Source organism: Streptomyces mutabilis, from assembly GCF_014649815.1.
In the GTDB taxonomy this organism is placed as follows: Bacteria; Actinomycetota; Actinomycetes; order Streptomycetales; family Streptomycetaceae; genus Streptomyces; species Streptomyces mutabilis.
The window spans coordinates 1-53,828 of record NZ_BMTT01000030.1 but is presented as its reverse complement, the minus strand read 5'-3'; the positions used below and the strand labels follow the sequence as shown (position 1 = coordinate 53,828).

The 53,828-nt window shown below is 71.9% G+C and carries 46 protein-coding genes and 6 pseudogenes; 17 read left to right on the top strand and 35 right to left on the bottom strand.

Going from position 1 to position 53,828, the window contains the following annotated elements; all coding sequences use genetic code 11:
- The 16 genes from IE142_RS32625 to IE142_RS32555 all read right to left on the bottom strand — a co-directional run.
- The coding region (locus IE142_RS32625) for a flavodoxin-dependent (E)-4-hydroxy-3-methylbut-2-enyl-diphosphate synthase (protein WP_191889075.1) at positions 1-180 on the bottom strand (180 nt) is incomplete at its 3' end.
- Positions 181-184: 4 nt separating this feature from the next.
- Positions 185-1,207 carry an adenosyl-hopene transferase HpnH gene (gene hpnH / locus IE142_RS32620; RefSeq protein ID WP_100048392.1) on the bottom strand — a complete coding sequence of 341 codons (1,023 nt, stop codon included), beginning with the start codon at positions 1,205-1,207 and terminating at the stop codon, positions 185-187.
- A 6-nt stretch (positions 1,208-1,213) separates the two neighbouring features.
- A complete protein-coding gene (locus IE142_RS32615; RefSeq protein ID WP_191889074.1) occupies positions 1,214-1,855 on the bottom strand; it encodes a phosphorylase family protein in 642 nt (213 codons plus the stop codon).
- Positions 1,855-3,948, bottom strand: coding sequence for a squalene--hopene cyclase (gene shc, locus IE142_RS32610; protein ID WP_191889073.1), 2,094 nt, complete (start codon positions 3,946-3,948; stop codon positions 1,855-1,857). The genes IE142_RS32615 and shc overlap by 1 nt, the downstream gene beginning before the upstream one ends.
- Positions 3,949-4,066: 118 nt before the next feature.
- The gene (locus IE142_RS32605; protein ID WP_043377569.1) at positions 4,067-5,131 is read right to left on the bottom strand and encodes a polyprenyl synthetase family protein; all 1,065 of its coding nucleotides are present in this window, start codon (positions 5,129-5,131) and stop codon (positions 4,067-4,069) included.
- 68 nt (positions 5,132-5,199) lie between these two features.
- Positions 5,200-6,636 (bottom strand): hydroxysqualene dehydroxylase HpnE, encoded by a 1,437-nt coding sequence (hpnE, locus tag IE142_RS32600; RefSeq protein ID WP_191889072.1) that lies wholly within the window; start codon positions 6,634-6,636, stop codon positions 5,200-5,202.
- Positions 6,633-6,791, bottom strand: coding sequence for a DUF6380 family protein (locus IE142_RS37140; RefSeq protein WP_078949197.1), 159 nt, complete (start codon positions 6,789-6,791; stop codon positions 6,633-6,635). Before IE142_RS37140 ends, hpnE begins: the two co-directional genes overlap by 4 nt.
- On the bottom strand, positions 6,791-7,741 hold the full coding sequence (gene hpnD / locus IE142_RS32595) for a presqualene diphosphate synthase HpnD (RefSeq protein WP_191889071.1): 951 nt from the start codon (positions 7,739-7,741) through the stop codon (positions 6,791-6,793). Before hpnD ends, IE142_RS37140 begins: the two co-directional genes overlap by 1 nt.
- Positions 7,738-8,634, bottom strand: a complete 897-nt coding sequence (gene hpnC, locus IE142_RS32590; RefSeq protein ID WP_191889070.1) for a squalene synthase HpnC — start codon at positions 8,632-8,634, stop codon at positions 7,738-7,740. The genes hpnD and hpnC overlap by 4 nt, the downstream gene beginning before the upstream one ends.
- Before the next feature lie 358 nt (positions 8,635-8,992).
- Positions 8,993-9,772: an ABC transporter ATP-binding protein gene (locus tag IE142_RS32585; protein WP_191889069.1), complete on the bottom strand. Its 780-nt coding sequence runs from the start codon at positions 9,770-9,772 to the stop codon at positions 8,993-8,995.
- Positions 9,765-10,694 (bottom strand): ABC transporter permease, encoded by a 930-nt coding sequence (locus IE142_RS32580; protein ID WP_191889068.1) that lies wholly within the window; start codon positions 10,692-10,694, stop codon positions 9,765-9,767. Before IE142_RS32580 ends, IE142_RS32585 begins: the two co-directional genes overlap by 8 nt.
- Before the next feature lie 117 nt (positions 10,695-10,811).
- On the bottom strand, positions 10,812-11,684 hold the full coding sequence (locus IE142_RS32575; RefSeq protein ID WP_191889077.1) for a glycosyltransferase family 2 protein: 873 nt from the start codon (positions 11,682-11,684) through the stop codon (positions 10,812-10,814).
- 8 nt (positions 11,685-11,692) lie between these two features.
- A complete protein-coding gene (locus tag IE142_RS32570) occupies positions 11,693-12,472 on the bottom strand; it encodes a CDP-alcohol phosphatidyltransferase family protein (protein ID WP_191889067.1) in 780 nt (259 codons plus the stop codon).
- The gene (locus IE142_RS32565; protein WP_191889066.1) at positions 12,450-13,511 is read right to left on the bottom strand and encodes an iron-containing alcohol dehydrogenase family protein; all 1,062 of its coding nucleotides are present in this window, start codon (positions 13,509-13,511) and stop codon (positions 12,450-12,452) included. Before IE142_RS32565 ends, IE142_RS32570 begins: the two co-directional genes overlap by 23 nt.
- The gene (locus IE142_RS32560; RefSeq protein ID WP_191889065.1) at positions 13,499-14,251 is read right to left on the bottom strand and encodes a phosphocholine cytidylyltransferase family protein; all 753 of its coding nucleotides are present in this window, start codon (positions 14,249-14,251) and stop codon (positions 13,499-13,501) included. The genes IE142_RS32565 and IE142_RS32560 overlap by 13 nt, the downstream gene beginning before the upstream one ends.
- A complete protein-coding gene (locus tag IE142_RS32555) occupies positions 14,248-16,101 on the bottom strand; it encodes a DUF5941 domain-containing protein (protein ID WP_191889064.1) in 1,854 nt (617 codons plus the stop codon). The genes IE142_RS32560 and IE142_RS32555 overlap by 4 nt, the downstream gene beginning before the upstream one ends.
- 461 nt (positions 16,102-16,562) lie before the next feature.
- Between IE142_RS32555 and IE142_RS32550 the strand changes: the two genes are divergently transcribed.
- Together IE142_RS32550 and idi are read left to right on the top strand one after the other, a co-directional pair.
- Entirely contained in the window at positions 16,563-17,501 is a 939-nt protein-coding gene (locus IE142_RS32550; protein ID WP_191889063.1) for a cation diffusion facilitator family transporter, read from the top strand.
- A gap of 299 nt (positions 17,502-17,800) precedes the next feature.
- Entirely contained in the window at positions 17,801-18,394 is a 594-nt protein-coding gene (gene idi / locus IE142_RS32545) for an isopentenyl-diphosphate Delta-isomerase (protein ID WP_191889062.1), read from the top strand.
- Between the two features lie 6 nt (positions 18,395-18,400).
- On the opposite strand, the gene IE142_RS32540 is transcribed toward idi, so the two are convergent.
- On the bottom strand, positions 18,401-18,853 hold the full coding sequence (locus tag IE142_RS32540; RefSeq protein WP_191889076.1) for an ATP-binding protein: 453 nt from the start codon (positions 18,851-18,853) through the stop codon (positions 18,401-18,403).
- Positions 18,854-19,058: 205 nt separating this feature from the next.
- Between IE142_RS32540 and IE142_RS32535 the strand changes: the two genes are divergently transcribed.
- The gene (locus tag IE142_RS32535; RefSeq protein WP_191889061.1) at positions 19,059-19,826 is read left to right on the top strand and encodes an enoyl-CoA hydratase/isomerase family protein; all 768 of its coding nucleotides are present in this window, start codon (positions 19,059-19,061) and stop codon (positions 19,824-19,826) included.
- Here the strand turns inward: IE142_RS32535 and IE142_RS32530 are convergent.
- Positions 19,813-20,448: a DJ-1/PfpI family protein gene (locus IE142_RS32530; protein ID WP_191889060.1), complete on the bottom strand. Its 636-nt coding sequence runs from the start codon at positions 20,446-20,448 to the stop codon at positions 19,813-19,815. The genes IE142_RS32535 and IE142_RS32530 overlap by 14 nt on opposite strands.
- 38 nt (positions 20,449-20,486) lie before the next feature.
- Positions 20,487-21,446: a GlxA family transcriptional regulator gene (locus IE142_RS32525; protein ID WP_191889059.1), complete on the bottom strand. Its 960-nt coding sequence runs from the start codon at positions 21,444-21,446 to the stop codon at positions 20,487-20,489.
- Between the two features lie 91 nt (positions 21,447-21,537).
- Between IE142_RS32525 and IE142_RS37135 the strand changes: the two are divergent.
- From IE142_RS37135 to IE142_RS32520, 3 genes and pseudogenes are all read left to right on the top strand, one after another.
- Positions 21,538-21,840, top strand: a pseudogene (locus IE142_RS37135) (helix-turn-helix domain-containing protein); the annotation flags it as partial.
- Between the two features lie 126 nt (positions 21,841-21,966).
- A complete protein-coding gene (locus IE142_RS37455) occupies positions 21,967-22,098 on the top strand; it encodes an LPFR motif small protein (protein WP_257003040.1) in 132 nt (43 codons plus the stop codon).
- A gap of 116 nt (positions 22,099-22,214) precedes the next feature.
- On the top strand, positions 22,215-24,575 hold the full coding sequence (locus tag IE142_RS32520) for a Tex family protein (RefSeq protein ID WP_191889058.1): 2,361 nt from the start codon (positions 22,215-22,217) through the stop codon (positions 24,573-24,575).
- Positions 24,576-24,767: 192 nt separating this feature from the next.
- On the opposite strand, the gene IE142_RS32515 is transcribed toward IE142_RS32520, so the two are convergent.
- Both IE142_RS32515 and IE142_RS32510 read right to left on the bottom strand, forming a co-directional pair.
- A complete protein-coding gene (locus IE142_RS32515; RefSeq protein ID WP_191889057.1) occupies positions 24,768-26,411 on the bottom strand; it encodes an ABC-F family ATP-binding cassette domain-containing protein in 1,644 nt (547 codons plus the stop codon).
- Between the two features lie 35 nt (positions 26,412-26,446).
- Positions 26,447-27,484 (bottom strand): oxidoreductase, encoded by a 1,038-nt coding sequence (locus IE142_RS32510; protein ID WP_191889055.1) that lies wholly within the window; start codon positions 27,482-27,484, stop codon positions 26,447-26,449.
- A gap of 66 nt (positions 27,485-27,550) precedes the next feature.
- Here IE142_RS32510 and IE142_RS32505 point away from each other — a divergent pair, with 66 nt between their 5' ends.
- Positions 27,551-28,504: an FAD-dependent oxidoreductase gene (locus IE142_RS32505; RefSeq protein WP_191889054.1), complete on the top strand. Its 954-nt coding sequence runs from the start codon at positions 27,551-27,553 to the stop codon at positions 28,502-28,504.
- Positions 28,505-28,619: 115 nt separating this feature from the next.
- On the opposite strand, the gene IE142_RS32500 is transcribed toward IE142_RS32505, so the two are convergent.
- From IE142_RS32500 to IE142_RS32490, 3 genes are all read right to left on the bottom strand, one after another.
- Positions 28,620-30,350, bottom strand: coding sequence for a BCCT family transporter (locus IE142_RS32500; RefSeq protein WP_191889053.1), 1,731 nt, complete (start codon positions 30,348-30,350; stop codon positions 28,620-28,622).
- An 80-nt stretch (positions 30,351-30,430) separates the two neighbouring features.
- A complete protein-coding gene (locus tag IE142_RS32495; protein ID WP_191889052.1) occupies positions 30,431-31,723 on the bottom strand; it encodes a M14 family metallopeptidase in 1,293 nt (430 codons plus the stop codon).
- Positions 31,720-33,681: a Xaa-Pro dipeptidyl-peptidase gene (locus IE142_RS32490; RefSeq protein ID WP_191889050.1), complete on the bottom strand. Its 1,962-nt coding sequence runs from the start codon at positions 33,679-33,681 to the stop codon at positions 31,720-31,722. The genes IE142_RS32495 and IE142_RS32490 overlap by 4 nt, the downstream gene beginning before the upstream one ends.
- Positions 33,682-33,950: 269 nt before the next feature.
- Here IE142_RS32490 and IE142_RS32485 point away from each other — a divergent pair.
- Positions 33,951-34,110: pseudogene (locus tag IE142_RS32485) on the top strand (M1 family peptidase); the annotation flags it as partial.
- Positions 34,111-34,126: 16 nt separating this feature from the next.
- Here the strand turns inward: IE142_RS32485 and IE142_RS32480 are convergent.
- Positions 34,127-34,612: a macro domain-containing protein gene (locus IE142_RS32480; RefSeq protein WP_191889049.1), complete on the bottom strand. Its 486-nt coding sequence runs from the start codon at positions 34,610-34,612 to the stop codon at positions 34,127-34,129.
- A 72-nt stretch (positions 34,613-34,684) separates the two neighbouring features.
- Positions 34,685-36,148, bottom strand: coding sequence for an amino acid permease (locus IE142_RS32475; RefSeq protein ID WP_191889047.1), 1,464 nt, complete (start codon positions 36,146-36,148; stop codon positions 34,685-34,687).
- Between the two features lie 230 nt (positions 36,149-36,378).
- On the opposite strand from IE142_RS32475, the gene IE142_RS32470 reads away from it, so the two are divergent.
- Positions 36,379-37,170, top strand: a complete 792-nt coding sequence (locus IE142_RS32470) for a MerR family transcriptional regulator (protein ID WP_229831100.1) — start codon at positions 36,379-36,381, stop codon at positions 37,168-37,170.
- Positions 37,171-37,179: 9 nt separating this feature from the next.
- Here IE142_RS32470 and IE142_RS32465 read toward each other — a convergent pair whose 3' ends face one another.
- From IE142_RS32465 to IE142_RS32455, 3 genes are read right to left on the bottom strand one after another with little or no spacing between them, the layout of a single operon-like run.
- Positions 37,180-39,357 (bottom strand): 3-hydroxyacyl-CoA dehydrogenase NAD-binding domain-containing protein, encoded by a 2,178-nt coding sequence (locus IE142_RS32465; RefSeq protein ID WP_191889046.1) that lies wholly within the window; start codon positions 39,355-39,357, stop codon positions 37,180-37,182.
- A gap of 53 nt (positions 39,358-39,410) precedes the next feature.
- A complete protein-coding gene (locus tag IE142_RS32460; RefSeq protein WP_191889045.1) occupies positions 39,411-40,625 on the bottom strand; it encodes an acetyl-CoA C-acetyltransferase in 1,215 nt (404 codons plus the stop codon).
- 11 nt (positions 40,626-40,636) lie between these two features.
- A complete protein-coding gene (locus IE142_RS32455) occupies positions 40,637-41,794 on the bottom strand; it encodes a CaiB/BaiF CoA transferase family protein (protein ID WP_191889044.1) in 1,158 nt (385 codons plus the stop codon).
- A 239-nt stretch (positions 41,795-42,033) separates the two neighbouring features.
- Here IE142_RS32455 and IE142_RS32450 point away from each other — a divergent pair, with 239 nt between their 5' ends.
- A complete protein-coding gene (locus IE142_RS32450) occupies positions 42,034-43,212 on the top strand; it encodes a saccharopine dehydrogenase family protein (RefSeq protein ID WP_191889043.1) in 1,179 nt (392 codons plus the stop codon).
- A 98-nt stretch (positions 43,213-43,310) separates the two neighbouring features.
- Here IE142_RS32450 and mmpA read toward each other — a convergent pair whose 3' ends face one another.
- Complete coding sequence (mmpA, locus tag IE142_RS32445) at positions 43,311-43,460, bottom strand: morphogenic membrane protein MmpA (protein ID WP_191889042.1); 150 nt, start codon at positions 43,458-43,460, stop codon at positions 43,311-43,313.
- 181 nt (positions 43,461-43,641) lie between these two features.
- On the opposite strand from mmpA, the gene IE142_RS32440 reads away from it, so the two are divergent.
- A complete protein-coding gene (locus tag IE142_RS32440; RefSeq protein WP_100045571.1) occupies positions 43,642-43,836 on the top strand; it encodes a hypothetical protein in 195 nt (64 codons plus the stop codon).
- On the opposite strand, the gene IE142_RS32435 is transcribed toward IE142_RS32440, so the two are convergent.
- Complete coding sequence (locus IE142_RS32435; protein WP_191889041.1) at positions 43,824-44,525, bottom strand: endonuclease V; 702 nt, start codon at positions 44,523-44,525, stop codon at positions 43,824-43,826. The two genes, IE142_RS32440 and IE142_RS32435, sit on opposite strands and share 13 nt — an antisense overlap.
- 39 nt (positions 44,526-44,564) lie before the next feature.
- On the opposite strand from IE142_RS32435, the pseudogene IE142_RS32430 reads away from it, so the two are divergent.
- Positions 44,565-44,863: pseudogene (locus IE142_RS32430) on the top strand (YciI family protein).
- Between the two features lie 12 nt (positions 44,864-44,875).
- Here the strand turns inward: IE142_RS32430 and IE142_RS32425 are convergent.
- Positions 44,876-45,205, bottom strand: coding sequence for a plasmid stabilization protein (locus tag IE142_RS32425; protein WP_191889040.1), 330 nt, complete (start codon positions 45,203-45,205; stop codon positions 44,876-44,878).
- Between the two features lie 71 nt (positions 45,206-45,276).
- Positions 45,277-45,853, bottom strand: a pseudogene (locus tag IE142_RS32420) (WD40/YVTN/BNR-like repeat-containing protein); the annotation flags it as partial.
- A gap of 265 nt (positions 45,854-46,118) precedes the next feature.
- Between IE142_RS32420 and ssgD the strand changes: the two are divergent.
- Positions 46,119-46,535: a spore wall synthesis regulator SsgD gene (ssgD, locus tag IE142_RS32415; protein WP_191889039.1), complete on the top strand. Its 417-nt coding sequence runs from the start codon at positions 46,119-46,121 to the stop codon at positions 46,533-46,535.
- A 46-nt stretch (positions 46,536-46,581) separates the two neighbouring features.
- Here the strand turns inward: ssgD and IE142_RS32410 are convergent, their stop codons facing one another.
- Positions 46,582-47,256 carry a GOLPH3/VPS74 family protein gene (locus IE142_RS32410; RefSeq protein ID WP_191889038.1) on the bottom strand — a complete coding sequence of 225 codons (675 nt, stop codon included), beginning with the start codon at positions 47,254-47,256 and terminating at the stop codon, positions 46,582-46,584.
- 337 nt (positions 47,257-47,593) lie between these two features.
- Between IE142_RS32410 and IE142_RS32405 the strand changes: the two genes are divergently transcribed.
- The 4 genes and pseudogenes from IE142_RS32405 to IE142_RS32390 all read left to right on the top strand — a co-directional run bounded on the left by IE142_RS32405 (position 47,594) and on the right by IE142_RS32390 (position 52,821).
- The gene (locus IE142_RS32405) at positions 47,594-49,216 is read left to right on the top strand and encodes an ABC-F family ATP-binding cassette domain-containing protein (RefSeq protein WP_191889037.1); all 1,623 of its coding nucleotides are present in this window, start codon (positions 47,594-47,596) and stop codon (positions 49,214-49,216) included.
- 10 nt (positions 49,217-49,226) lie between these two features.
- Positions 49,227-51,650 (top strand): ATP-binding cassette domain-containing protein, encoded by a 2,424-nt coding sequence (locus IE142_RS32400; RefSeq protein WP_229831098.1) that lies wholly within the window; start codon positions 49,227-49,229, stop codon positions 51,648-51,650.
- Positions 51,590-51,733 (top strand): annotated as a pseudogene (locus IE142_RS32395) (N(G),N(G)-dimethylarginine dimethylaminohydrolase); the annotation flags it as partial. The gene IE142_RS32400 and the pseudogene IE142_RS32395, both read left to right, overlap by 61 nt.
- Positions 51,734-51,846: 113 nt before the next feature.
- Positions 51,847-52,821, top strand: coding sequence for an acyl-ACP desaturase (locus tag IE142_RS32390; RefSeq protein ID WP_191889036.1), 975 nt, complete (start codon positions 51,847-51,849; stop codon positions 52,819-52,821).
- A 329-nt stretch (positions 52,822-53,150) separates the two neighbouring features.
- Here the strand turns inward: IE142_RS32390 and IE142_RS32385 are convergent.
- Positions 53,151-53,828: pseudogene (locus tag IE142_RS32385) on the bottom strand (hypothetical protein); the annotation flags it as partial.

Genomic DNA, 53,828 nt, shown 5'->3' with positions numbered 1-53,828 from the left:
CTCGGCGATCTGCTGGAGCGTCGCCCCGATGTCGGACGTACGGGTCGTGGTCATGGACTGCACCGACACCGGGGCCCCGCCCCCGACGGCCACCGGCCCGACCTGGATGCGCCGCGACTCGCGTCGCTCGGCGATCGGCCGGACCGGTACCTCGGGGACGCCCAGGGAGATGGCGGTCACCGCGTCACTCCCGGTTCGACGAGACGGTCTCGCGCATGGCGCGCAGGGACTCCTTGAGCGAGCCCATGGTGGCCAGGACGGCGGTGGGCTCGTAGCCGCAGTGCGCCATGCAGTTGGCGCAGCGCGGGTCCTTGCCGCGGCCGTATTTGTCCCAGTCGGTCTCCTCGATCAGCTCCCGGTACGTGGGGACGTAGCCGTCGCTCATCAGGTAACAGGGGCGCTGCCAGCCGAAGAGGGAGTAGTTCGGGATCGCCCACGCCGTGCAGGGGAAGTCGACCTTGCCCTCGAGGAAGTCGAGGAACAGCGGGGAGTGGTTGAGCCGCCAGCGGGCCCGGTTGCCGCCCGCGAAGGCCTTCTTGAACAGCTCGCGGGTCTGCTCCACGCCCAGGAAGTGCTCCTGGTCGGGCGCCTTCTCGTAGGCGTAGGCCGGCGAGATCATCATCTCGTCGACCTTCAGGTCGTCGTTGAGGAAGTTGAGGACCTCGACGATGGTCTGCGGGGTGTCGGTGTTGAAGAAGGTCGAGTTGGTGGTCACCCGGAAGCCGCGCCGCTTGGCCTCCTTGATGGCTTCCACGGCCTCGTCGAACACGCCCTCCTTGGCCACGGACTCGTCGTGCCGCTCACGCAGCCCGTCGATGTGCACCGCGAAGGCGAAGTAGGGCGAGGGCTTGAACTTGTCCATCTTCTTGCGCATGAGCAGGGCGTTGGTGCACAGGAAGACGTACTTTCTCTTCGCCACCAACTGCCGCACGATCTCGTCGATCTGTGGGTGCATCAGCGGCTCGCCGCCGGCGATGGAGACCATCGGCGCCCCCGATTCGAGCACCGCCCCCACGGCCTGCGCGACCGGCATGCGCTGCTTGAGCACCCCGGCGGGGTGCTGGATCTTGCCGCACCCCTCGCACTTCAGGTTGCAGGCGAAGAGCGGCTCCAACTCCACGATGAGCGGAAACTTGTCCCGTCGGCGGATCTTCTGTTCGGCCAGGTATGTAGCGACCTTGATGGACTGACGCAGCGGCATGGCCATCTGGGCTCACCTCCGGGGGAGCGGCAAAGATCGGTGCCATTCGAAGAATGCGGGAAGAACGGATCGAAGAACGCGGAAAGCCGATATTCCACCGCGCACCGTGCCGATCCGGACGAGTTCGTGTTCTGGAGCGTCCACTACCACCCGGACGGCCGCAACGGGGCGCGCGGCCGTCCGGACGGCGCTCAGGAGCGTCGCCGCGGACTCCATGTCGACGGCGATCGCGCCGGTCGCGAGCAGGTCGGCGCGTTCGGGTTCGCGGACGACGTGGTCGGATCCGGTCAGCGGCCCGGTGTGCACGGTGCGCCGGGGCAGGGCTCGTGCGAGTTCCTTCACGAGCCGGTCGGTGCCGACGCACGCGACGGTCCCGCGCGGGTCCCGGGTCTCCTCGGCGACGACCAGGTCGCCGGGGTGCATGCCGGGCGCGAGTCCCGCGCAGAAGCCGGTGGCCAGCACGGCGGCACCGTCCAGAGCCGGGTCGGCGAGGACCCGGTCCACCGAGCGCTCGGCCGCCCTGGGGCCCATGCCCGTGCGCAGGACGGTGACCGGTCCGCCGACGCCACCGCGGTCGCCGGTGCGCAGGGCGAGGTGTTCGATGCCGAGCGCACAGGCGATCAGCAGCGGGGACGGGCCGGTCTGCGGGGTCATCAGCTGCCCTTCACCTCGGCGGCGGACGTCTCGATGGAGGGCTGCGCGGCGAGGACGGCGGCCTGCCCGATGTCGGTCCGCTCCGCGCCGGACTTCTTGGCAGCCGCCTTCTTGGCGAAGGGCTCTCCGTGCACGTACCGGCCGAGCGCGGTGAGCGGGAAGACCTGCCGGTAGAGGTGGTAGTTGATGGAGAAGTCCCAGGGGAAGCCGGTGCCGGTGAAGTAGGGCTCGTCCCAGGAGCCGTCCTCCCGCTGGGTGGCGGCGAGCCACGCGATGCCGCGTTCGACGGCCTTGGACTCGCGCTCCTCTGCCGCCAGCAGGGCCATCAGCGCCCAGGCGGTCTGCGAGGCGGTCGAGGCACCCCGGCCGCTCCATTCCCTCACGTACCGGTAGGAACGCAGGTCCTCGCCCCAGCCGCCGTCGTCGTTCTGCACGGACTCCAGCCACGACACCGCGCGGCGGATCGCCGGGTGCGAGGCGGGGATTCCGGCGGCGGTCAGGGCGGGCACGACGGAGCCGGTGCCGTAGACGTAGTTGACGCCCCACCGGCCGAACCACGAGCCGTCCGCCTCCTGCTCGGCCAGCAGCCACTGGATCCCGCGCCGGGTGCGCGGATCGTGGGTGAGGCCCTCCACGGCGAGCATCTCGACGACGTGCGCGGTGACGTCGGCGGACGGCGGGTCGATGACCTCACCGAAGTCGCAGAAAGGCAGCCGGTTCGGGAAGGGGCTGGTGTTGTCGGCGTCGAAGGCGCCCCAGGCACCGTTCTTCGACTGCATGCCGAGGTTCCAGCGCACCCCGCGGCCGATGGCCTTCTCCACCCGCTCCGGGTCGTGGTGCCGGACCCGGCGCAGGGCGAGGACGACCTCGGCGGTGTCGTCGATGTCGGGGTAGTTGTCGTTGTGGAACTCGAACGCCCAGCCGCCGGGCGGGAGTCCGGGCCGCTTCACCGACCAGTCGCCGGGGCGGACGATCTGCTCGCCGAGCATCCAGTCGGCGGCCTTCACCAGCTGCGGGTGGTCGGCGGGCACGCCCGCGTCGGCCAGCGCGATGGTGGCCAGGCAGGTGTCCCACACCGGGGACTGGCAGGCTTCGATCATCCGGGCGCCGTCCTCGCGCCACACGGCGAACCGGTCCAGCGACTCCAGGCCGGCCCGCATAACGGGGTGCTCGAGGTCGTAGCCGAGCAGGTAGAGCGCGATGACCGAGTACACGGCCGGCGGCTGGATGCCGCCCCAGCAGCCGTCGTTCTCCTGGCGCTCGATGATCCAGCGGGCGGCGGTGTTCATCGCGGCCCGGCGCAACCGGCGCGGGGCGACCCTGCGGTAGGCGTGCAGGGCCTTGTCGATGCGCTGGAAGGCGCCGTCCCAGCTCGCCGCCGGCGCCAGGGGCTTCGGCGGGTTGGGGAAGGCCGGATCGGTGTGCAGCTCGTCCAGTGGGAAGGGCGCGGGGCGCACCGGGCGCTTCGCCGAGACGATGGTGAGCGGCACGATGGTCTGCCGGGCCCAGCAACCGAAGTCGTAGACGTTGAGCGGCACCCACGTGGGGAAGTAGATCAGCTCGGGCGGGAGTTCGGGCAGGTCGTCCCACTTCCACCAGCCGAACAGGGCGAGCCAGATCCGGGTGAAGACCCGGGAGGCGGCGATGCCGCCGCGGGCCCGGATCCACTCGGAGGCCCGTGCCATGTGCGGCGCGTCGGGTGCGTCGCCGGCCAGGCGGAGGGCGACGTAGGCCTCGATGGTGGTGGAGAGTTCGCCGGGGCCGCCGTAGAAGGTGGCCCAGGTGCCGTCCTCGCGCTGCTCGCCGCGGATGAAGAGCGCGGCGGCCCGCGTGGTGTCCTCGTCGAGGATGCCCAGGAACTGGCGCAGGAGCAGGTCCTCGGCGTCCATCGTGACGTTCGTCTCGAGGTCGCCCTTCCACCAGCCTTGGGCGTCCTGCCGGGAAAGCAGGTAGTCCGTGGCGCGCCGGGTGGCGCGGGCGGCGGCTACTGGTACCCCGGCCGCCGTGTCGGGGATGGTGATGTCGTCTTCGCTGGCCGCGGCTGCCAGGGGCTTGAGGGTCGCCCCGGTGCTTCCGTCGGTCGTCGCTGTCATGGCTTCCCCTTCGTGCAGTGTGCATACGGTGCGTCTGCTGTGGGTCCGCCGTCGGCCGGTGCTCGTGTACCTGCGGCACCGGCCGGCGACTACGCGAGGGCTATTCGACCGATAGTGATCATCTCTTTCGTACGACGACGAAGTCCGCGAGCGCGGTGAACATGGCCCGCACCCGGTCGGGCATGTCGACGGCGTCGAGGGCTTCGATGGCGATGGTGTGCTGGCGACTCGCCTCGTCGGCGGTCCACTCCCGCCCGCCCGCTTCCTCGATGAGGGCGGCGCGGGCCGCGAACTCCTCCTCGGAGAAGTTCGCGAAGTCACTGGTCTTGGCGTCGGCGGCGAGGATCTCGCCGAGCCGTTCGGATGCGGGGCCGCCCGCCGCGAGGGCTGCCACCACCGGGAGGGACTTCTTGCGCTGGCGCAGGTCGCTCCAGGTCTGCTTGCCGGTGGCATCCGGGTCGCCCCAGATGCCGAGGAGGTCGTCGACTGCTTGGAAGGCGAGGCCCAGGTGGTAGCCGTACTTCTCCAGGGTGTCGGCGGTGCGCTCGTCGGCGCCGCCGAGGACCGCGCCGATGGAGCTGGCGGAGGCGAGCAGGGCGCCGGTCTTGTTGCCCTCCATCTCCAGGCACTCCTCGACGCTGACGCGGTCGCGGTGTTCGTAGGAGATGTCCTGGGCCTGACCGTCGATCAGGGACCGGGACGCCTTGGTCAGTCGGCGGGTGGCTCGGCCCGCCTCGACGGTCCCGAGCTCCAGCAGCACCTCGTTGGCGAGGGCGAACAGGGCGTCGCCGACCAGAATGGCTTGGGCGGGGCCGTGCACCTTCCAGACCGTGTCGCGGTGGCGGCGCTGCTCGTCACCGTCCATCAGGTCGTCGTGCAGGAGGGAGAAGTTGTGCACCAGCTCCACGGCCACCGCGCCGGGGACGCCGATCTCGGGCGCCGCGCCGGTGACCTCGGCGGAGAGCACCGCGAGGGCGGGGCGCACGGCCTTGCCGCCGTCGCCGTCCGCGGGCTTGCCCTGGGCATCGATCCAGCCGAAGTGGTAGGCGGCGACGGTGTCCATGGGAGGCGCCAGACGGTCTACGGCCGCCCGCAGCACCGGCGTGGCCAGGGTCCGGCCGCGCTCCAAAAGCGCGGTCACGTCCACCGTGGTCCGTCGGTCGGCCTTCGGGGCCGGGGGCACAGTGGGCACAGTCTTTCCTCCATTTGCGGTGCCGGGAGCGCGGGAGCCGGTGACTCGCGGATCGGTTTTCATGCCGCCTCCTCGAAGAAGTCGGGGAGGAGGCCGCGGGACCGGCCCAGGGCGCCGAGAGCGGCGCCCGCCGCTCCGACACCGCTGCGAACCGCGCTCTCCATGGTCGCGGGCCACCCGGTGGCGGTCCACGCTCCGGCCAGGTAGAGGCCGGGTGCCTTGGTCCGGGCGCCGGGCCTGAGGCGGCCGACGCCGGGGGCGGGAGCGAACGTCGCGGTGCGCTCCCTGGTCACGAAGAAGTCCCTCACCTCGGCGCCCCGGGCGCGGGGCAGCAGTCGCTCCAGCTCGGGCAGGTACCGCTCGCGCAACGCGGCCACGGGCTCGTCGATCTCGTTCTGCGCGGTCGACTGCGACAGCGCCAGGTACTGGCCCTCCCTCAGCCCGGAGGCGTCGGTGCGGTCGAAGACCCACTGCACCGGGGTGCCGAGCGCCGTGAGGAACGGCGTGGCGAGCACCTTCCGGTCGTAGATCACGTGGATGTTGAGGATCGGCGCGGTGCCGAACTCCAGCAGGTTCTCCGGGGCGTCGAGCGCGCCTTCGGGCAGCAGGCCGTGCGCCTCGCGCTGCGGTACGGCGAGGACGACCGCGTCCGCCTCCAGCGTCTCGCCGGGAACCTGAACGCCCCAGCCGCCGTTCTCGTTCATACGGATGGAGGTGACGCGTGTACGGACCTCGGTACGGACGCCCGCGGAGTCGAGCTCCTTGCGGGCCAGCCGGTCGTGCAGTTCGCCCAGCGGGACGCGGGCCCAGCCGATGTCGGCCGCACCCGGGTCGGACAGCAGACCGGTCTTGAACACCATCGCGGCGAGCCCGAGGGAGGCGTCGCCCGCGACCGCGTTGAGGGTGGCGACCCCGACAAGGTCCCACAGGGCCTCGACGGCGCGCGCGGACTGACCGTGCGCGGCCAGCCAGCTGCCGAAGTCCTGCGTGTCCAAGGCCGGATCGGCGAGGTCGAGCCCCTTCAGCGCGAGCGCGGCCCGTCCGACACTCGCGCGCTCGGCGAGCGAGAGGTGCGGGTACGTGGCGAGGCTGCGCCCCAGGTGGAGGGGGACGGGCAGCGCGTCGCGCCGCAGCCTGCCGAGCCGACGGCCCTCGGGCCGGGCGAGGTCGACGACGGGCACGTCGAGACGTTCCTGCACGGGAGCCAGTGCCGCCCCGCCGATGCGGTCGAGGAACCAGCGGTAGGCGGTGCAGCAGCGCAGGTAGACGTGCTGGCCGTTGTCGACGGTGAGACCGCCGCGTCGGAAGGAGAAGGCGAGCCCGCCCAGGCGCGGTCGTCCTTCGAGCAGGGTGACGCGCACCTTGGCGTCGGCGAGCGCGAGCGCGGCGGTCACACCGGCGAGGCCGCCGCCGACCACGACGGCGTGTCCGCCGGGGCGGAGGGCGGAGACGTCCGCGAGCTGCCCGCCGTCGCGCGTGCCGTTGCCGTGCGTCATCGTGCGCCCTTCCCTGTCCGGTCGCCGTGGTGCATGAACGGCGTACGGCAGACCGTCTCAGTCAGGGACGCCGCCCGCCACCGGAGGGTTGCCCGCCGTTCTCCGCCGGCCGCGTCGCCCTCGTCCGGCGTGTCGAGTGTGCCGGGTGTGCCCATCAGGCGCGCCTCCTGACGGCCCGCCGGGTGACGTGCCGGGTGTCGAGCCCGGACAGGCCGCGTACCGCAACGTACGCCTTCTCGCGTCCGGGAAGCGAGACCCGGCCGCGCAGCACCGCCTCGGGGTCGCGCTCGATGCGGTCCAGGAGGCGGCGGTAGATGCCGGCCATGGCGGCCACGCAGGCGCCGCTGCGCCGGTCGAGCATGGGCAGCAGCCGGTAGCCCTCGGCGAAAAGGGCGCGGGCCCGACGGACTTCGAAGTGCACGAGGCCCGCGAAGTCGGAGCCCTCGGGTGGGGTCGGTCCGCTGAACCCGGCCGAGCAACCGAACTTGGCGAGGTCGTCGGCGGGCAGGTAGGTGCGCCCGTCCTCGGCGTCCTCGCGGACGTCCCGCAGGATGTTGGTGAGCTGGAGCGCCAGCCCGAGCGTGTCGGCGTACTCGGGCGCGCGCTCGGCGCCGCGCGCCCCCGGTTCGGTGCCGAACACACCGAGCGAGAGGCGGCCGATGGCGCCGGCCACGCAGCGGCAGTAGACCTTCAGGTCGTCCCAGCTCTCGTAGGTCTCGCCGCGCAGGTCCATCTGGACGCCGTCGATCAGTTCGTCGAGGCCGCCGAGGGGGATCGGGAACCGCCGGGCGGCGTGCGCGAGGGCGACGGCGACGGGGTCGGTGTGGTCCTCCTCGACCGCGCCCTCGTGGATCCGGGCGAGCGTCGCGCGGGCCTCCTCCAGCCGGGCGACCTTGACGTCGGCGGCCAGCTCTCCGTCGCCGATGTCGTCGACCCGGCGCGAGAACGCGTACAGCGCCGACATCGCGCGGCGTTTGGGCGCCGGCAGCAGCCGGATGCCGTAGGCGAAGTTGCGGGCCTGCTGTCCGGTGACGGTCTCGCAGTAGCTGTAGGCGGCGAGCACCGGTGCCGACGCGTGCGCTGACGACTCCACGGCCTGGATCACCCCTCTCCTCGCAGGGTCAGGCCCACCTCGCGCAGCAAGTGGGCCTTGCCGGGCTTGGGCGGGCCGGGAAGTACGTCGTGATCGGCGGCGGCGATCGCCCCCAGGGCCGCCCTGCCACCCGCCACGAACCCCGCGAGCAGCAGGCGCAGCCTGCCGCGGACGCTGCCCAGGAGCGGGGCGCCCTCGCTCAGCAGGTCGCGGGCGCGCTGGGCCTCGAAGGCGACCAGGGCGCGCACCGAGGCGTTCGCGGTGGGCGCGGCCAGGTCGGCCTCCTGGACGTGGAAGCGCTTCATGTCCTCGGCGGGCAGGTAGATCCGGTCCCGGTCCAGGTCCTCGGCCAGGTCCTGGAGGTGCTCGACGATCTGCAGGGCGGTGCAGATCGCGTCGGAGCGGCGGATCCGTTCGGGCGTCGAGGTGCCGGTGACGGCGAGGACGAGCCGGCCCACGGGGTTGGCGGACAGCTCGCAGTAGGCGAGGAGGTCGTCGTAGGTCTCGTACCGGCCGACCAGCTGGTCCTGGCGGTTGGCGGCGATCAGGCCGAGGAAGGGATCGGGGGTGAGCGAACGGCGGCGCACGGTCGGCCGCAGGCGGAGCAGCAGCGGGTGGCGGGGGGTGCCGTCGAAGACCCGGCGCAGGTCTTCCTCGAAGGCGTCCAGCATCGCCAGCCGGTCGTCGGCGCGCTCCTCGGGGACGCCGAGGAGGCCCGCGTCGGCGCCGCCGGGGGCCAGGTCACCGTCGCCGATGTCGTCGACGAGGCGGGCGAAGCCGTATACGGCCATGAGGTCGGTGCGCCAGTCGCGGGGCAGGAAGAAGGGGGCGACGGGGAAGTTCTCGTCCGCGGCCTTGGCGAGGGTGCCGCGCTCCACGGCCCGTGCCGTGTCGGTGACCGTCATCGCGGGCTGCCCTGGGGGGAGACGGCGCACGCTTCGCGGAGGTGGGGAGTTTCCGTAGCCATTGCCGTCACATCTCCCGTTCTACACTGCCGACCCAATTCACACTATTTCGGACACGCCGCCCGGCCGCCCGTGCGGCGGGCCCGCTCGTGGGTGTCGGGCATTATCGCCCCATGTGCCGCGTTTCGGGACCGGTCCAGCTTACGTTGTACAACGCGCGAGGGTCCGCCGGGGTCCTCCGTGCGTCACAACAACACACCGATTGACTTCAAGATTCCTGAGAACGCCAGGAGTTGACGTTCCCTTTGCGGACGCGAGCCCCGCCGGATCAGTTCCGGCGGGACTCCGGCGTGTCGGGCTACTTGCCCGTGAACTTCTCGTACTCCTTGAGCACCTCGTCGGTCGGGCCGTCCATGCGCAGCTCGCCGCGCTCCAGCCACAGCACGCGGTTGCAGGTGTCCCGGATGGACTTGTTGTTGTGGCTGACCAGGAAGACGGTGCCCGCCTCCTTGCGCAGCTCCCGGATGCGCTGCTCGGAACGCGTCTGGAACTTGCGGTCACCGGTGGCCAGCGCCTCGTCGATCATCAAGACGTCGTGGTCCTTGGCGGCGGCGATGGAGAAGCGCAGGCGGGCGGCCATGCCGGAGGAGTAGGTGCGCATCGGCAGGGTGATGAAGTCGCCCTTCTCGTTGATGCCTGAGAAGTCGACGATGTCCTGGTAGCGCTCCTTGATCTGCTCGCGGGACATGCCCATGGCCAGACCGCCGAGGATGACGTTGCGCTCGCCGGTCAGGTCGTTCATCAGAGCCGCGTTCACCCCGAGCAGGGAGGGCTGGCCGTCGGTATAGACCTTGCCCCGCTCTGCGGGCAGCAGGCCGGCGATGGCCCGCAGCAGGGTCGACTTGCCGGACCCGTTGGAGCCGATGAGGCCGATGGCCTCGCCCCGGTAGGCGGTGAAGGAGACACCGCGCACGGCGTGCACCTTGCGCACGCCCCGTTCCTCGCCGCGCTTCAGCATCCTGCTGAGCGCGGCGGTCGCGCTGCCCTTGCCGGTCTTGGCGCCGTTGACGCGGTAGACGATGTGCAGGTCGTCCGCGATGACCGTCGGGACCCGCGCATCCTGTTGCTGCTCAGCCACGGCCGTACCTCTCCTCCGCCTTCCAGAAGTACACGAAACCGCCCACGGCTAGGACGACGGCCCAGCCGAGCGCCACCGCCCACACGTGCGGCGGCAGGTTCTCGGAGCCGTACCCGTCGATCAGCGCGAAGCGGATCAGGTCCATGTAGACGGCGGCCGGGTTCCACTGGAGCACGTCGGCCAGCCAGGCCGGCTTGTCCTCCAGCATGATCGGGATGGAGAACATCACGCCGGACCCGTACATCCAGGTGCGCATGATGAACGGCATCAGCTGCGCCAGGTCCGGCGTCTTGGCCCCCATCCGGGCCACGATCAGCGCCAGCCCCATGTTGAAGAGGAACTGCAGGACCAGCGCCGGGACGACCAGCAGCCAGGACAGCGAGGGATAGCTGCCGAAGCCGATCACCACCGCGAACATCACGATCATCGACGCCAGCAGCTGCTGGAGCTGCTGGAACGCGAACGAGATGGGCAGCGAGGCGCGGGGGAAGTGCAGCGCCCGCACCAGGCCGAGGTTGCCGGAGATCGCGCGGACACCCGCCATCGCGGAGGATTGGGTGAAGGTGAAGACGAACACACCCGTCACCAGGAACGGGATGTACACGTCCTTGTCCATGCCGCGGCCCGCGTTCAGGATCAGGCCGAAGATCAGGAAATAGACGAGCGCGTTCAGCAGCGGCGTGGCCACCTGCCACAGCTGGCCGAGCTTGGCCTGGCTGTACTGGGCGGTCAGCTTCGCCTGGGAGAAGGCGAGGATGAAGTGGCGCCGCCCCCAGAGCTGACGGACGTACTCCGCGAGGGACGGTCGGGCACCGCTCACGGTCAGCCCGTGCTTGGCGGCGAGCTGGGCCGCCGTGAGGCCCTCGTCAGGCGACACGGGCTTGGTCGTGGCGACCGTGCCTTCGTGCGTTGTCTCACTCACTAGTGGATACTTTCGTCTTCGTCCGTGCGTCCCCGGTACGGGCTCGGCACGGTCCTGTCGGCCTCGGAGGGGTCCGGTCGGACCCGGTGGGGCCGGAAGCCCTCGGGTACGAGCTTGTCAGATCACGGGAGGCCGGCCCAGCCGGGTCAGCCGCCACACCGTACGCCACCTCATGGGGCGGCGAGGACCGCAGGGGGTGGCCCAGCCCTCGCGGAAGCCGCCGAACCAGGCCTTCAGGGCCGGGCGCGAGGGGCGGCGCAGCAGCGTGAGCAGCATCCACACCCCGAGGTAGACCGGGACGAGCAGCGCGGGGAGGTTGCGGCGGGCGAGCCAGACGCGGTTGCGGGCGACCATGCGGTGGTAGACCGCGTGCCGGGAGGGCGCGGTCGTGGGGTGGTTCAGCACCATGTCGGCGCGGTAGTCGATCATCCAGCCGGCGTCGAGGGCCCGCCAGGCCAGGTCGGTCTCCTCGTGGGCGTAGAAGAACGCGTCGGGCAGGCCGCCGACCTGGGCGAGGACGCGGGTGCGGACGGCGTTGGCGCCGCCGAGGAAGGTGGTGACGCGGGAGGAGCGCTTCGGGTCGGAGGCGCGCAGCCTCGGCACGTGCCGTCGCTGGGTCTCGCCGGTGTCCGGGTCGGCGATACGGAAGCTGATGATCCCCAGGTCCTCGTCGGCCGCGAAGGCCCGTCGGCACAGCTCGGCGGTGTCGGTGCGGGCGAGCAGGCCGTCGTCGTCGAGGAAGAGCAGGATGTCGACGTCCTGGCCGCCCGGGCCGAAGGCCTCGATGCCGACGTTGCGGCCGCCGGGGATGCCCAGGTTCTCGGGCAGCTCGACGGTGCGCACGTCGGCCGGTACCTCCGGCACGGGCGAGCCGTTGCCGACCACGACCACCTCGACCGGGTCGCCGTCCTGCTTGGCGACCGAGTCGAGCAGGGCCCGCAGCTCGTCGGGGCGGTTGCCCATCGTGATGACGACGGCGCCGACCTTCATGGCTCCGCTCACTTCAACCTGCTGGAGGCGAGGACGGACACCAGGTGCAGCAGGGTCTGCAGCAGCGCGATGCCGGCGAGGACGGCGGTGCCGAGGCGGGTGAAGAACAGGTCACCGCGGCTCGCGTCGACTAGGGCGAGGACGAGGATGAGCAGCGACGCCTCGATGCCGAGGATCAGCCGGTGGAACCTGATCGCTCCGGCGGCCCGGCGGGCCAGCGCCATGCCGGAGGAGCGGATCTCGGAGGCGGACTCCTTGACCGGGGCCATCCCGGCCTGGTGTCGGGCGACGCCGACCAGGTCGGTCTCGGCCTTGATCAGGATGGCACCGAGGGCGGCCAGGGTGCCGAGGAAGGCCCACAGCCAGTCGATCCGGCCGGTGCCCCAGATGTCGGCGGCGCGCAGGCCGAGACCGACCAGGACCGCGGCGTCGGTCAGGTAGGCGCCGACGCGGTCGAGGTAGACGCCGCCGAGGGAGTACTGCTTCTTCCAGCGCGCGACCTCGCCGTCGACGCAGTCCAGCAGCAGGTAGAGCTGGACCGCCACGACGCCGAGCACGGCGCCCGTGATGCCCGGCACCAGCAGGGCCGGGGCCGCGAGCACGCCGCAGACGGTCATCAGGTACGTGAGCTGGTTGGGCGTGATCCTGGTGTTCACCAGGTAGCGGTCGATCCGCAGCGAGACCTCGCGCATGTAGAGGCGTCCCGCCCAGTGCTCACCGCTGCGCCGGTCCTTGACCCCGGCGGGGTGGACGACCGGACGGAGTTCAGCTACCGATGGCCTTGACATAGTCGGCGTACAGGTCCTTGATCTGGTCGGTTTTCAGGTCGAGGTGCTCGAGGATCGTGTAGCGGCCGGGCCGTGTCTGCGGGGCGAACTCCACGGCCCGGACGAACTCGTCCGGCGTGAACCCGATCTCCCCGGGCAGCACCGGCAGCCCGTGCCGGCGCAGTGCCTCGGCCATGCGGGCGGACTCCTCGTGGGCCCCGCGCAGGTACATCGCGAAGGCCGCGCCCAGGCCGCACTGCTCGCCGTGGGCGGCGGCGCGCTGGGGGTAGAGCAGGTCGAAGGCGTGATTGATCTCGTGGCAGGCGCCGGAGGCGGGCCGCGAGTCACCGGAGACCGACATGGCGATGCCGGTCAGCACCAGGCCCTCGGCGAGCACCTGGAGGAAGTCGTTGTCGCCGACGCCGCCCGGGTGCCGGAGCACGGCCTCGCCCGCCTGGCGGGCCATCGCCGCGGCCAGGCCGTCGATGCGCTCGCCCTTGACCCGGTTGGCCAGCTCCCAGTCCGCGATCGCGGAGATGTTGGAGACGGCGTCGCCGATGCCGGCGCGCACGAACCGCGCCGGGGCCTCGCGGATGACGTCCAGGTCGATGACGACCGCGATGGGGTTCGGCACGCCGTAGGAGCCGCGGCCGGCGTCGTTGTCGAGGGTGGCGACCGGCGAGCACAGACCGTCGTGCGCGAGGTTCGTGGGCACGGCGACCAGCGGCAGGCCGACGCGCGCCGCGGCGAACTTGGCGCAGTCGATGATCTTGCCGCCGCCGAGGCCGACGACCGCGTCGTAGTGGCCGCCCTTCATGGCACCGGCCAGCTTGATCGCGTCGTCCAGGGTGCCGCCGCCGACCTCGTACCAGTCGGCGCCGGGCAGCGACGGGGCGACGCGCTCGCGCAGCCGGGCGCCGGAGCCGCCGCTGACGGCGACGGCGAGCTTGCCCGAGTGGGAGATGCGCTCGTCGGCGAGCACACATCCCAGGTCGTCGAGCGCACCCGCGCGGATGTCCACGACGACCGGCGACGGGATGAGCCTCGTCAGTACTGGCACGCGATCTCCCTGCCCTTGGCGAGGTCGTCGTGGTTGTCGATCTCGACCCACTTGACCTCGCCGATCGGCGCCACGTCGACCTGGAAGCCGCGGTCGACCAGCTCCTGGTAGCCGTCCTCGTAGTAGAGCTGCGGGTCGCGCTCGAAGGTGGTCTTCAGGGCGTCGGCCAGGTCGGCGGCGGCCTCGCCCTCGATGAGCGTGACGCCGATGTACTCGCCGGTCGCCTCGGCGGGGTCCATGAGCTTGGTGATGCGCCGGACGCCCTTGTCGGGGTCGACGACGACCTTCATCTCCTCATCCGCGAGGTTCTTCACCGTGTCGAGGGCGAGGATGATCTTCTTGCCGTCGCCTCGGGCGGCGAGCAGGGTCTTCTCGACGGAGACCGGGTGGACGGTGTCGCCGTTGGCGAGGATCACGCCGTCCTTGAGAGCGTCACGGCCGCACCACAGGGAGTAGGCGTTGTTCCACTCCTCGGCCTTGTCGTTGTCGATGAGGGTGAGCTTGACGCCGTACTTCCGCTCCAGCGCTTCCTTGCGGTCGTACACGGCTTCCTTGCGGTAGCCGACGATGATCCCGACCTCGGTGAGGCCGACCTCGGCGAAGTTCGCCAGGGTCAGGTCCAGCACCGTGATGCTGTCCTCCGCCCCTTCGGGGCCGACCGGCACCAGTGCCTTGGGCAGGGTGTCGGTGTAGGGGCGCAGACGCCGGCCGGCGCCGGCCGCCAGCACGAGGCCGATCATGCGGGTTCTCCTTCGTCGTGTACGGCGGGTGCGCCGCCCTTGTGGGCCGCGACCCAGAAGCGGATGCTCTCGGCGAGCACCACGAGTGCCACGGCCACGGCGAGGACCGTGAGCGCAAGCTTGAACTGTGTGGCGGTGAGCAGCACGACCAGCACAGTGACGAGCAGCGTGCGGCCCTCGTGCCCCCCGATCGTCCGCACCAGCCACGCCGGCGGCGCGCCCGCGCCGCCACGGATGCGGTAGACCGTGTCGTAGTGATGGTAGGCGACCGCGGCCACCAGCCCGAAAGCCGCCGGAAGGGCGCCGTTCACGTCCGCTTTCGCCGCCAGTGCCAGGACGGTGCCGTACTCGGCGGCGCGGAAGAAGGGCGGGACCAGCCAGTCGAGGGCGCCCTTGAGGGGGCACGCGACGGCGAGGGTGGAGGTCAGGACGTAGGCGACCGCGGCGACCAGCGGCCAAGGGCCCCCGAAGTCGGTGAGCGCGGCCGTGGCGACGACGGCGAGGCCGCCGAGCAGGGCGACCGCCGGGGCGGTGAAGCCGGGCAGGCGGCGGGCCGGCTTCCCGAAGCCGTTGGCGGCGGCCTCGGCGAGCGGTCCCGAGTCCGCAAGGTCGGCCAGCGCCTTCGCCGCCCGGTCCGTCCTCGTCGCCTTCCGGGTCAGCGAGCGCAGCACCCGGCCGGCCGTGGTGTACGTCGCGGCGAAGGCGCAGCCGATCAGCAGCGCGTAGAAGGTGATCCGCGGGGTGGCGACGGCGGTGAGGACGGCGATCATGGCCCAGCGTTCGCCGATGGGCAGGACGATCATGCGGCGCACCCAGACCGTCCAGCCGACGCTGTCGAGCCGGTCGGAGAGGGCGGCGGTGGGGCTGGTGTTGGCGGCGGCGTCGTGGTTGGCCTCGTTGAAGGAGAAGTCGACGACGTGCCGGCAGGTCTGGAGGACCATCGCGCCGAGGGCGAGGGCCCACACGTCGTCGCCGCCGCGGGCGGCGCCGAGGGCGAGGCCCGCGTAGTAGGCGTACTCCTTGGCGCGGTCGAAGGTGGCGTCCAGCCAGGCGCCGAGCGTGGAGTACTGCAGGGAGTAGCGGGCGAGCTGCCCGTCGGTGCAGTCGAGGACGAAGGAGGCGATGAGCAGGACGCCGGCGGCGACGAAGCCGCCGCGGGTGCCGGTGGCCGCGCAGCCCGCCGCTATGAGCGCGGTGATCAGCGAGGCGGTGGTGACCTGGTTGGGGGTCAGTCCGCGGCGCGCGCACCAGCGGGCGATGTAGCGGGAGTAGGGGCTGATGAGGAAGGTGGTGACGAAGCCGTCGCGGGCCTTGACGGCCGACTTCAGGCGTACGGCCTCGTCGTCGACGCCGGCGACGGCCTGCCGGGCCTCGTTGCGGGCCTGCGGATCGGCGGGGACGGTGGCGACGAGGCTGCCCAGCTCGGGCCGGTACACGTCGGCGCCGTCGGCGTCGAGGGCGGCGGTGATCCGGTCGGTGAGGCTGTCGGTGTCCCCCGCGTATCGCTCGGGCCGCGCGAGGGCGCTCCCGTGTGCCGTGCCGCCGGCCGCGGAATGCTCCCGGGCCATGGCGCGGGCCAGGGCCTGGCGGGCCTCCGGCTGGGCGGTCACGGCGCCCGGGATCGCCGCGAGCGGGAAGCGCGGGTCGGTGAGACCGAGGCGCAGGGCGTGTACGTGGCCGACGAAGCGGGCGTCGACCACCGCGACCCGCTCCCCGGCCGGCACCCGGGCCAGTGCCGCCTCGGTGTCGGCGGAGTCCCGGACGAGCTCCACGTCGAAGCCCAGGGACCGCAGCTCGCTCTCGATCGACGAACCGGGGACCAGCTGACCGGTGAGGATGGCGGTCGACAACCGAACTCACTCCCTGGGTGCCGACACCTGGGCGTCGGTCCTGTACATGGTGGGGCGCCCGCGCCTGCGGCACCCGGGCGGCATGTCGGCCGAGGTTATCGGATGCCGGGAACGCCGTGTTCACCGCCTGTTTCACGGACGGTCGACGTCACTTGCACCCACCTTGGCCGCGATCATCATCGTGGATGCGGGGCCCGCCCCACAAACTGCGCCCCCAGAGCGGACATCACGGACATCGCACAGGGTCTACAGGCGTGCGCCCTGCGTCAGGGCCACCCTCCCGCCGCCGCCCGCCGACCCCTCGGGGCGGACCCCGCACGTCACTTCGAACGCCCTGACCTGCACCCTGTTTCCGCAGGTCAGGGCACATGACAACGGTGTTCAGTGCCGCGTTGCCCGATACCCCCTACCCGTAGTTCACTGTGGTCCGGACGCCGGACGACCGACAGGAGAGGCTTCTCATGGGGGCTGGGCACGATCACGGGCATGCGCACGGAGTGCGCGGCGGCGGGACGGCGAGCGCCGCGTACCGGGGCAGGCTCCGGGTGGCGCTGGCGATCACCGTCTTCGTCACGGTCGTCCAGATCGTCGGCGGCGTGCTCGCCGACTCGCTCGCCCTGGTCGCCGACGCGGCGCACATGGCCACGGACGCGCTGGGCCTCGGCATGGCGCTGCTGGCCATCCACTTCGCCAACCGGCCTCCGAGCGACCGGCGGACCTTCGGGTACGCCCGCGCGGAGATCCTGGCCGCCCTGGCCAACTGTCTGCTGCTGCTCGGGGTCGGGGGCTACATCCTGTTCGAGGCCATCGAGCGGTTCGTCACGCCCGCCGGTACCGACGGCGGGCTGGCCGTCCTCTTCGGCGTGATCGGCCTGGTCGCCAACATGGTGTCGCTCACCCTGTTGATGCGGGGGCAGAAGGAGAGCCTCAACGTGCGCGGCGCCTTCCTGGAGGTGGCGGCTGACGCGCTGGGCTCACTGACCGTGATCGTCTCCGCGCTGGTGATCCTGGCCACCGGCTGGCAGGCGGCCGACCCGATCGCGTCGCTGGTCATCGGCCTGATGATCGTGCCGCGCACGGTACGGCTGCTGCGCGAGACGCTGGACGTGCTGCTGGAGGCCGCGCCCAAGGACGTCGACATCGCCGAGGTGCGCGCCCACATACTGGCGCTGGACGGCGTCGAGGACGTGCACGACCTGCACGCCTGGACGATCACCTCGGGCATGCCGGTGCTGTCGGCGCACGTGGTGGTCAGCGGCGAGGTGCTGAGCGCGATCGGCCACGAGAAGATGCTGCACGAGTTGCAGGGCTGCCTGGGCGACCACTTCGACGTGGAGCACTGCACCTTCCAGCTGGAGCCCGGCGGGCACGCGGAGCACGAGGCCAGGTTGTGCCACTGAACCCTCTCGGCCCCGGTGAGCGGGACCAGGGGGCGCCCGCACAGGGGGTGCGCGCCGTGGGGTGCGGCCGTTCGCCGCCCGAGCACGTCCCGTTCCCCGCCCCACCCTTCGCGGTCACGTTCCCGACGGTTCCCGGACCGCGCCGCCGGGGATGATCAACCCTCGGGCCCCTCCTCGGCGTCCGACCGGTCAGACCGCCACCCGCCCGCCGCGCGGGACATGCGGAGTGCCGGGAAGTGCCGAGAGTGCCGGATTCGTACGGCACACTTGGGGCGCGAGGACCGAGTTGAAGGATGGGTATGCCGATCACTCCTGCCACCGAGACGCACAGTTCGTCGAACGGCACCGCAGATGCGATCTTGCTGGAACTGGTCGACGAGCACGGTGTGACGATCGGCACCGCGGAGAAGCTCTCCGCGCACCAGCCGCCGGGGCGGCTGCACCGCGCCTTCTCCGTGTTCCTCTTCGACGAGCGGGGCCGGCTGCTGCTCCAGCAGCGGGCGCTGGGCAAGTACCACTCCCCCGGTGTGTGGTCCAACACCTGCTGCGGTCACCCCTACCCCGGCGAGGCCCCCTTCGCGGCCGCGGCCCGGCGGACGTACGAGGAGCTCGGCGTCTCCCCCTCGCTGCTCGCCGAGGCGGGCACGGTGCGCTACAACCACCCCGACCCGGCCTCCGGGCTGGTGGAGCAGGAGTACAACCACCTGTTCGTCGGCCTGGTGCAGGCCGGGCCGCGGCCCGACCCGGAGGAGGTGGCCGAGACGGCCTTCGTGGACCCGGCCGAGCTGGCCGAGCGGCACGCGCAGGACACCTTCTCGGCGTGGTTCATGACGGTGCTGGACGCGGCCCGGCCCGCCGTCCGGGAGCTGACGGGTCCGTCGGCCGGGTGGTGAGCGGCCCTACCGCAGGGCGTGCTTGAGCGGCAGGGCCACCCAGATCACCTTGCCACCGCTCGGCGTGTGGGCCACGTCGCACGCTCCACCCGCCTCCCGGGTGATCTCCCGGACCAGCAGGAGCCCGCGCCCGCCCGTCTGCCCGTGGTCGGCCTCCAGTGCGGTCGGGCGGTAGGGGTGGCTGTCCTCCACGGACACCCGCACCCACTCGGGCCCGACGGCGACCTCCACGGCGAGCACCGGCGACAGCACCGCCGCGTGCCGGACGGCGTTCGTGACCAGCTCCGAGACGATCAGCAGCAGTCCCTGCGCCACGTCGTCGGAGACCGGCACGCCCTGGCGCACCAGCAGGTCCCGCACGGCGTGCCGCGCCTGCGGGACCGACACCTCCACGGCGGGGGCGGTGAACCGCCAGACGCCTTCGTACGGCAGCGGCCCGGCGGGCCCGGTCTCGTCCATCGTCCGGTCGCCACCCCTGGGCTCGATTGTGACCACACCCCTGAGTGTTGGTAACGCGTCGCCCCGTTCCGGATGTCTGAACACAAGTCAGCGGGTATCGAACGGTTCTGACCGTTGGCGTATGACGCAGTCAGTTGTGGGACCGTTCCTGTCCCGCTCGTACCGTCCGTACGGACCCAACGGGTCGGCGGATAGCATCCGGCCCATGGAGCCCCAGCTGCTGCACCGGGTCGCCGACTCGGTCGCGACCGTCGTCGTCCACCACCCGGCCAAGCGCAACGCCATGACGGCGGCGATGTGGCGGGCGTTGCCGCCGCTGCTCGACGCCCTGGCCGGCGACCCGGCGGTGCGGGCGCTGGTGCTCACCGGTGAGGGCGGCACGTTCTGCGCGGGAGCCGACATCTCGACCCTGCGGGCGTCCGCGGAGGAGGCGCAGGGGCTCGCGGTACGCGCCGAGGAGGCCCTGGCGGCCTTCCCCAAGCCGACGCTGGCGGCGGTCCGCGGTCACTGCGTGGGCGGCGGGGCACAGTTGGCGGTGGCCTGCGACCTGCGTTTCGCCGAGGAGTCGGCGCTGTTCGGGGTGACTCCGGCCAAGCTCGGCGTCGTCTATCCGGCGCCCTCGACCCGGCGGTTGGTCGGCCTGACCGGACCGTCCGCCGCCAAGTACCTACTGTTTTCCGCAGAGTTGATCGACGCCCGACGTGCCCTGCGCACCGGCCTGGTCGACGAGGTGCTGCCGGAGGGGGAACTCGGCGAGCGGGTGGCGGAGTTCACCCGCGTTCTCACGTCCCGGTCGCGGCTGACCCAGGCCGCGGCGAAGGAGTTCGCGGGCGGGCGCACCGACCGGGACGCGTACTGGACCGCGCAGGCACGCGGCAGCGGCGACCTCGCGGAGGGGGTCGCCGCCTTCCTGGAGCGCAGGCAGCCGAGCTTCGGCTGGAACGTGCCGGGGAACGCGCCTACGTCAGGATGAACCGGCTCCCGCTCCGGAACTCCTCGACGAGGTGCGCGGGAGCCTTGTCGGGCGACCCCGCGTCGTAGGGCGGCTGCGGATCGTACTCGGTCAGCAGCTGGACCGCCCGCGCGTGGTCGTCGCCGGCGATCCGGCCGAGCAGGGTCAGGCCCATGTCGATGCCGGAGGAGACGCCGGCCGCAGTGACGTACTTGCCGTCAATGACCACCCGTTCCCCGGTCGCTTCGGCGCCGAACCGCGCGAGGAAGTCCAGGGCCAGCCAGTGCGAGGTGGCACGGCGGCCCTCCAGGAGTCCCGCGGCGGCGAGCAGCAGGGAGCCGGTGCACACCGAGGTCGTCCACGTGCTGGTGCCGTCGGCGGTGCGCAGCCAGTCCAGCAGGGTCTCGTTCTCCATCTGCGAGCTCTGGCCGGGACCGCCGGGAACGACGACGATGTCCGGGGCCGGTACGTCGGCCAGGGTCCGGTCGGCGGTGAGCGCGAGGTTGCCGGTGTCGGTGCGCACCGGGCCAGCCCGCTCGGCGACGAAGACGGTCTCCGCGTCCGGGAGCCTGCCGAGGGTCTCGTACGGGCCCACGGCGTCCAGCGCGGTGAAGCGGTCGAAGAGGACGACGGCGATCTGCACGGGTTTCCTTCCGGGTCGGTGTCGTGGTGGTAGGGGACTCACTGGACGGGCGCCGGACGGAAGCGGCGGCGGTACTCGGCCGGTGAGGTTCCGAGGGTCCTGACGAAGGCGCGCCGCATGGCCTCCGGCGTGCCGTAACCGCTGACGCGGGAGATCTCCTCGATGCCGTCCCCGGTGTCCTCCAGCAGCCGGCGGGCGTGTTCCAGCCGGACCCGGTCGACGTAGCGGCCCGGTGTCGTGCCGGTCTCCGCCTGGAAGGACCGGGCGAAGTGGCGGGGCGAGAAGCCGGCCCGGGCGGCGAGCGACTCGACGCTCAGGTCGGCCCCGGGATGCTCGGTGATCCACTGCTGGACCTCGCGCAGGGGTTCGCGCCGTGCGGTCTGTGCGGCCAGCTGTGCGCTGAACTGGGCCTGGTTGCCGGGCCGGCGCAGGAACACCACGAGGTGGCGGGCGACGGTCAGGGCCGCGTCCCGGCCCAGGTCCTCCTCGATCAGGGCGAGGGCCAGGTCGATGCCGGAAGTGACACCGGCGGACGTGGCGACGTGGCCGTCCCGGATGAAGATCGGGTCGGGATCGACGTCGATCGCGGGGTGATCGCGGGCGAGCCGGCCGGAGTACGCCCAGTGGGTGGTGGCGCGACGGCCGTCCAGCAGGCCCGCCGCGGCGAGCAGGATCGCCCCGGTGCACACGGAGACCAGGCGCCGGGCGCGGGAGCCGTGCCCGCGCAGCCATTCGACCAGGCGCGGATCGGGGTGCCTGGTGCCCTGGCCCCCCGGGACGATCAGGGTGTCCGGAACGGTGGCGCGGGCGAGGGCCTGGTCCGGTACGACGGTCAGACCGCTGGACGTGCGCACGGGCGCGCCGTCCAGCGAGGCCGTACGGATGCGGTACGTCCCCGGCGTTTGCTTCTCCGCGCCGGCGAAGACCTCCACGGGGCCGGTGACATCGAGGCTCTGAACGTCGTCGAAGAGGACGACCAGGACGGTTCGCTGCGCCATGGCGTCAATTCTTCGCCCGGCACCGGACGGCCGCAATGACGAGCACCCCACCTTTCCTGCCACGCCGCAGACGGACGCGGAACAGCCCTGGCACACCGCGACCGGCAAGGGCATGGCACCGAAGCGGCTTCAGTACCCGCGGCCGGGGCCGGGAGGAATGGGACGCGGCGACCGACCGGCTGGGCGGGCGCGGACCCGTCGACGACGCCGGAGAGCTGACCGAGCGCGGGGTGGCCATGCGCGACGGGATCGAGCGGGAGACGGACCGGCTCGACGCGGCCCCTACGCGCACCTGGGACCGGACGGCGTGGCGCGTCCCACGGAGCTCGCGACGGCCTTCGCCCGTACGGCACTCGGCGCGGGTGCCTTCCCCGCGGATCCGCTCGGCAGGCGCTGGTCGCGGGTCACCGGTCTCACATCATGTGTCGCGGATCTTGGGCCGCGTACGGGCATGCCGCGCCGATGAGGAGGTACTCATACTCTCCCGGCCGGAGGGGCCGGGAGACGAGAGGGGCTTTTCGTGTTCCGTGCCATCGCAGACGTACTGCGCCAGATCGGTGGCGCCATCGCCACCGTGGTGACGCTTCCCTTCCGGGCCCTGGCCCGGCTCTTCGGCGGCGCCTCGTCCGCCACCCGCGGTCGCAGGGTGTGACACCGGCCGCGGTGCGACCCGGCCGCGACGGGCCCGGGTGCCGCCCTTGATCCCCGATTGTCGGTGCCACCTGCCACAATTGCCGCGCAACCTCAGTGAGAAGGCGGTACGGGATCGTGACGACACCCGGGTCCAGCGCGTCCAGCGACGTGAGGTCCATCGAAGGCAGGATCGCCGAGGAACTCGGCGTACGGGAGCGGCAGGTGAAGGCCGCGGTGGAGCTGCTCGACGGCGGCTCGACGGTGCCCTTCATCGCCCGCTACCGCAAGGAAGCGACCGAGATGCTCGACGACGCGCAGCTGCGCACGCTCGAGGAACGGCTGCGCTATCTGCGGGAGCTGGAGGAGCGGCGCACGGCGATCCTCGACTCGGTGCGCGAGCAGGGCAAGCTCACCGAGGAGCTGGAGGTGCGCATCCGGACGGCCGAGACCAAGGCCCGCCTGGAGGACATCTACCTGCCGTTCAAGCCGAAGCGGCGGACGAAGGCGCAGATCGCTCGCGAGGCGGGTCTCGAACCGCTGGCCGAGGGCCTGCTGGCCGACCCGACGGTGGACCCCTTGGCCGCAGCCGCCGCGTTCGTGGACGCGGACAAGGGCGTGGCCGATCCGCAGGCGGCCCTCGACGGTGCCCGCTCGATCCTCACCGAGAAGTTCTCGGAGGACGCCGACCTGATCGGCGAGCTGCGCGAGCGGATGTGGGGGCGCGGACGGCTCGCCGCCAAGGTGAAGGAGGGCAAGGAGGAGGCCGGCGCCAAGTTCGCCGACTACTTCGACTTCGCCGAGCCGTTCACCGAGCTGCCCTCGCACCGCGTCCTCGCCATGCTGCGGGGCGAGAAGGAGGACGTGCTCGACCTCGTCCTGGAGCCCGAGGAGGCCACCGACGGCCCCTCCTCCTACGAGGGGATCGTCGCGAGCCGCTTCGGGATCGCCGACCGCGGCCGGCCCGGCGACAAGTGGCTGAAGGACACGGTCCGCTGGGCCTGGCGCACCCGCATCCTGGTGCACCTCGGCATCGACCTCCGGCTGCGCCTGCGCACGGCCGCCGAGGACGAGGCGGTGAACGTCTTCGCCGCGAACCTGCGCGACCTGCTGCTGGCCGCCCCGGCGGGCACCCGCGCGACGCTCGGCCTGGACCCGGGCTTCCGTACCGGCGTGAAGGTCGCCGTGATCGACGCGACCGGCAAGGTCGTGGCCACCGACGTGATCCACCCGCACGTCCCAGCGAACCGCTGGGACGAGGCGATCGCCAAGCTGGCGCGGCTCGCGAAGGAGCACGCGGTCGAGCTGATCGCGATCGGCAACGGCACGGCGTCCCGCGAGACCGACAAGCTCGCCGGAGAGCTCATCGCGAAGCACCCGGAGCTGAAGCTGACCAAGGTGATGGTGTCCGAGGCGGGTGCCTCGGTCTACTCGGCCTCCGCCTTCGCCTCGCAGGAGCTGCCGGACATGGACGTCTCGCTGCGCGGCGCGGTGTCGATCGCCCGCCGGCTCCAGGACCCGCTGGCCGAGCTGGTGAAGATCGACCCGAAGTCGATCGGCGTGGGCCAGTACCAGCACGACCTGTCCGAGGTGAAGCTGTCCCGCTCGCTGGACGCGGTGGTCGAGGACTGTGTGAACGGCGTGGGCGTGGACGTCAACACGGCGTCGGCGCCGCTGCTCGCCCGCGTGTCCGGCATCACCTCCGGGCTCGCCGAGAACATCGTCGCGCACCGGGACGCCAACGGGCCGTTCACATCGCGGACCGAGCTGAAGAAGGTGTCGCGTCTCGGTCCCAAGGCGTACGAGCAGTGCGCGGGCTTCCTGCGGATCCGGGGCGGCAGCGACCCGCTGGACGCGTCCAGCGTGCACCCCGAGGCGTATCCCGTGGTGCGCAGAATGGTGAAGACCGCCGGGCAGGAGGTGGCCGGGCTGATCGGCAACACGTCCGTGCTGCGGTCGCTGAAGCCGGCGGACTTCGTGGACGAGACGTTCGGTCTGCCGACGGTCTCGGACATCCTGCGGGAGCTGGAGAAGCCGGGGCGCGACCCGCGGCCGGCCTTCAAGACGGCCACCTTCAAGGAGGGCGTGGAGAAGATCTCCGACCTGTCGTCCGGGATGGTGCTGGAGGGGGTCGTCACGAACGTGGCGGCCTTCGGGGCGTTCGTTGACGTCGGTGTGCACCAGGACGGGCTGGTGCACGTGTCGGCGATGTCCAAGACGTTCGTGAAGGATCCGCGGGATGTGGTGAAGCCCGGGGACATCGTGAAGGTGAAGGTGCTGGACGTCGACATTCCGCGGAAACGGATTTCGTTGACGTTGCGGCTGGATGACGAGGCCGCCGCGCAGGGGGCTCCTCAGCGGGAGCGGGGAGGGAAGCCGCCTCGGCAGCGGCAGCAGCGGTCTGGGGGTGCCGGTGGCGGAAAGGGGCGTGGTCCGGCTGCGCCTGCGCCGTCGAACGGGGCGATGGCTGACGCGTTGCGGCGGGCCGGGTTGGCCTAGGCGCGGGGCGTGGGTGCGGGGGTGGTGCGCGGCCCGGGGTAGCGGGGTGCCTCCCCCGCTCTCGGCCCCTCCCCACGCTCGGCTTCGCTCGCGCCGGAGGGCCCCATGAGCGGGAGGTGCCCCCACCGCCGACCCGTGCCCCAGGCAGTTCAGGCACTGGGGGAGGCACGGCTGCCCGCAGACGCGCGGGTGCTATGTGCGTTCCACGACCTTGCCATCCGTTACCTCCAGGCGGCGGGTCACCCTCACCGCGTCCAGCATGCGGCGGTCGTGGGTGATCAGGAGGAGGGTGCCCTCGTAGGTGTCCAGGGCCGATTCGAGTTGTTCGATGGCCGGGAGGTCGAGGTGGTTGGTCGGCTCGTCGAGGACCAGGAGGTTGACGCCTCGGCCCTGGAGGAGGGCGAGGGCCGCCCTGGTGCGTTCGCCCGGTGAGAGGGTCGAGGCGGGGCGCGTGACGTGGTCCGCCTTCAGGCCGAACTTGGCCAGGAGGGTGCGGAGGTCCGCCGGTTCCGTGTCGGGGACGGCGGCGCGGAAGGCGTCCAGCAGCAGCTCGGGCCCGTAGAACAGCTCGCGGGCCTGGTCGACTTCGCCCAGCAGGACGCCGGAGCCGAGCGCGGCGTGTCCGGCATCGAGCGGCACGCGGCCCAGGAGGGCGCCGAGCAGCGTGGACTTGCCCGCACCGTTGGCTCCCGTCACCGCGACCCGGTCCGCCCAGTCGATCTGGAGGGACACCGGGCCGAGGACGAAGTCGCCCCGCCTGACCTCGGCGTCGCGCAGAGTGGCGACCACGGCGCCGGAGCGGGGCGCCGACGCGATCTCCATGCGCAGTTCCCACTCCTTGCGCGGCTCCTCGACGACCTCGAGGCGCTCGATCATGCGCTGGGTCTGTCGGGCCTTGGCGGCCTGCTTCTCGCTGGCTTCGCTGCGGAACTTGCGGCCGATCTTGTCGTTGTCGTTGCCCGCCTTGCGCCGGGCGTTCTTGACGCCCTTGTCCATCCAGGCGCGCTGGGTCTGCGCCCGGTCCTGGAGAGCGGCCCGCTTGTCGGCGTACTCCTCGTACTCGTCGCGGGCGTGCCGGCGGGCCCACTCCCGTTCCTCCAGGTAGCCCTCATAGCCGCCGCCGTAGAGATTGATCTGCCGCTGGGCGAGGTCCAGTTCGAGGACCTTGGTGACGGTGCGGGTGAGGAACTCGCGGTCGTGGCTGACGACGACGGTGCCGGCGCGCAGGCCGGTGACGAAGCGTTCGAGGCGTTCCAGGCCCTCAAGGTCGAGGTCGTTGGTCGGCTCGTCGAGCAGGAAGACGTCGTAGCGGGACAGGAGGAGGGAGGCGAGGCCGGCGCGGGCGGCCTGGCCGCCGGAGAGCGACGTCATGGGCTGGTCGAGGCCGACCGTCAGACCCAGGGCGTCGGCGGTCTCCTCGGCGCGTTCGTCGAGGTCGGCTCCGCCGAGGGCCAGCCAGCGCTCCAAGCTCGTGGCGTAGGCGTCGTCGGCGCCGGGCGCCGCGTCGACCAGGGATTGGGTGGCCTCGTCCATGGCCCGCTGGGCCTCGGCGACACCGGTGCGGCGGGCCAGGAAGGCCCGGACGGTCTCGCCGGGCCGGCGTTCCGGCTCCTGCGGAAGGTGGCCGACGGTGGCGGTGGGCGGGGACAGGCGCAGCTCGCCCTGTTCCGGCGCGGTCAGCCCGGCGAACATCCGCAGCAGGGTGGACTTGCCCGCGCCGTTGGCTCCGACGAGACCGATCACGTCACCGGGGGCCACGACGAGGTCGAGTCCGGCGAACAGGGAGCGGTCGCCGTGGCCGGCGGCGAGGTTCTTGGCGACGAGGGTGGCAGTCATCAGACCGTCGATCCTAGGGCCTGTCCGCCGGCCTCTCAGCCGGGTTTTCCCTGCGTCACCGCCGTCACCAGCACGCTTCCCGGGGCTCGCGCCACCAGGTACGACTCCCCCTTCACCGTCCCGGCGTCCAGGGCGACGCGGTGGGCGCCCGGGGCGAGGACGCCGTCGAAGACCTCGTGGGTGCGGGTGCGGTGGAGGCGGTCGAGACGGTACGCGGTGAGCCGCACCCGGCAGGGCGAGGTGACCTCGACGTCCGCGGCGGCGCCGGTCGCCGTCAGGCGGGTCAGCCGGCGCCGGCCGGCCGGGCCGTCGTCCAGGGCGTGTTCGATCTGGGCGACGAGGAGCGGGACGATCGGGGCGAGGCCGTCGACGTGGGGCACGTCCACCCCCGCGTCCGCGAAGGCACGGCGCACGGCCGCCCGCTGCTCGTCGCCGACCGCGGAACCGAAGGCGACCGCGCCGTAGGCCCGCAGCTCGTCGGCCGGTACGGCACCGGCGTCCTGGGTGATGTCGGCACCGATACCGATGGTGCGCAGCGCGGCGGCGAGCCTGGCGAGCAGGGCGACGCGGGCGCCGATGAGCAGAACCCGGCGCGGGGTGCGCGCGGTGCGGTCGCCGTCGAGCAGGGCGGCGAGGGCGGCCCGGTACTCGGCGCCGGGGAAGCGGTACGGGCCGATGCCGTGGTAGCCGTTGAACTGCAGGTCGGCCTGTTCGCCCGTCTGCCAGGCGAAGTCCCGCCAGACGAAGTCGCCGCCGTCCCTCAGGATCACGGCGGTCACCGCGCCGCAGGCGAGGTCCGCGCACTCGGGGCAGCCGTAGATGACGTAGCGGCCGCCGGGCAGGGGTGCGTCGGTCTCCAGGAGCAGGCTGCGGACCTGCGCGGTGAAGATCGCGGGGGGTACGTCGGAGGCGAGCGGGGAGACGGCGTCGAGGTCGGACAGGCGGAACAGCAGGGAGCGCCCGTCGACGATGAAGTCCACGAAGTCGCGGTGGACCTGGTAGTCACCGTCGGCGAGGACCCCGCCCGCCCGTATCGCCGTTGCCAGGCCGAAAGTCGCGTACTCGGCTGCCATGCGGTGAGTATTCCCGGCGCGGAGCGAGTCTGCGCACGGCATGCCATGATCCGCTAACGTCCCCGGATGGAAACCGAACTGGGTGACGAGGTCGTCGTGGTCGGCGGCGGGGTGGCCGGGCTGACGACGGCCGTCGTTCTCGCCGAGAGCGGCAGGCGGATACGACTGTGGACGCGGGAGGCCGCCGAGCGGACCACCTCGGCGGTCGCGGGTGGCCTCTGGTGGCCGTACCGCATCGAACCGCCGGCGCCGGCGCGGGCGTGGGCGCTGCAGTCGCTGGACGTCTACGAGGAGTTGGCGGCGCGGCCCGGGGTGAGCGGCGTACGCATGGTCGAAGGGGTACTGGGCGAGACGGGCCTGGACGAGGTGGACGCGTGGGCCGGCGCCCGGCTGCCGGGACTGCGCGCGGCGACCGCCGAGGAGTACGGCGGGACGGGGCTGTGGGCGCGGCTGCCGCTCATCGACATGCCGGTGCATCTGTCGTGGCTGCGGAAGCGGTTAACGGCGGCGGGCGGGGTGCTGGAGACCCGCGCGGTGAACCGACTCGAAGAGGTCGAGGCGCCTGTGGTGGTCAACTGCACGGGGCTGGGCGCCCGGGAGGTGGTGCCCGACTCGTCGGTGCGCCCGGTGCGCGGGCAACTGGTCGTCGTGGAGAACCCCGGCGTCGACACCTGGTTGGTCTCCACCGACCCGCTGTCCGGGGAAGTGGCGTACATCCTGCCGCAGCCGGGTCGGCTCCTGCTCGGCGGCACGGCAGAGGAGGACGCCTGGTCGACCGAGCCGGACCCGGCGGTCGCGGAGGCGATCGTACGGCGGTGTGCGGCGCTGCGGCCGGAGATCGCCGGGGCGCGGGTGCTCGACCACCTCGTGGGGCTGCGGCCTGCGCGCAACTCGGTGCGGCTGGAGCGCGAGCCGCTGCCGGACGGGCGGCTGCTGGTGCACAACTACGGCCACGGCGGCGGGGGCGTCACCGTGGCCTGGGGCTGCGCGCGGGAGGCAGCCCGGCTCGCGACGTCCTGAGGACGGCCGACCGGGCCGGACGCGACGTGCCCCACGGGGAAGGGGCCGGCACCGCGGTGCGTGCCGGCCCCTTTCCGTACCCCCGTCCCCGGTTCACCGGCCGGGTCCGCGTGGGTCAGTGGTGCTTGCCGATAGGGTCTCCCTCCACGTCCGGGCCGGCGCCCGGGCCGATGCGGATCTCGAACTCGCCCTCGTAGCGCTTGTGGCCCTCGATGACGGCCATCTCGACGGCTTCGGAAGCCATCTCGCCGCGCACGATGAGCGGGTCGCGGCGCAGGTCGCGCATGAGGGCGACACACATGCCGATCATCACGATGACGAAGGGCGCCGCCGCGAGGATCGTGAGGTTCTGCAATCCGGTCAGCGCGTCTCCTTCGCCGCTGCCGACCAGGAGCATGATGGCGGCCACCGCGCCCGTGACCACACCCCAGAACACGACGGCCCAGCGGCTGGGTTCCAGCGCGCCCCTCTGCGAGAGGGTGCCCATCACGATGGAGGCCGCGTCGGCGCCCGAGACGAAGAAGATGCCGACGAGGATCATCACCAGCAGGCTGGTGACGGTGGCGATGGGGTACTCCTGGAGCACGGCGAAGAGCCGTCCCTCGGGAGTCGTCTCGTCACCGAGCCGGTTCTGCTCCTGGAGCCGCATCGCCGAGCCGCCGAAGATCGCGAACCAGACCAGGCTGACCGTGCTGGGGACGAGGATGACGCCGCCGATGAACTGGCGGATGGTCCGGCCCCGGCTGATGCGGGCGATGAACATGCCCACGAAGGGTGTCCAGGAGATCCACCACGCCCAGTAGAAGACGGTCCAGCTGCTCAGCCAGTCCGCGACGCCCTCACCGCCGCTGATCTCGGTGCGGCCGGCCATTTCGGGCAGGTCGCCGAGGTAGGTGAAGACCGAGGTCGGCAGCAGGTCGAGGATAAGGATGGTGGGTCCGGCCACGAACACGAACACGACCAGGAGCAGGGCCAGCACCATGTTGGTGTTGGACAGCCACTGGATGCCCTTCTCGACGCCGGAGATCGCGGAGGCCACGAACGCCACGGTGAGCACCGCGATGATGCCGACCAGCAGCCCGGTGCTCACCTTGTCCATCCAGTCGAGCTTCTCGACACCGGAGCCGATCTGGAGGGCGCCGAGTCCGAGGGAGGCCGCGGAGCCGAAGACCGTCGCGATGATGGCCAGGATGTCGATGACCCGGCCGCCGGTGCCGTTGGCGTGCTTCTCGCCGATGAGCGGGGTGAACACGGCGCTGATGGTCTGCCTGCGCCGCCTGCGGAAGGTGCTGTAGGCGATGCCGAGGCCGACCACCGCGTAGATCGCCCACGGATGGAGCGTCCAGTGGAACAGGGTGGTGGCCATGGCCGTCGCCATGCGGTCGCCGGTGTCGGCTGGGCTGCTGCCGGGCGGGGCGGTGTCGAAGTGCGCCAGCGGCTCGCTCACGCCCCAGAACATCAGACCGATGCCCATGCCCGCGCTGAACATCATGGCGACCCAGGACACCGTGCGGAACTCGGGTTCCTCACCTTCGGCGCCGAGGTGAATGCGGCCGTAGCGGCTGGCCGCGAGCCAGAGGGCGAAGACGACGAACCCGGAGGCCGCCAGCACGAAGGCCCAGCCGCCGTTGTGCATCAGGCCGCCGAGCATCGTGCCGGAGGCGTCTTCCAGCGAGTCGGTGCCGATGGCGCCCCAGAGGACGAAGGCGAGGGTCAGGACGGCGGTGACGCCGAAGACGACGCGGTCGGTCCGCGGCTTGTGCTCCTGGCCCGGCAGGCCCGCTTCCGAGCCCGGCAGCGCGCCTCTTTCGTGGTGTTCCTTGTCGCTTGGTCGGTCCTGCGTCACAGGCGGCACCTTTCAAGTCGGTGAGGCTGAAAATACTCCTCCGCTACGCCCTTACCACGTGCGACGCAGAACTCACCCCTTCAGCAGCGGGTGTCTGGTTCACCCACCGTCAAGTGGTACGTCGCCCGCTCGTCGAGGAGCAAGGGCACGAGGGCGCGCAGCGGCTGGCGCAGCGGTACGTAGGCGCCCTCCTCCCCGGCCGAGCGTGCGTGTACACCGTGCAGGGACAGTTCGTCCCGAATGTCCGCGTACTGGGCAGCGGTCAGCCGGTAGCCGCAGGGCGGGTCCTGGATCACCTCGTCGGGTCCGGCCGGGTCGTTGTCCGCGCCGCCGACGTACACGGGACCGGTGTCGGCCAGGCCGGACCACCGGGCGGCCGCGGTGGCCGACTCGACGCGACCGCGCCGCTGGTCCGCGTAACGGAACATGCCGTCGAGGGCGGCGAGCTGGGAGTTCACCCGGCGCCGGTTGTTCAGCGCCTCGTCCGCGCGCTCGGCGTCGGTGAGCGCGTCGACACGGCTCTCGATGAGCAGGCCGACCGCGTGTTTCACGCCGGACATGTTCCGCAGGATGCGTTCCTGGCCGTCGCCGGCGGTCTGTTTGATCGGGTCGCCGGTGACGGGGTCGGTCCAGATGCCGTAGGTGCCGGTCGAGTATCCGGCCTTGCCTGCGGTGGAACGGACGAAGTTCCCGGAAAGCGTCTGCGCCTCGTCGTGGACCCCGGAGTGCGTGTTGAGGTTGCGGGGCCAGAGGTCGAAGAGGTCCTTGTCGTAGTACGGGGGCGTGGCGCCGTACTCGTGCAGGTCGTAGAGGACGTCGGGGCGCCGGTCGCGGACGACGGCGGCCAGGGCGCGTGCCTCGGCGGTCTTCAGGGAGAGGTGGTCGCGGTTGACGTCCACGCCGTCGCCGTTGCCGCGGGTGTCGGCGGCCCGGCCGTCGGGGTTGGCGGTGGGCAGGACCAGCACGGTGGTGCGGTCCAGGAAGTGCCGGGTCCGCCGGTCCTTGGCCCAGGCCAGGTCACGGACGGTGGACAGGCAGGCCTCGCGGCCGGAGGGCTCGTCACCGTGCTGGCTGCACACGAGGAGCACCTTGTTCGGGGCCGTGGGCCTGCCGATGGTCACGAGCTGGAGGGGGCGGTTCTGTTTCGTGGTGCCGATGCGGTCGACGGTGACGCGGTCGCTCGCCCGGTCGGCGGCGGCCAGCAGTGCCTGCTCCTCGGGCTGGCTCGTCCAGCGGGCGCCGTGCGTCTGCTCGAAACCGGTGCGGGGCGGTTCGTGGGCGGTGCCGGCGTGGGCCGGGGTGGTGAGGAGGGACGCGGCGAGGGCCGCGGTGGCAGCCGCGGTGGTCACGGTGAGGGCGCGCAGGCGGTTCATCGGGCTCCCTTCGGGACGCGGTGCGTGGTGTGCGGCGCGGTCACGCCGTCGAGGGGCGTGGGTGCGGGGGCGGCGGTGCCCGTACCGGCGGTGGCCTCGGCGAACGCGGCGGTGCCGCCGACGAACGGTACGCGTGCCGACGTGCGGGAGAGGTCCAGCGTGAGCGTCGGCGTGTCGGCGGGCGGGTCGATGAGGTCCTTGTCGGTGCCGGCGACGATCAGCGCGAGGCGGTGGCCGGCGGGGACGACGTGATCGGTGGCCGCCAGGTCCAGGGTGATGGTGTACGCCTTGCCCGGCGTGAGCGGGCGGCCCCGCCACTTGGAGGCGTGGTTGCCGAGGTCGGCCCAGCCGCGGCTGACGACCGTGTAGTCCACGTCGGTGGTCTTCGTGGCCGTTTCCAGGTAGCAGGAGGAGTCGCCCGGGGTGCTCGGGCCCCAGCAGGTGCGGTCGGTGCGGGTGGTGACGCCCTCGCCGCGGTCGGCGTAGTCGCGGATCGTGTCGGGGCCGATGTCGACGAGTACGGCGGAGAGATGGGCCGTCGGGGTGCTGGAGCGCGCGGTGACCGTGGCCTCGGAGGCGCCGGACAGGCGCAGGTCGCGGGTGAGGGGGCCGGTGACGAAGCCGGCCTTGCCCGGCGTCGGCTCGTCGATGTGCGCCGCCCAGTCGGTCTCGCTCAACGCCGGGTCGTCGGTGAAGGTCTCGGTGCCGTGGTCTCGGCGCAGGCCGAGGGTGCCGACGCCGTCTGGGGTGCCTTCGGCGGGGCGCAGGGTCGTGGCGGACGTGGCGCGCGGGGGCCAGGTCCGGGAGGTCTCCCACTGGTCCGGGTGGCGTTCGATGTCGGCCATCGGTTCGCGGTCGATGCCGTTGTCGTAGCCGAGCAGTTCGTGGTCGAACCAGCGGTGGAGGGTGTCGACCCACTCGGCGCGGCGGAAGTCGAAGGGATCGACGTGGCCGGTCTGGGAGAGCCAGATCTTGCGGTCGACACCGTTCTTCGCGAGGGCGTCCCACCACGGACCGACGTGCTGCATGCGGACGTTGAGGTCCTGCATGCCGTGGACGAGGAAGACGCTCGCCCTCACCTTGCTCGCGGCCTTCACGTAGTCGCGCTCGGACCACAGCTTCGTCCAGTCGCCGGTGCGCGGGGCGCCGTCGACGAGCTTCTGCTGGACGGCATCGCACTCGGCGCGGGCGTCGGGGCTGTTGACGTAGTCGGACAGCCAGTCGGGGCCGGAGCCGTAGAGCGGGGCACCCTGGCTGAAGTAGTAGTCGTACCAGGAGGAGATCGCGGCGATCGGGACGATGGTCTCCAGGCCCTCGACGCCGGTGGCGGCCACGCCGTTGGCGATGGTGCCGTCCCAGCTCTTGCCGATCATGCCCGTCTTGCCGTTGGTCCAGTCGGCATCGGCGCGCTCGTCGCCGGTGCGGGTGGTGTATGCCTTGGCACGGCCGTTGAGCCAGTCGACGACGGCCTTGGCGGACTGGACGTCGGAGCGGCCGCCGACGTCGACGCAGCCGTCGGAGCGGTTGGTGCCGGCCAGGTCGACTCCGACGAAGGCGTAGCCGCGCGGCACGAAGTAGTTGTCGTAGTACAGCGGCATCCCGACGACGTTCCCGTCGGCGTCGTACGTCTTCTTCTGGCTCTCGTTGCCGCGCCCGCAGCAGGAGTAGTAGGGGCTGGCGTCCATGATGACGGGGATCTTCCGGCCCTGGACGGCGGGTTCGCGGGGGCGGACGACGTCGACGGCGACGCGGTCGTCCTCGCCGTCGCCGTCCCCGTCGTAGCCGGTGTCCACCCAGACGGCCTCGCGAATGGCGTCCTCGTAGGAGTGGACCGGTTCGCTCTGTCGCGGGGCTGCGGGGTGCGCCGCAGCGACGGGGGTGAGGAGGGTTGCCATGAGTGCGGCCGTGGCCGCCGTCGCGAGCGGTCTCCAGATCGTGAAGCGCGTGCGTATCGGCATGCGCGGGACGGTACATCGGTCAACTGCCGTACAGAAGAGGGCACCCCGGGTCTCATGACGGCCGAATGGCGATCGTGTGACAGGGGTGGCCGTGGACACCACAGCACACACAGGGACTGAATAGGCTGCGAACAGACTGCGTGCCCCTACGACTTGGAACCTTCGTGCACCGCAGAATCATCGTGCCGGGCGCACTCGGTGCCGCCCTGTTCATGCTGGCGCTCCCGGCGTCGGCGGCGGCCCACTCCCCCGGCGCCCCGGGCATCGGCGGCGAGCCGCTGGCCGCGCTGTTCGACACCTGGCTGTTCCAGCCGTCGAAGCCGGACGCGCCGACGGCGCGCGGCCTCGCTCGCGAAGGCGGCGGACGCGCCCGCGCAGCCCCGGTCGTGGCGGAAGGTCTCCGCGACGAACGGCGTGCACGCGCACTGACCGGCGGCACACGGACTCAGGCGCCGTCCCCGTGGTCGTAAACGGTCACGGGGACACCGCGCCGCGCGAGGCGGTCGGTGATCAGTGGCTCGACTCTGGACCACTTGCCGCCGGCCAGACCGCAGCCTATGCGGGGCATGTGCACCGACGCGTCCAGCTCGGCCGCCTTGTCGGCGAGGCGGCCGAGCGCGGTGGCGATCGCCTCGTAGCGCACGGGCACACCCTTGCTGCCGGTCCTCGTGCCGCGCTGGCCGATCATGTTGGCCACCCAGACGTACGGCTCGACCTGGACGAACTGGACCGCGCCGAGCCCGAAGTCGTTGGACGCGCGGTCACGGTGCCAGGCACGGTAGGCCGCCTCCGGCTGGGGCCAGCGGCGCGACAGGGCCAGGACGAAGCCCTTGCCCCAGCCGCCGAGGTCGTTGCAGACGTGGGCGATCACCTTGACGCCCTTGACCGACGGGACGGTGGCGTCACCCCGGACATACCTGATCTCCGACATGACACCACCGTAGAGGTCGCCACTGACAGCGGCCCTGGGCCGTCGACCGCGCCCCCGGCCGGCGCTCCCCGGCTACTTGGTGAGGCGGCTCAGCTCCTGCTCGGCGTTCTGCGCCACCCGGCGGCGGACGCCCAACCAGCCGGCGACCAGCATGACCGCGAGCACAGGGATGAGCAGGAGGGTCTTGCGGCCCACCTCGGGGTCGTTCCACATCATGCCGAGACAGGCCAACAGGAAGGCGATCGTGGCGATCTCCGTGACCGGACTGCCGGGCAGGCGGAAGTGGGGACGGGCCACCAGGCCCGCCCGGGACCGGCGCACGAAGATCAGGTGGCAGATCATGATGATCACCCAGGTGCTGATGATGCCCAGGGAGGCGACGTTCAGCACGATCTCGAAGGCCTGGCTCGGCACCAGGTAGTTCAGGCCGACACCGAGGACGCAGATGCCGCAGGTCAGCAGGATGCCGCCGTAGGGGACCTGGCTGCGGCTCATCACGCTGGTGAACTTGGGCGCGGAGCCCGCCATCGCCATGGAACGCAGGATGCGGCCGGTGGAGTACAGGCCGGAGTTCAGGGACGACATGGCGGCGGTGAGGACCACGAGATTCATCACGTCACCGGCCGCCGGGACACCGATCTTGGACAGGACGGTGACGAAGGGGCTCTCGTCGCCGGAGTAGAGCGAGCTGGGCAGCAGCAGGGCCAGCAGGACGACCGAACCGACGTAGAACAGGGCGACCCGCCACATGATCGAGTTCACCGCGCGCGGGACGACCTTCTCCGGCTCGGCGGTCTCGCCGGCGGCGACGCCGACCAGCTCCAGGGCCGCGTAGGCGAAGATCACGCCCTGCATCACGAGGACGACCGGCATCACACCGTGCGGGACGACGCCGCCGTTGTCGGTGATGACGCCGATTCCGGGGGTCTGGCCCCCCACCTCGTGCTGGGTCGCCAGCAGGAAGATGCCGATCAGCATGAAGCCGATCAGGGTGGCGACCTTGATGATCGCGAACCAGAACTCCATCTCGCCGAAGATCTTCACGGAGATGAGGTTCACGGCCAGGACCACCGCGAGGGCGATCAGCGCCAGCACCCATTGGGGGATGCTCGTGAACATGCTCCAGTAGTGCGTGTACAGCGCGATGGCGGTGATGTCCGCGATGCCGGTGGTCGACCAGTTCAGGAAGTACATCCAGCCGGCGACGTAGGCGCCCTTCTCGCCGAGGAACTCGCGCGCGTACGAGACGAAAGACCCGGAGGAGGGCCGGTATAGCACGAGTTCGCCCAGCGCCCGGACCACGAAGAAGGCGAAGACGCCGCAGACCAGGTAGGCGATCGCGAGCGCCGGGCCGGCGTCGCGCAGGCGCCCGCCGGCGCCGAGGAAGAGGCCGGTGCCGATCGCGCCGCCGATGGCGATCATGTTGACGTGGCGGGCCTTGAGGCCCTTGCTGTAGCCGGCGTCGCCCGCGTCCGCGGGTCGTTCGGCCGCCTGCGGGTCGGCGGCCTGTGCCGTGGCGACGGCGTCCTTGCTCACGGGTGGTTCAACTCTCTGGTGCCCCGGGCGGGATACGCCCAGGTCGTCCGTACAGTGACACGGCCCGCACCACCCTTCGCGGCACAGACCAGGGCAGCACCTTCCCACGACGCTGCGTTGCCATGCGGTGGCCCAAGTCACACAGCGTGACTTCTCACATGATCCGCCACCGGTCTGCACTCGATGCACAGAGGTGTCACAGCATTGGTGAGACAGCGATACTGCTGCACATGACGACGAGCGACACCGGGGTCGGCACCGAGGACCCGACCCTCACCATCGACGAACTGGCCGCGCGGGCCGGTGTCACGGTGCGCACGGTCCGCTTCTACGGCACCAAGGGGCTGCTGCCGCCGCCGGTGATCGGCCCGCGCCGAGTGGGGCGCTACGGCGGGGAGCACCTGGCCAGGCTGGCGCTGATCGAGGAGCTGCAGCACCAGGGCATGACGCTGGCCGCGATCGAAAGGTACCTGAACCAGCTGCCCCCGGACCTGAGCGCGCACGACCTCGCGCTGCACCGCGCGGTGGTGGCCTCCTGGGCGCCGGAGACGGTGGAGCGCGTCACGCGCGAGGAGTTGGGCAGACGGGCTGGCCGGCCGCTGACCGACGAGGAGGTGGGGCGGCTCGCGGCGATGGACATCGTCGCGCGCGACGGTGACCGCTACCGCGTCGACGCCGGGCTGCTGCGGCTCGGCGTCGAACTGCTCGACGTGCCCTTCTCCCCCGCGACGGTCCTCGCCGCCCGCACCGCGCTCCTCGAGCACTCCCGTGCCGCCGCGCGCGACCTGTCGCGGCTGCTGCGCGACGCGGTCGCCGAACGCGACGCGCGGGACGTGCGGTCCCTGTCCGCCCACATGCACCCGCTCGTGGTGCAGGCGCTGCTGACCACGTTCCAGCGGTCGCTGCGCCAGGAGCTGCGGGCGTGGCTCGACAAGGACACCGGCAACGGCACGGGCGAGGACGTCGACACGGGCCCGGGCGAGGACGCCGGTAAGGGCCCGGGCGAGGACGCCCTTGGGTGATCCGGCGGCTCAGCGGCCGTCCGTGAAGACCTCCCCCTTCTCCGCCTTCTCCACCAGCAGTGCGGGCGGCGTGAAGCGCTCGCCGTAGCGGTCGGCCAGCTCACGCGCGCGGGCCACGAAACCGGGCAGGCCGCCTTCGTAGCCGTTGATGTACTGCAGGACGCCGCCGGTCCAGCCGGGGAAGCCGATGCCGAAGATCGAGCCGATGTTGGCGTCGGCGACGGAGGTCAGTACCCCCTCCTCCAGGAGTTTCACGGTGTCGAGCGCCTCCGAGAAGAGCATGCGCTCCTGCATGTCCTCGAAGGGGATCGTGTGGCCGGGCTCGGTGAAGTGCTCGCGCAGGCCCGGCCAGAGTCCCGCCCGCTTGCCGTCGACGTAGTCGTAGAAGCCCGCACCGCCCGAGCGGCCGGGGCGCTCGAACTCGTCGACCATGCGGTCGATGACGGACTCGGCGGGGTGCGCGCTCCAGGTGCCGCCGGCCTCCTCCACGGCCCGCTTCGTCTCCTGGCGGATCTTGCGGGGCAGGGTGAGGGTGAGTTCGTCCATCAGGGACAGGACCTTGGCCGGGTAGCCGGCCTGGGCCGCCGCCTGCTCCACGGAGGCCGGCTCGATGCCCTCGCCCACCATCGCGACCCCCTCGTTGATGAAGTGGCCGATGACCCGGGAGGTGAAGAAGCCGCGCGAGTCGTTGACCACGATCGGCGTCTTGCCGATCTGCCGGACCAGATCGAAAGCGCGCGCCAGCGCCTCCTCACCGGTCCGCTCCCCCTTGATGATCTCGACCAGCGGCATCTTGTCGACCGGCGAGAAGAAGTGCAGCCCGATGAAGTCGGCCTGCCGCTCGACACCCTCGGCCAGCGCGGTGATGGGCAGGGTGGAGGTGTTGGAGCACAGCAGCGCGTCGGGAGCGACGACGTCCTGGACCTCCTGGAACACCTTGTGCTTGAGGGCGGTGTCCTCGAAGACGGCCTCGATGACCGCGTCGCAGCCCGCGAGATCCGCGGCCTCGGCCGTCGGCGTGATCCGGGCGAGCAGCGCGTCCGCCTTCTCCCGCGTCGTACGGCCCTTGGCGACGGCCTTGGCGCACAGCTTCTCGGAGTAGCCCTTGCCCTTGACGGCCGCTTCCAGGGACACGTCCTTGAGGACGACGTCGATGCCCGCGCGGGCACACGAGTAGGCGATGCCCGCGCCCATCATCCCGGCCCCCAGGACGGCGACCCTGGCGACCTCGCGGGACTCGACACCCTGGGGCCGGTTGGCCCCGGAATTGACTGCCTGAAGGTCGAAGAAGAACGCCTGGATCATGTTCTTCGAGGTCTGTCCGGCGGCCAGCTCGACGAAGTAGCGGGCCTCGATGACCTGGGCGGTCTCGAAGTCGACCTGGGAGCCCTCGACGGCGGCGGCCATGATGTTGCGCGGTGCCGGATAGGGGGCGCCGTTCGTCTGCTTGCGCAGGTTGGCCGGGAAGGCGGGCAGGTTGGCGGCGAACTTGGGGTGGGCCGGGGTGCCGCCGGGGATGCGGTAGCCGGGCCTGTCCCATGGCTGGGTGGCCTCCGGGTTGGCATCGATGAAGGCGCGGGCCTTGGCGAGCATGTCCTCGCGGCTGTCGGCTACCTCGTCGACCAGGCCGTTCTCCCGGGCCTGGCGAGGGTTGTACTGGGTGCCCTGGAGGAGGACCTTCAACAGGGCGTCGGTGATGCCGAGCATCCGGACGGTGCGGACGACGCCGCCGCCCCCGGGGAGCAGGCCGAGGGTGACCTCGGGGCAGCCGATCTTGGAGCCGGGCGCGTCGAGGGCGACGCGGTGGTGGCAGGCGAGGGCGATCTCGTAGCCGCCTCCGAGGGCCGCGCCGTTCATGGCTGCGACGACGGGCTTGCCGAGGGTCTCGATACGGCGCAGGTTCCGCTTGATCGCCATGCCGCCGTCGAAGAGGTCCTGGGCGGTCTCCGGCGTGACGCGGATCAGGTCGCGCAGGTCGCCGCCGGCGAAGAAGGTCTTCTTGGCGGAGGTAACGACGACGCCGCGGATCGAGTCCTTCTCGGCCTCCAGTCGGTCCGTGATCACCGCGAGGGACTCGCGGAACGCCTGGTTCATGGTGTTGGCGGACTGGTCGGGGTCGTCGAGGACGAGGGTGACGATCCCGGTGTCGTCCTGCTCCCAGCGGATGGTGGTGCTCTCAGTCGTCATGACAGGGGTCTCCAGTGAGGTCTTCGGTGGCCGCGGTGGCGCTTCCGCAGGGATCAGATGCGCTCGACGATCGTGGCGATGCCCATGCCGCCGCCCACGCACAGGGTGGCCAGGCCGTAGCGCTTGTCCTGGCGCTCCAGTTCGTCGACGAGGGTGCCCAGGATCATCGCTCCGGTGGCCCCGAGGGGGTGGCCGAGCGCGATGGCGCCGCCGTTGACGTTGACCTTGTCCAGGGGCAGGCCCATGTCCTTCACGAACCGCAGGACGACCGCCGCGAACGCCTCGTTGATCTCGACCAGGTCGATGTCGTCGATGGTCAGCCCGGCCTTGGCGAGCGCCTTGCGGGTGGCCGGGGCGGGACCGGTCAGCATGATCGTGGGCTCGGACCCGGACACGGCGGCGGAGACGATCCGGGCCCGGGGCGTGAGGCCGTAGCGCTCACCGACCTCCTTCGAGCCGATGGCGACCAGGGAGGCGCCGTCGACGATGCCGGAGGAGTTGCCCGCGTGGTGCACGTGGTCGATCTTCTCGACCCAGTGGTACTTCTGCAGAGCCACCGCGTCGAAACCGCCCAGTTCGCCGATGTCGGCGAAGGACGGCTTGAGCTTCGCCAGGGAGTCGGCGGTGGTGCCCGGGCGCAGGTGCTCGTCGTGGTCGAGGACGGTGAGGCCGGCCCGGTCCTTCACCGGTACGACGGACCGCTCGAAGCGGTTCTCCTTCCAGGCGGTTGCCGCACGCTCCTGGGAGAGGGCCGCGTACTCGTCGACCTCGCGGCGCGAGAAGCCCTCGATGGTGGCGATCAGGTCGGCGCCGATGCCCTGGGGCACGAAGTTGGTGGCGAGGTTGGTCATCGGGTCGTTGAACCAGGCACCGCCGTCCGAGGCCATGGGCACCCGGGACATCGACTCGACCCCGCCCGCGAGGACCAGGTCCTCCCAGCCGGAACGGACTTTCGCGGCCGCCAGATTGACCGCCTCCAGACCCGAGGCACAGAAGCGGTTCTCCTGGACGCCCGCCACGGTGTCAGGCAGACCCGCCGCGATCGCGGCGATCCGCGCGATGTCGGAGCCCTGATCACCGACCGGGCCGACGACACCGAGCACGATGTCGTCCACGGCGGCCGGGTCCAGGTCCGGGAAACGGGCGCGGATCTCGTGGATGAGGCCGACGACCAGGTCGACGGGCTTCGTGCCGTGCAGGGCGCCGTTCGCCTTGCCGCGTCCGCGCGGGGTGCGGATCGCGTCGTACACGTACGCTTCGGTGCTCACTGGCAGGCCTTTCACTGAGGGTTTCGGGATGGGGCCGCGAGCCGGGGGACGTCCCAGTCACGGGCAACCGCGTCGGTGTCGGCGCCCGGCAGCGCGGGCCCGGTGCGGACGGTGGTGGGGGTCGCGGAGAAGCGGGGGGCGGGGGCGGGCTGGGTGATGCCGTCGTGGTCGGTGAAGGTGGAGCGGGCGGCGAGGTGCGGGTGGTGCGGGGCCTCACGCAGCGTCAGTACGGGCGCCGCGCAGGCGTCGGAGTTGGCGAAGACCGCCGTCCACTCGTCACGGGTACGGGACTTGAAACGGGCGGCGACGGCCTCGCGCAGCTCCGCCCAGCGGGCCATGTCGTCGCGGGCCGGCGCGTGCTCGGGGATGCCCAGGAGCTCCATGAACTCGGCGTAGAACCGGGGTTCCAGGGCGCCGACCGCCATGTACCGGCCGTCGGCGGTCTCATAGGTGCCGTAGAAGGGGCAGCCGCCGTCGAGGAGGTTGGCGCCGCGCAGGTCCTGCCAGGTGCCGGCGGCCAGCATGCCGTGGATCATCGAGGAGAGGTGGGCGGTGCCGTCCACGATGGCGGCGTCCACGACCTGTCCGGTGCCGGTCGCACGGGCGTGGTGCAGGGCGGCGAGGACACCGACGACCAGGTAGAGGGAGCCGCCCGCGTAGTCGCCGAGGAGGTTGGCCGGGACGGCCGGCGGCCGGTCGGGGACGCCGATCATGCCGAGGGCGCCGGTGAGCGCGATGTACCCGATGTCGTGCCCGGCGCGCCGGGCGAGCGGCCCGTCCTGGCCCCAGCCGGTCATGCGGCCGTAGACGAGGCGCGGGTTGCGGGCGCGGCAGTCGTCAGGGCCGACGCCGAGCCGTTCCGCGACACCGGGGCGGTAGCCCTCGATCAGCACGTCGGCGCGTTCGGCCAGGTCGAGGACGAGGGCGGGACCGTCGGGCGCCTTCAGGTCGACGACCACGGACCGCTTGTTGCGGTTGGTGACGTCATGGGCGGGGTCGATCGCGAGGCCCGGGCCGCCGGGACGGTCGACGCGGACGACGTCGGCGCCCAGATCGGCCAGGAGCATGGCGGCGAAGGGTCCCGGTCCGATGCCGGCCAGCTCGACCACTCGCACGCCGGTGAGCGGACCGTCGCCCGGCGGCCGCGTCTGCCTCTTCGCTTCCGACATCGAGCCCCCAGCTCCGCGATGCTCTGCTCTGATTCCGCTCTGCCACCTCTGTGACACGACTGATGTAACACCAGTGATGCTAAGAACGTGTTCCACTGGGCACAAGACCCGGGCGAGCAAGCGCTTAGCCCATTATGGGGCGACCCCTCTTCGGGCGGCAGTGCTCACGCTAGCCTCAGCCACCGGCCACGGCGCGTGCTGCGGGCCCAGGGGTTGCCGACGGGTGACGAAGGGGTGTCATGAACGGGCAGGACAAGGCCGACCGGCCGTACGACATCGTGCTCTTCGGGGCGACGGGATACGTCGGCGAGCTCACCGCGCGTTACCTCGCCGCGCACACGCCCGAGGGGCTGCGCTGGGCGATCGCCGGCCGCAGCGAGGAGAAACTGAACCGGCTGCGGGAACGGCTGACCGGCGCACCGGACGTGGGGGTGCTGCGCGCCGACGTGTCCGACCCGGGCTCGGTGCGCGAACTCGCCGGGCAGGCGCGCGTGGTGGCCACGACGGTGGGCCCGTACGTCCGGTACGGCGACGCGCTGGTCGGTGCGTGCGCTGAGGCCGGCGCCGACTACCTCGACCTCACCGGTGAGCCCGAGTTCGTGGACCTGACGTACGTCCGCCATGACGCGCGGGCGCGGGAGACCGGGGCGCGGCTGGTGCACGCCTGTGGATTCGACTCCGTTCCGCACGACCTCGGCGTGTACTTCACGGTCCGGCAGCTGCCCGAGGACGTGCCGCTGACCGTGGACGGCTACGTGAGCGTCGACGCCACCTTCTCCGGCGGAACGCTCGCGTCGGCGCTGGGCCAGTTCGCGCGCGGCCGGCAGCTGCGCGCCGCCGCTGCGGAGCGCCGGCGGCACGAGCCCCGGCTGGTGGGCCGCCGTGCGGTGACGCCGACGGGCGCGCCGAGGTTCGCCGGGGAGGTGGGGGCGTGGGCCCTGCCGCTGCCGACCGTGGACGCACAGATCGTGCGCCGCTCCGCGAAGGCCCTGGACCGCTACGGCCCCGACTTCCGCTACCGCCACTACGCGGCCGTCCGACGGCTGCCCGTCGCGGTGGGCGGCGTGGCGGCGGTGGGTGCGCTCGTGGCGGCGGCCCAGGTGCCGCCCGCGCGACGGTGGCTGTCGGCCCGGCTGGAGCCTGGTGACGGGCCGAGCCCGGAGAAGCGGGCGAAGAGCTGGTTCTCGGTCCGCTTCGTGGGCGAGGGCGGGGGCCGGAAGGTGTTCACCGAGGTCGCGGGCGGCGACCCCGGGTACGACGAGACGGCGAAGATGTTCGCCGAGGCCGCGCTCTCCCTCGCCCTCGACGACCTTCCCCCGACGGCGGGGCAGGTCACGACGGCGGTGGCGATGGGCGACGCGCTGACCGGGCGCCTGCGTGCCGCGGGCATCCGCTTCCGGGTGGCGGCCGACCGCTGACCGGCCCTTACGGGGCCGCCTCGATCGGGCTTCCTTACTGAACGGCCCGATCGGCCTCCTTCCGGGCGGTCCCGGTCGGTCCTCCTCCTGGGGCCGCCCTAGCCCGACCAGCCGACGATCGTGTAGATCATTCCGCCGGCCCAGGCCAGTCCCGCACCCACGGCGAGCACCAGCCCGGCGACCACCACCCGCTCAGTGGGCTGTGCGGGCCGGCGGGCGGGCTGCTCGGGTGTGCGGTGCGTCGTCATGCCGTCCAGCCTGCCGCCACCGCGACGCGGGCACATCCGTACGGGTACTCAGCCGACGGCTGAGCACCGGCGCGCGCCTGCCGTCCCACACGATTTGAGACTTTCGCCGCCGACGGGCGGCACCACGTGCGGCTGAGCACGGCAAGGTCCCAAGAAGGAGTTCAATGAAACCCTTGAAGGCATGAAGTTCCTTCTCGAAGTCACGATGGACGAGGGCGCGCTCGCCGAGGACCCCACGGCCGAGTTGCAGCGGATCCTGCGCTACTGGGGCGGCAACCTGACCCACTACGAACTGCGGCCCGGCGACGGATCGGTGATCTACGACTCGGCTTACCGGGAGGTGGGCCGCTGGAGCATCGAGGGTCAGGCCGAGTAGGTGGCCGCCCGCAGGGCCTCGCGGCACAGGGCGTCCGCCCTGCGGGTGGTTTCCGGCAGGCGGTACGCCTGGGCCAGCGCCAGGGTGTGGGCGCAGGCGTTGTCCAGGCTCACCCGATGGCCGACGGAGACGAAGACCGGCTTGACGCCGTCACGTGTGCGCACGGCCCGCCCGACCTCCTCGGCACCGTCCAGCAGCGGCGACGTGCTGCCGCGCGGTGCGTCCGGTTCGCCGTGGGTGAAGGTGAACGGGTTCTTGGCGACGCCGATCGTGGGCAGGCCGGTGAGCACTCCGAGGTGACTGGCGAGGCCGAATCGGCGCGGATGGGCCAGGCCGTAGCCGTCGCAGACGACCAGGCCGGGCGGGCAGGGCAGCGCGCCCAGGGCGGCGAGGACGGTCGGGATCTCGCGGAAGGCGAGCAGCCCCGGCACGTACGGGAAGGAGATCCGCCCGACGGCCGTGGCCTCCGCCACGAGAGTGAGGGTCGCGGCGTCGAGGACGACGGCCGCCGCCGCCACGACGTCGCGTTCGTCGTCGTAGGCGACATCCACGCCGGTCACCCGGCCGGTGCCGGACGGCGGGCCGGGCTCGTCGAGCACCACGCGGGCCCGCAGTTCGTCCTGGACGGCGCGGGCCCGCTCCTCGGTCGCGGGCCAGTCGGCGGGCGTCTGCGCGGTCACGGTCGTCATGGTGGCCGCAAGCCTACGGGAGCCACGAGGAGGCTCGCGATCGAGTTCGTACTGGAACTGTCCTGCACCGCCCCTCTGGAAGCCGTCGACGCCGTGCTGCCGGACCACGTGGCCTGGCTCGACGACCTGTACGAGCGGGGGGTGTTCCTGGCTCCGGGCGCAAGGAACCCCGCGACGGCGGAATGATCGTCGCCGTCGCGGAGGACCGTGCGCGGATCGAGGCGATCGCGGCGGGCGACCCCTTCGTCCGGGCGGGCGTGTGCGCCTACCGCGTCACCGAGTTCGTCGCCACGAAGACGGCGCCGGCACTGGCGCCCTACCAGGAGACGCTCGCCTAGGGGCGATGCGGCTCACTTGCCGAGCGCGTGCTGGAGCTCGCCCTTGTTCATGTTCGAACGGCCGCTGATGTCCCGGCGCTTGGCCTCCTGGTACAACTGGTCGTAGCTGGGCCCCTGGGGACCCTGCCGGTTCCCGGACCGCCGGCCGCCGCGCTTGCCCGGCGACTCGTCCCGCGTGGACGTCCGGCTCGCGGTCTTCGACTCGCCGGACTGCGCGCGCTCCTTGTTGACCGTCCGGGCCGCGATCTCCTTGGCGCGCTCGGCGCTCGCGCCACGGTCCTCGGCGCTGTCCTTGATGTGCTCGTACTGCCGCTCCCGCTTGGAGCTCGAACCGCGTGGCATGTCCGTTCACTCCTCTCACGTTCGGTGAACGGGTACCCACGTTACGGACGAACACCCTCCCCCGCGCGGCGTCAGCGCTCCAGCCGGGCGACCCGCCCCTGCTCGCCGGCCGCCCGACAGCCCAGGTCGGCGATGCATTCCACGGTGTCGTACGAGCCCGTGTCGACCGTCCGCCGGGTGCGGCCGCCGTCGGTGGTCCGCGCAGCCGCTCTCGGGGAGGTCCGGTCGGGGCGGAAGTCACCGCCGACCGCGAGGCCGTGGACGCGGTCGCGGAAGGCGAGGGCGAACACGCCCCGCGAGGCCGTGCCGGCGGTCGAAGAAGGTGAGGCAGTCGTAGAAGGCCCGCGGGTCGGTGTTGCGGAAGGACTCGGTCCAGGTGGCCCCGCCGTCGTCGGTGCGGTAGACGCGGGACGCCTCGCCCTCACCGATGGCCAGGACCACGGCCCGGCGGGCGTCGAACGCCTCGACGTCGTGGAACTCCAGCCGACCGGCGTCCGGTGGCGACACGTTCCGCCAGGTGTCGCCGCCGTCGGTGGTGCGCACGACGGTGCCTCGGGAGCCGGCTACCCAGGCGGTGTGCCTGCTGACGGCCGCGAGGCCGCGGAAGCGGACATCGGACGCCCCGGCGGCCCCGGTGTCCTGTACCTCGCATGCTTCCCGAGCGCCTCATGGCGGGCGAAGCCAGCCCACCGCTTCCACGCCGTCCAGAGGACCGGGGACGGCACGGCGCGTGCGCACGAGGAGCCCAAGTGCCGTGCGTGGCGCGCGAGGAGAGTCACGTCACTCCCGTGCATGAACGCGGTGACAGAGGTCACTCGCTCATCGTGTGCACGGATTGGCTGATTCCGTCGTCTCTTCAAGTGCCCGGCCCTACCACCCCCCGCCCGTCCAGCCGTCACGAGGGAGCAAGGCGTTGTCCACCGTCATCGAACAGCCGGTCGAGGCGCGTCTCGTCGCCGCCGCGCCGCGTATGCCGAGCATTCCCGCCACGCTGAGCTACGACCGCGGCGACCCGTTCGCCGTCCGCATGACCTTCCCGGCCCCGGCCACCCTCGAAGGCGTGGAAGTGTGCTGGACGTTCTCCCGCGAGCTGCTCATCTCGGGCATGCAGGAGCCGGACGGCCACGGCGACGTGCGCGTGCGGCCGTACGGGTACGACCGGACCGTCCTGGAGTTCCACGCACCCGAGGGCACCGCCGTGATCCACGTCCGCTCGGGCGAGCTGCGTCGGTTCCTGCAGGCCACCAGCGAGCTGGTGCCGGTGGGTCTTGAGCACCTCCAGCTGGACCTGGACCACGACCTGGCCGAGCTCATGCGCGGCACCTGCTGAGAACACCCCGGGGCCGCCCGCCCCAGGTGGCCCGCCCCGGACCCCCTCAGCCGCCGCCCGACGAGGCCACGGTGTCCGCCGTCTGAGCACGCAACGCGCCCGCCACCTCGGCCAGGATCTTCCGCAGGCCGGGCGCCGACGCCGCGCCGCGCTCGGTCAGCTCGGCGATCCGGGCCTCTCCGCCCGCGCCGGCCCCGGCGAGCGCGACGGTGCGCGGTTCCGCGGCTGCCGCCAGTACGGCCACGGCCACGTCCCGCTCGGGGACCTCACCGGCCGGCACCGCCCCCTCCAGGACGGAGCGCGTCCGCGCACGGAGAGTCCAACCCGCAGCCGGGCACGCCAGGACGTACTCCACGGACGGGAAGACGCCGAGTATTCGCTTCTTCTCGGCACGCAGGTGGCCTTCGGTCACCAGCTGCTCCCGGACGGCGTCGAAGGTGACCCGGGCGTACCGCCGCACCCAGGTCCGCCACCGGTGCGGCATGGACTCGCGGACGAGTTCCAGCAGCCCGTCCAGGACGGCGTCCCCGGTGCGGGAGTCGAGGTCGACAGGGGTGGCGACGCCGTCTTCGTCGGTGAGCAGACCTCGTCGTGCCAGCTCGACGAGGGCGCCCGCGCGCACGAGGTGGTGGACCCGGGCCGTGTCGGTGGCGCCGGGCCGCGCGGGGTCCCAGGCCAGCAGGCAGAGCCGGGCCGGCAGTGAGAGCGAACCGTCGGGCACGGGGCCTCCCAGGGGCCGTGAGACCGGATCCACGAAATGGCGTTGACAGCCCGACCGGCCTCTTCTACGGTCTACAACGCTTCTGTTGCCGCCGATCGGAGAAGGACGTTGCTCGTCTGAGGTCCTGAGACACCGCGTCACACATGTCGACGTTCGTCACATGTGTACGCCGCGTGCGACCTCGGCGTTCGAGCCGTCCCTTGCGGAACAGGGCTTTTTCGTGCCTGTGCCCCGTACTCCTCGGGACCTCCTTCCCTCACCCGACGGCGGTCGCCGCCTCCCGGTGTCTCGATACGCGTTTGCCCCTGACCGCTTCGAGCAACCGCGGAGACCCCGTATGTCTATTTCGATCACCTGTACGTCCCTCTCCTTCGCCTGGCCCGACGGCACCCCCGTCTTCGAGGGACTGGACACCTCCTTCGGCCCCGGCAGGACCGGCCTCGTCGGCGTCAACGGGTCGGGAAAGTCCACCCTGCTGAAGTTGATCGCCGGGCGACTCGCCCCGGCCGACGGCGCCGTCCGCGTGGCCGGCGAGGTCGGCTACCTGCCGCAGAACGTCACGCTCGACACCGCGCTGCGGGTCGACGAGGCGCTCGGCATCGCCGAGCGACGGACCGCGCTTCACGCCATCGAGGCCGGTGACGTGGCCGAGGAGCACTTCGAGACCGTCGACGACGACTGGGACGTCGAGGAACGCGCCCTCGCCGCGCTAGGTGAACTCGGGCTCGGCCATGTGGGTCTCGACCGCACCGTCGGCGAGGTCTCGGGCGGCGAGTCGGTGCTGCTGCGGCTGGCCGCGCTGCTGCTGCGCCGGCCCGACGTCCTGCTCCTGGACGAGCCGACCAACAACCTCGACCTGTACGCGCGCAGGCGGCTGTACGCGGCCGTCGAGTCCTGGCCGGGCGTGCTGGTCGTGGTCAGCCACGACCGGGAAGTGCTGGACCTCGTCGACCAGATCGCCGACCTGCGGTCCGGGCGGATCACCTGGTACGGCGGCAACTTCACGGCGTACGAGGAGGCGCTGGCCGTCGAGCAGGAGGCCGCCGAGCGGATGGTGCGCGTCGCCGAGTCGGACCTGCGCAGGCAGAAGCGCGAGCTGACCGAGGCCCAGGTCGCGCTGGCCCGGCGCAAGCGGTACGGGCAGAAGATGTACGACACCAAGCGCGAGCCGCGGGCGGTGATGAAGCTGCGCAAACGCTCGGCGCAGGAGTCGGCGGGCAAGTACCGCGTCATGCACGAGGGGAAGCTGGCCGAGGCCAAGGAGCGGCTCGACGACGCGGTGGAGGCCGTGCGGGACGACGACGAGATCCGCGTCGACCTGCCGTACACGGCCGTGCCACCGGGCCGGGCCGTGCTCACCCTGCGGGACCTGGAGCTGCGGTACGGGGCCCGGGTGGGCGGTTTCGACCTGCACGGTCCCGAGCGGATCGCGCTGATCGGCCGCAACGGCGCCGGCAAGACCACGCTGCTGCGGACCGTGGCCGGTGAGCTGGAACCGGTGGCGGGCGAGGCGACGGCGCACGTGCCGTTGCGGTTCCTGCCGCAGCGTCTCGACGTCCTCGACGGCGAGCTGACCGTCGCCGGGAACGTGGCCCGGTTCGCGCCGGGCGCCACCCACAACCGGATCCGGGCGCGGCTGGCGCGGTTCCTGTTCCGGGGCGCCCGCGCGGACCGGCAGGCGTCCACGCTGTCCGGCGGAGAACGCTTCCGGGCGGCGCTGGCCGCGCTGATGCTGGCGGAGCCCGCGCCGCAGCTGCTGATGCTGGACGAGCCCACGAACAACCTGGACGTGGCGAGCGTCCGGCAGCTCACCACGGCGCTGGAGTCGTACGAGGGGGCGCTGATCGTGGCCAGCCACGACATGCCGTTCCTGGAGTCGATCGGCATCACCCGGTGGCTGCTGATGGAGGGGGGAGACCTGCGGGAAATGACGTCAGGAGCTGTCGGGTATCCCGCCTAGCGTCGCCCGCGTGAGCGATTTCATCACCATCACCGGAGCCAGGGAGAACAACCTCCAGGACGTCACCCTTCGCATCCCGAAGGGCCGGCTGACCGTGTTCACCGGCGTTTCGGGGTCGGGGAAGTCGTCGGTCGTGTTCGACACGATCGCGGTCGAGTCGCAGCGCCAGTTGAACGAGACGTTCACCTGGTTCGTCCGCAACCGGCTGCCCAAGTACGAACGCCCGCACGCGGACGCCTTGGAGGACCTCTCCCCCGCGATCGTCGTGGACCAGCGGCCGGTCGGCGGCCACTCCCGCTCCACCGTCGGCACCATGACCGACATCCACTCGGTGCTTCGGGTGCTGTTCTCGCGGCACGGCACGCCCAGCGCCGGGGCGGCGACGGCCTACTCGTTCAACGACCCGTCGGGCATGTGCCCCGGCTGCGACGGCCTGGGCCGCACGGTGCGGCCCGACTGGAACCGCATCCTCGACCCGGGCAGGTCGCTGGCGCAGGGGGCGGTCCGCTTCCCGCCGTTCGCGGCCGGGACCTGGCAGGGGCAGGCGTACACCAACACCGACGAGCTGGACCCGGACAAGCCGGTCGGCGACTTCACGGACGACGAGCGGGCGTTCCTGATGCGCGGCCGGCCCGGCAGCAAGGTCACCGTCAACGGCACGGGCGGCACCTGGACGACCGAGTACGAAGGGCTCGCCGACCGCTTCGAGCGGCTGTACCTGAAGCGGGACCTGTCGACGATGAGCGAGAAGACCCGGAACCTGGTGCGGGAGTTCCTGGTCGAGGGCAGTTGTCCGGACTGCGGCGGCGCCCGGCTCAACGCGGCGGCGCTCGCGACCCGGATCGACGGGCACTCCATCGCCGACTGTTCCCGCATGCAGGTCACCGACCTGATCGCCGTACTCAAGGGGATCGACGACCCGGTGGCCCGGCCGGTCGCCGCTGCCGCCGTGGCCGCGCTGGAGCGCATCGAGACGATCGGCCTCGGCTACCTCAGTCTCGACCGGGAGACCTCCACTCTGTCCGGGGGCGAGGGGCAGCGGTTGAAGACCGTGCGGCACCTGGGCTCCAGCCTGACCGGGATGACGTACATCTTCGACGAGCCCAGCGTGGGACTGCACCCGCGGGACGTCGGGCGCCTCGGCGACCTGCTGCTGCGGCTGCGCGACAAGGGGAACACCGTGCTGGTCGTCGAGCACGACCCGGACGTCATCGCGCTGGCGGACCACGTCGTCGACATGGGGCCGCGGGCGGGCGCGGACGGCGGCCGGGTGGTGTTCGAGGGCACCCCGGGCGAACTGTCCGCGGCGGACACGCTCACCGGCCGCTGCCTCCGGCGCCGTACGACGGTGAAGGCGGACCCGCGTACGCCGACCGGCGAGCTGTGGGTGAAGGGCGCCGACCGGCACAACCTGCGGGACGTGACGGTCGCCTTCCCGACCGGGGTGCTGACGGCGGTCACCGGGGTCGCCGGGTCGGGCAAGAGCACGCTGGTCGCGGAACTCGTCGCCGCCCACCCGGACGCCGTGGTCGTCGACCAGTCGGCGCTCGGCGTCTCGGCACGCTCCACCCCGGCGACGTACCTCGGGATCATGGACACGGTGCGGAAGATCTTCGCGCGGGAGACGGGCGCCGAGCCGGGGTCCTTCAGCTTCAACTCGGCGGGGGCGTGCGGCACCTGCGAGGGACGAGGCATCATCTACACGGACCTGGCCTTCATGGACCCGGTGACCACGACGTGCGGCGACTGCGAGGGCCGGCGCTTCCGGGAGGAGGTGCTGCGGCTGACGGTCGACGGCCGCTCCGTCGCAGACGTGCTGGCGATGACCGCCGGCCAGGCCCTGGACTTCTTCACCGACTCGGGCGTACGGCGGCGGTTGCGGGCCCTGCGCGACGTCGGCCTCACGTACCTCACGCTCGGGCAGCCGCTGTCCACGCTGTCGGGCGGCGAACGCCAGCGCATCAAACTGGCCACCCGGTTGCACCGCACCGGTGCCGTGTACGTCCTGGACGAACCGACCACCGGGCTGCACATGTCGGACGTCGAGGGTCTGCTCGCCCTGCTGGACCGGCTGGTCGACACCGGCAACACCGTCGTGGTCGTCGAGCACAACCTGGACGTGGTGGCGCACGCCGACCGGGTGATCGACCTCGGCCCGGACGGGGGCCGGGACGGCGGCCGGGTGATCTTCGAGGGCACCCCGCGAGATCTGCTCGCGGCCCGGGACTCCAGCACCGCGGAGCATCTCAGGAGGGCCACGGGACACTGGCGGGGGTTCCGTCCGCGCGGGCCCGCCCTGCATGATGGCCAGCCGGCGCCGCGACACGGGCGCCGGACAGCCAACACCGATTCGGAGACCCCGGAGACCCCCTCGTGCCCAGCAAGAAGGCCCTCGTCCGCCGCCCGAGCCCCCGCCTGGCCGAGGGGCTGGTGACCCACATCGATCGCCAGCGGGTCGATCACGGCCTCGCCGTCGAGCAGTGGGAGGCGTACGTCGAGGCGCTGCGCGCGCACGGCTAACCTACGCTCTCGTAACCTACGGTTTCGTAGCCTACGATTCCGTAGGTTCCATCCGCCGGCCCCGCTCGCCGGTAGCTTTCCGCTCTGTCGCACGTCCCCTGGAGTTATTCGTGACGATCGTCTCCCCGCACCTCGGCAGTTCCGCCGAATGGACCGACGCCCGGCTGCTGTACGCGCTCGAGGAAGTCGTCGAGAAGGAACTGAACCGGCATCTCAAGGTCGCCAAGGACTGGATGCCGCACGAGTACGTGCCGTGGACCGACGGCCGCAACTTCCCGGGCCTCTTCGAGGACGGCGAGGCCTGGCAGAAGGACCAGTCGAAGGTCACCGAGATCGGGCGCATCGCCCTCGTGGTGAACCTGCTGACCGAGGACAACCTCCCCAGCTACCACCACGAGATCGCCAGCCTCTTCGGCCGCGACGGCGCCTGGGGCACCTGGGTGCACCGCTGGACCGCCGAGGAGGGCCGGCACGGCATCGTGATGCGCGACTACCTGCTCGCCTCGCGCGCGGTCGACCCCGACAAGCTGGAGCAGTTCCGCATGGCCCACATGAGCGAGGGCTTCGAGTCGGACAACCGGCACTCGATGCTGCACTCGGTGGCCTACGTCGCCTTCCAGGAACTGGCCACCCGCATCTCGCACCGCAACACCGGTCACCAGTCCGGCGACCCGGTCTGCGACCGCATGCTGACCCGCATCGCGACCGACGAGAACCTGCACATGGTCTTCTACCGGAACCTGCTGAAGGCCGCCTTCGAGCTCGCGCCCGACCTCACCATGCAGGCGGTGCGGGACGTGGTCGTGAACTTCCGGATGCCCGGCCACGGCATGCCCGGCTTCGAGCGGGCCGCCGCGCAGATGGCGATCGGCGAGGTCTACAACCTGCGCATCCACCACGACGACGTGATCCAGCCCGTGCTGCGTTTTTTGAAGATCATGGAGATCGACGGCCTCGGCCCGGAGGGACAGCAGGCGCAGGAGGAGCTGGGACTGTACATGAGCGGGCTGGACTCGGAGGCCGCCAAGTTCGACGAGAAGCTGGCGGCGCGCAAGGCCCGGATGGCGGCCCGGGCGGCGGGCTGACCCACCCGCCTCCCCGCGCGTGACCACACCCGGCCGCCGGGCCGTCAGGGCATGCCTCGACGGCCGCTGTCACGCGAAGCGGCCGTCGCCCGTCCCGCCCGCCCGGTTGCCGCTCCGTAAGCGGTCACGCCCTCGACGGTCGCCGTCACACGCAGGCCACTGGCGCCGGTGGCCGGCGCCCAGGACGCCCGACGGCAGCCCGGGCGGCGAGTCGGCCCCGACCGCTTCCCCACCGCCCGAGCCGTCGCGGGCGGTGGTGCGTCGGCCGCCGTCGCTCGTGGGCCGGAACGGAACGCAGGTCGTAGGCGGCGGGGCGGGTCGGTTCGCCGTCACTCGCGGGCCGTCGTTTCCTCCAGTGCCGCGTCCCGTACGTCGGGGACCGGGTGGCGGCGCAGGGCCCGCAGCCGTTCGCGCCACGGTTGCGGCCAGTCCTCGCGGTCGCCCAGCGCGCCGGTGACCGCGACGGCCATCAGTCCCTCGGCGTGTCCGCCGTGCCCGGCCAGTGTCGCGGCCTCGACGCGCAGTGCCTCGGCGTCTCCGGGCTGTTCCCGGCTCTCCAACCGGCCGCGCACGGTGTCGGCGACCCGTGCGGCGAGTGCGGGGCGGCCGGGACCGGCCAGGGCGGTCAGCCGGTCCAGGCGCGGCGGTACGGCGGCCAGGTCGACGCAGGCGGCCGCGAGCACGGCGGCCTGGGCGGCGTGGACGTCGTACGCACCGAGGAGTTCGGCCGCCGCCAGTGCGGCCGGGCGGCGGGCGGCACCGGCACCGGCACCGGGGCCGAACCCGCCGAGCTGCTCCGCGAGGAACACGACGCGCTGCCGGGCCGGGCGGTCGCGCCGCTCCCCCGCGTCGTCCTCGTCGGCCGTCGATCCGGCGAGTGTGCGCAGGGCGTCGAGGAGCGCGGCCAGACCGTGCGGTGCGCCGGACGCCGCCTCGATGAGGGCGCTCGCCGCCGAGCGCCACGTCTCGCGGTTCGCGAGGTCCGTGACGGCCGCGGCCAGCGCCCC

Excerpts from the sequence above, each read along its gene's own strand:
- IE142_RS32425 (WP_191889040.1), bottom strand. The coding sequence starts at position 45,205 with ATGCCACGCGGTTCGAGCTCCAAGCGGGAGCGGCAGTACGAGCACATC.
- IE142_RS32405 (WP_191889037.1), top strand. The coding sequence starts at position 47,594 with ATGTCTATTTCGATCACCTGTACGTCCCTCTCCTTCGCCTGGCCCGAC.
- IE142_RS37140 (WP_078949197.1), bottom strand. The coding sequence starts at position 6,791 with ATGGGCACACCCGGCACACTCGACACGCCGGACGAGGGCGACGCGGCC.
- IE142_RS32535 (WP_191889061.1), top strand. The coding sequence starts at position 19,059 with ATGGAGCCCCAGCTGCTGCACCGGGTCGCCGACTCGGTCGCGACCGTC.
- IE142_RS32515 (WP_191889057.1), bottom strand. The coding sequence starts at position 26,411 with ATGACTGCCACCCTCGTCGCCAAGAACCTCGCCGCCGGCCACGGCGAC.
- IE142_RS32495 (WP_191889052.1), bottom strand. The coding sequence starts at position 31,723 with ATGAACCGCCTGCGCGCCCTCACCGTGACCACCGCGGCTGCCACCGCG.
- mmpA (WP_191889042.1), bottom strand. The coding sequence starts at position 43,460 with ATGACGACGCACCGCACACCCGAGCAGCCCGCCCGCCGGCCCGCACAG.
- IE142_RS32570 (WP_191889067.1), bottom strand. The coding sequence starts at position 12,472 with ATGTCAAGGCCATCGGTAGCTGAACTCCGTCCGGTCGTCCACCCCGCC.
- IE142_RS32550 (WP_191889063.1), top strand. The coding sequence starts at position 16,563 with ATGGGGGCTGGGCACGATCACGGGCATGCGCACGGAGTGCGCGGCGGC.
- IE142_RS32525 (WP_191889059.1), bottom strand. The coding sequence starts at position 21,446 with ATGGCGCAGCGAACCGTCCTGGTCGTCCTCTTCGACGACGTTCAGAGC.
- IE142_RS32510 (WP_191889055.1), bottom strand. The coding sequence starts at position 27,484 with ATGGCAGCCGAGTACGCGACTTTCGGCCTGGCAACGGCGATACGGGCG.
- IE142_RS32540 (WP_191889076.1), bottom strand. The coding sequence starts at position 18,853 with ATGGACGAGACCGGGCCCGCCGGGCCGCTGCCGTACGAAGGCGTCTGG.
- hpnC (WP_191889070.1), bottom strand. The coding sequence starts at position 8,634 with ATGACGGTCACCGACACGGCACGGGCCGTGGAGCGCGGCACCCTCGCC.
- IE142_RS32450 (WP_191889043.1), top strand. The coding sequence starts at position 42,034 with ATGAACGGGCAGGACAAGGCCGACCGGCCGTACGACATCGTGCTCTTC.
- IE142_RS32480 (WP_191889049.1), bottom strand. The coding sequence starts at position 34,612 with ATGTCGGAGATCAGGTATGTCCGGGGTGACGCCACCGTCCCGTCGGTC.
- IE142_RS32490 (WP_191889050.1), bottom strand. The coding sequence starts at position 33,681 with ATGCCGATACGCACGCGCTTCACGATCTGGAGACCGCTCGCGACGGCG.
- hpnE (WP_191889072.1), bottom strand. The coding sequence starts at position 6,636 with ATGACGCACGGCAACGGCACGCGCGACGGCGGGCAGCTCGCGGACGTC.
- idi (WP_191889062.1), top strand. The coding sequence starts at position 17,801 with ATGCCGATCACTCCTGCCACCGAGACGCACAGTTCGTCGAACGGCACC.
- IE142_RS32615 (WP_191889074.1), bottom strand. The coding sequence starts at position 1,855 with ATGACCCCGCAGACCGGCCCGTCCCCGCTGCTGATCGCCTGTGCGCTC.
- IE142_RS32575 (WP_191889077.1), bottom strand. The coding sequence starts at position 11,684 with ATGAAGGTCGGCGCCGTCGTCATCACGATGGGCAACCGCCCCGACGAG.
- shc (WP_191889073.1), bottom strand. The coding sequence starts at position 3,948 with ATGACAGCGACGACCGACGGAAGCACCGGGGCGACCCTCAAGCCCCTG.
- hpnH (WP_100048392.1), bottom strand. The coding sequence starts at position 1,207 with ATGGCCATGCCGCTGCGTCAGTCCATCAAGGTCGCTACATACCTGGCC.
- IE142_RS32465 (WP_191889046.1), bottom strand. The coding sequence starts at position 39,357 with ATGACGACTGAGAGCACCACCATCCGCTGGGAGCAGGACGACACCGGG.
- IE142_RS32440 (WP_100045571.1), top strand. The coding sequence starts at position 43,642 with ATGAAGTTCCTTCTCGAAGTCACGATGGACGAGGGCGCGCTCGCCGAG.
- IE142_RS32505 (WP_191889054.1), top strand. The coding sequence starts at position 27,551 with ATGGAAACCGAACTGGGTGACGAGGTCGTCGTGGTCGGCGGCGGGGTG.
- IE142_RS32435 (WP_191889041.1), bottom strand. The coding sequence starts at position 44,525 with ATGACGACCGTGACCGCGCAGACGCCCGCCGACTGGCCCGCGACCGAG.
- IE142_RS32470 (WP_229831100.1), top strand. The coding sequence starts at position 36,379 with ATGACGACGAGCGACACCGGGGTCGGCACCGAGGACCCGACCCTCACC.
- IE142_RS32455 (WP_191889044.1), bottom strand. The coding sequence starts at position 41,794 with ATGTCGGAAGCGAAGAGGCAGACGCGGCCGCCGGGCGACGGTCCGCTC.
- IE142_RS32560 (WP_191889065.1), bottom strand. The coding sequence starts at position 14,251 with ATGATCGGCCTCGTGCTGGCGGCCGGCGCCGGCCGGCGTCTGCGCCCC.